At 29.9% G+C, this 57671-nt stretch carries 55 protein-coding genes and 1 pseudogene (1 of these 56 running past the window's edge); 14 read left to right on the top strand and 42 right to left on the bottom strand.

The window, feature by feature from the left end:
• From ACREVX_RS04555 to ACREVX_RS04545, 3 genes are all read left to right on the top strand, one after another.
• Positions 1-236: the 3' portion of an ABC transporter ATP-binding protein gene (locus tag ACREVX_RS04555; protein WP_431542983.1), read on the top strand. Its footprint begins 910 nt before the window's first position; the window shows 236 of its 1146 coding nt (coding positions 911-1146); its start codon lies off the left edge, out of view; its stop codon occupies positions 234-236.
• On the top strand, positions 229-1809 hold the full coding sequence (locus tag ACREVX_RS04550; RefSeq protein WP_431542982.1) for an ABC transporter permease/substrate-binding protein: 1581 nt from the start codon (positions 229-231) through the stop codon (positions 1807-1809). Before ACREVX_RS04555 ends, ACREVX_RS04550 begins: the two co-directional genes overlap by 8 nt.
• A 155-nt stretch (positions 1810-1964) precedes the next feature.
• Positions 1965-2384, top strand: coding sequence for a hypothetical protein (locus ACREVX_RS04545; RefSeq protein ID WP_431542981.1), 420 nt, complete (start codon positions 1965-1967; stop codon positions 2382-2384).
• 29 nt (positions 2385-2413) lie between these two features.
• Here the strand turns inward: ACREVX_RS04545 and ACREVX_RS04540 are convergent, their stop codons facing one another.
• Complete coding sequence (locus ACREVX_RS04540; protein ID WP_431542980.1) at positions 2414-2971, bottom strand: DUF6241 domain-containing protein; 558 nt, start codon at positions 2969-2971, stop codon at positions 2414-2416.
• Positions 2972-3447: 476 nt separating this feature from the next.
• Between ACREVX_RS04540 and ACREVX_RS04535 the strand changes: the two genes are divergently transcribed.
• On the top strand, positions 3448-4947 hold the full coding sequence (locus tag ACREVX_RS04535; protein WP_431542979.1) for a sensor histidine kinase: 1500 nt from the start codon (positions 3448-3450) through the stop codon (positions 4945-4947).
• Between the two features lie 90 nt (positions 4948-5037).
• On the opposite strand, the gene ACREVX_RS04530 is transcribed toward ACREVX_RS04535, so the two are convergent.
• Both ACREVX_RS04530 and ACREVX_RS04525 read right to left on the bottom strand, forming a co-directional pair.
• Positions 5038-5706, bottom strand: a complete 669-nt coding sequence (locus tag ACREVX_RS04530; protein WP_431542978.1) for a hypothetical protein — start codon at positions 5704-5706, stop codon at positions 5038-5040.
• Positions 5707-5767: 61 nt separating this feature from the next.
• Entirely contained in the window at positions 5768-6292 is a 525-nt protein-coding gene (locus ACREVX_RS04525) for a DUF2628 domain-containing protein (RefSeq protein WP_431542977.1), read from the bottom strand.
• A gap of 400 nt (positions 6293-6692) precedes the next feature.
• On the opposite strand from ACREVX_RS04525, the gene ACREVX_RS04520 reads away from it, so the two are divergent.
• Together ACREVX_RS04520 and ACREVX_RS04515 are read left to right on the top strand one after the other, a co-directional pair.
• Entirely contained in the window at positions 6693-8147 is a 1455-nt protein-coding gene (locus ACREVX_RS04520) for an ATP-binding protein (protein ID WP_431542976.1), read from the top strand.
• Between the two features lie 67 nt (positions 8148-8214).
• Positions 8215-9372, top strand: coding sequence for a leucine-rich repeat domain-containing protein (locus tag ACREVX_RS04515; RefSeq protein WP_431542975.1), 1158 nt, complete (start codon positions 8215-8217; stop codon positions 9370-9372).
• Positions 9373-9384: 12 nt separating this feature from the next.
• Here ACREVX_RS04515 and ACREVX_RS04510 read toward each other — a convergent pair whose 3' ends face one another.
• The 11 genes from ACREVX_RS04510 to ACREVX_RS04460 all read right to left on the bottom strand — a co-directional run bounded on the left by ACREVX_RS04510 (position 9385) and on the right by ACREVX_RS04460 (position 22296).
• A complete protein-coding gene (locus ACREVX_RS04510; RefSeq protein WP_431542974.1) occupies positions 9385-10779 on the bottom strand; it encodes a L,D-transpeptidase family protein in 1395 nt (464 codons plus the stop codon).
• Positions 10780-11142: 363 nt separating this feature from the next.
• On the bottom strand, positions 11143-11931 hold the full coding sequence (locus tag ACREVX_RS04505; RefSeq protein WP_431542973.1) for an HD domain-containing protein: 789 nt from the start codon (positions 11929-11931) through the stop codon (positions 11143-11145).
• Positions 11932-12343: 412 nt separating this feature from the next.
• On the bottom strand, positions 12344-13651 hold the full coding sequence (locus ACREVX_RS04500; RefSeq protein WP_431542972.1) for a hemolysin family protein: 1308 nt from the start codon (positions 13649-13651) through the stop codon (positions 12344-12346).
• Between the two features lie 153 nt (positions 13652-13804).
• Entirely contained in the window at positions 13805-14236 is a 432-nt protein-coding gene (locus ACREVX_RS04495; protein WP_431542971.1) for an ImmA/IrrE family metallo-endopeptidase, read from the bottom strand.
• 45 nt (positions 14237-14281) lie between these two features.
• Entirely contained in the window at positions 14282-14737 is a 456-nt protein-coding gene (locus ACREVX_RS04490; protein ID WP_431542970.1) for a helix-turn-helix domain-containing protein, read from the bottom strand.
• Positions 14738-14766: 29 nt separating this feature from the next.
• Positions 14767-15189 carry a hypothetical protein gene (locus tag ACREVX_RS04485; RefSeq protein WP_431542969.1) on the bottom strand — a complete coding sequence of 141 codons (423 nt, stop codon included), beginning with the start codon at positions 15187-15189 and terminating at the stop codon, positions 14767-14769.
• 153 nt (positions 15190-15342) lie between these two features.
• Positions 15343-16329 (bottom strand): LCP family protein, encoded by a 987-nt coding sequence (locus ACREVX_RS04480; protein WP_431542968.1) that lies wholly within the window; start codon positions 16327-16329, stop codon positions 15343-15345.
• A gap of 252 nt (positions 16330-16581) precedes the next feature.
• Positions 16582-17709 carry a GDSL-type esterase/lipase family protein gene (locus ACREVX_RS04475; protein ID WP_431542967.1) on the bottom strand — a complete coding sequence of 376 codons (1128 nt, stop codon included), beginning with the start codon at positions 17707-17709 and terminating at the stop codon, positions 16582-16584.
• Positions 17710-17904: 195 nt separating this feature from the next.
• A complete protein-coding gene (locus ACREVX_RS04470; protein WP_431542966.1) occupies positions 17905-19437 on the bottom strand; it encodes a S8 family serine peptidase in 1533 nt (510 codons plus the stop codon).
• 75 nt (positions 19438-19512) lie between these two features.
• Positions 19513-20538 (bottom strand): cohesin domain-containing protein, encoded by a 1026-nt coding sequence (locus ACREVX_RS04465; RefSeq protein WP_431542965.1) that lies wholly within the window; start codon positions 20536-20538, stop codon positions 19513-19515.
• Between the two features lie 48 nt (positions 20539-20586).
• Positions 20587-22296, bottom strand: a complete 1710-nt coding sequence (locus ACREVX_RS04460; protein WP_431542964.1) for a dockerin type I domain-containing protein — start codon at positions 22294-22296, stop codon at positions 20587-20589.
• A 159-nt stretch (positions 22297-22455) separates the two neighbouring features.
• On the opposite strand from ACREVX_RS04460, the gene ACREVX_RS04455 reads away from it, so the two are divergent.
• Both ACREVX_RS04455 and ACREVX_RS04450 read left to right on the top strand, forming a co-directional pair.
• Positions 22456-22755 (top strand): N-acetylmuramoyl-L-alanine amidase CwlD, encoded by a 300-nt coding sequence (locus ACREVX_RS04455; RefSeq protein ID WP_431542963.1) that lies wholly within the window; start codon positions 22456-22458, stop codon positions 22753-22755.
• A gap of 18 nt (positions 22756-22773) precedes the next feature.
• A pseudogene (locus tag ACREVX_RS04450) lies at positions 22774-22986 on the top strand (N-acetylmuramoyl-L-alanine amidase); the annotation flags it as partial.
• Positions 22987-23416: 430 nt separating this feature from the next.
• Here the strand turns inward: ACREVX_RS04450 and rfbD are convergent.
• From rfbD to ACREVX_RS04360, 18 genes are all read right to left on the bottom strand, one after another.
• The gene (rfbD, locus tag ACREVX_RS04445) at positions 23417-24250 is read right to left on the bottom strand and encodes a dTDP-4-dehydrorhamnose reductase (protein WP_431542962.1); all 834 of its coding nucleotides are present in this window, start codon (positions 24248-24250) and stop codon (positions 23417-23419) included.
• A 107-nt stretch (positions 24251-24357) separates the two neighbouring features.
• Positions 24358-25410 (bottom strand): dTDP-glucose 4,6-dehydratase, encoded by a 1053-nt coding sequence (gene rfbB / locus ACREVX_RS04440; protein WP_431542961.1) that lies wholly within the window; start codon positions 25408-25410, stop codon positions 24358-24360.
• A gap of 6 nt (positions 25411-25416) precedes the next feature.
• On the bottom strand, positions 25417-25989 hold the full coding sequence (rfbC, locus tag ACREVX_RS04435; RefSeq protein WP_431542960.1) for a dTDP-4-dehydrorhamnose 3,5-epimerase: 573 nt from the start codon (positions 25987-25989) through the stop codon (positions 25417-25419).
• Positions 25990-25998: 9 nt separating this feature from the next.
• The gene (rfbA, locus tag ACREVX_RS04430; protein ID WP_431542959.1) at positions 25999-26877 is read right to left on the bottom strand and encodes a glucose-1-phosphate thymidylyltransferase RfbA; all 879 of its coding nucleotides are present in this window, start codon (positions 26875-26877) and stop codon (positions 25999-26001) included.
• A gap of 53 nt (positions 26878-26930) precedes the next feature.
• Positions 26931-27161, bottom strand: a complete 231-nt coding sequence (locus ACREVX_RS04425; protein ID WP_431542958.1) for a hypothetical protein — start codon at positions 27159-27161, stop codon at positions 26931-26933.
• 84 nt (positions 27162-27245) lie between these two features.
• Positions 27246-27449 (bottom strand): sugar transferase, encoded by a 204-nt coding sequence (locus ACREVX_RS04420; protein WP_431542957.1) that lies wholly within the window; start codon positions 27447-27449, stop codon positions 27246-27248.
• Positions 27450-27480: 31 nt separating this feature from the next.
• Positions 27481-28593 (bottom strand): polysaccharide pyruvyl transferase family protein, encoded by a 1113-nt coding sequence (locus tag ACREVX_RS04415; RefSeq protein ID WP_431542956.1) that lies wholly within the window; start codon positions 28591-28593, stop codon positions 27481-27483.
• Positions 28594-28597: 4 nt separating this feature from the next.
• Positions 28598-29803 (bottom strand): hypothetical protein, encoded by a 1206-nt coding sequence (locus ACREVX_RS04410; RefSeq protein WP_431542955.1) that lies wholly within the window; start codon positions 29801-29803, stop codon positions 28598-28600.
• Positions 29804-30134: 331 nt separating this feature from the next.
• Positions 30135-31319: a glycosyltransferase family 4 protein gene (locus ACREVX_RS04405; protein WP_431542954.1), complete on the bottom strand. Its 1185-nt coding sequence runs from the start codon at positions 31317-31319 to the stop codon at positions 30135-30137.
• 133 nt (positions 31320-31452) lie between these two features.
• The gene (locus tag ACREVX_RS04400) at positions 31453-32583 is read right to left on the bottom strand and encodes a glycosyltransferase family 4 protein (RefSeq protein ID WP_431542953.1); all 1131 of its coding nucleotides are present in this window, start codon (positions 32581-32583) and stop codon (positions 31453-31455) included.
• A gap of 22 nt (positions 32584-32605) precedes the next feature.
• Entirely contained in the window at positions 32606-33265 is a 660-nt protein-coding gene (locus tag ACREVX_RS04395) for an acyltransferase (RefSeq protein WP_431542952.1), read from the bottom strand.
• Positions 33255-34436, bottom strand: coding sequence for a glycosyltransferase family 4 protein (locus tag ACREVX_RS04390; RefSeq protein ID WP_431542951.1), 1182 nt, complete (start codon positions 34434-34436; stop codon positions 33255-33257). The genes ACREVX_RS04395 and ACREVX_RS04390 overlap by 11 nt, the downstream gene beginning before the upstream one ends.
• Positions 34437-34514: 78 nt before the next feature.
• Complete coding sequence (locus ACREVX_RS04385; protein WP_431542950.1) at positions 34515-35450, bottom strand: NAD-dependent epimerase/dehydratase family protein; 936 nt, start codon at positions 35448-35450, stop codon at positions 34515-34517.
• A 134-nt stretch (positions 35451-35584) separates the two neighbouring features.
• Entirely contained in the window at positions 35585-36787 is a 1203-nt protein-coding gene (gene cps2T, locus ACREVX_RS04380) for a beta 1-4 rhamnosyltransferase Cps2T (RefSeq protein WP_431542949.1), read from the bottom strand.
• A 24-nt stretch (positions 36788-36811) separates the two neighbouring features.
• Entirely contained in the window at positions 36812-38161 is a 1350-nt protein-coding gene (locus tag ACREVX_RS04375) for a UDP-glucose dehydrogenase family protein (protein WP_431542948.1), read from the bottom strand.
• Between the two features lie 99 nt (positions 38162-38260).
• Positions 38261-38929, bottom strand: coding sequence for a sugar transferase (locus ACREVX_RS04370; protein ID WP_431542947.1), 669 nt, complete (start codon positions 38927-38929; stop codon positions 38261-38263).
• A 559-nt stretch (positions 38930-39488) separates the two neighbouring features.
• The gene (locus ACREVX_RS04365; protein WP_431542946.1) at positions 39489-40967 is read right to left on the bottom strand and encodes a hypothetical protein; all 1479 of its coding nucleotides are present in this window, start codon (positions 40965-40967) and stop codon (positions 39489-39491) included.
• 351 nt (positions 40968-41318) lie between these two features.
• Positions 41319-41543 (bottom strand): hypothetical protein, encoded by a 225-nt coding sequence (locus tag ACREVX_RS04360; protein WP_431542945.1) that lies wholly within the window; start codon positions 41541-41543, stop codon positions 41319-41321.
• 496 nt (positions 41544-42039) lie between these two features.
• On the opposite strand from ACREVX_RS04360, the gene ACREVX_RS04355 reads away from it, so the two are divergent.
• The 5 genes from ACREVX_RS04355 to ACREVX_RS04335 all read left to right on the top strand — a co-directional run bounded on the left by ACREVX_RS04355 (position 42040) and on the right by ACREVX_RS04335 (position 45119).
• Entirely contained in the window at positions 42040-42564 is a 525-nt protein-coding gene (locus ACREVX_RS04355) for a hypothetical protein (protein ID WP_431542944.1), read from the top strand.
• 348 nt (positions 42565-42912) lie between these two features.
• Positions 42913-43929 (top strand): DnaD domain-containing protein, encoded by a 1017-nt coding sequence (locus tag ACREVX_RS04350; protein WP_431542943.1) that lies wholly within the window; start codon positions 42913-42915, stop codon positions 43927-43929.
• 86 nt (positions 43930-44015) lie between these two features.
• Complete coding sequence (locus ACREVX_RS04345) at positions 44016-44522, top strand: sigma-70 family RNA polymerase sigma factor (protein WP_431542942.1); 507 nt, start codon at positions 44016-44018, stop codon at positions 44520-44522.
• Positions 44523-44604: 82 nt separating this feature from the next.
• Positions 44605-44829: a DUF1659 domain-containing protein gene (locus ACREVX_RS04340; RefSeq protein WP_431542941.1), complete on the top strand. Its 225-nt coding sequence runs from the start codon at positions 44605-44607 to the stop codon at positions 44827-44829.
• 53 nt (positions 44830-44882) lie between these two features.
• Positions 44883-45119, top strand: coding sequence for a DUF2922 domain-containing protein (locus tag ACREVX_RS04335; protein ID WP_431542940.1), 237 nt, complete (start codon positions 44883-44885; stop codon positions 45117-45119).
• A 108-nt stretch (positions 45120-45227) separates the two neighbouring features.
• Here the strand turns inward: ACREVX_RS04335 and ACREVX_RS04330 are convergent, their stop codons facing one another.
• The 8 genes from ACREVX_RS04330 to ACREVX_RS04295 form a co-directional block, all read right to left on the bottom strand.
• Positions 45228-45527, bottom strand: coding sequence for a hypothetical protein (locus ACREVX_RS04330; RefSeq protein WP_431542939.1), 300 nt, complete (start codon positions 45525-45527; stop codon positions 45228-45230).
• Positions 45528-45542: 15 nt separating this feature from the next.
• Positions 45543-47546: a serine/threonine-protein kinase gene (locus ACREVX_RS04325; RefSeq protein ID WP_431542938.1), complete on the bottom strand. Its 2004-nt coding sequence runs from the start codon at positions 47544-47546 to the stop codon at positions 45543-45545.
• A gap of 17 nt (positions 47547-47563) precedes the next feature.
• Positions 47564-48214, bottom strand: coding sequence for a hypothetical protein (locus ACREVX_RS04320; protein ID WP_431542937.1), 651 nt, complete (start codon positions 48212-48214; stop codon positions 47564-47566).
• 12 nt (positions 48215-48226) lie between these two features.
• Positions 48227-49003 (bottom strand): protein phosphatase 2C domain-containing protein, encoded by a 777-nt coding sequence (locus tag ACREVX_RS04315; protein WP_431542936.1) that lies wholly within the window; start codon positions 49001-49003, stop codon positions 48227-48229.
• 10 nt (positions 49004-49013) lie between these two features.
• Positions 49014-49664: an FHA domain-containing protein gene (locus tag ACREVX_RS04310; RefSeq protein WP_431542935.1), complete on the bottom strand. Its 651-nt coding sequence runs from the start codon at positions 49662-49664 to the stop codon at positions 49014-49016.
• Positions 49665-49700: 36 nt separating this feature from the next.
• Entirely contained in the window at positions 49701-52043 is a 2343-nt protein-coding gene (locus ACREVX_RS04305; protein ID WP_431542934.1) for an FHA domain-containing protein, read from the bottom strand.
• Positions 52044-52045: 2 nt separating this feature from the next.
• Positions 52046-53176 (bottom strand): leucine-rich repeat domain-containing protein, encoded by a 1131-nt coding sequence (locus ACREVX_RS04300; RefSeq protein ID WP_431542933.1) that lies wholly within the window; start codon positions 53174-53176, stop codon positions 52046-52048.
• A 74-nt stretch (positions 53177-53250) separates the two neighbouring features.
• Positions 53251-56040 (bottom strand): InlB B-repeat-containing protein, encoded by a 2790-nt coding sequence (locus tag ACREVX_RS04295; protein WP_431542932.1) that lies wholly within the window; start codon positions 56038-56040, stop codon positions 53251-53253.
• Positions 56041-56297: 257 nt separating this feature from the next.
• Between ACREVX_RS04295 and ACREVX_RS04290 the strand changes: the two genes are divergently transcribed.
• Positions 56298-56480, top strand: coding sequence for a TetR-like C-terminal domain-containing protein (locus ACREVX_RS04290; protein WP_431543084.1), 183 nt, complete (start codon positions 56298-56300; stop codon positions 56478-56480).
• Between the two features lie 7 nt (positions 56481-56487).
• On the opposite strand, the gene ACREVX_RS04285 is transcribed toward ACREVX_RS04290, so the two are convergent.
• Positions 56488-56754: an oleate hydratase gene (locus tag ACREVX_RS04285; RefSeq protein WP_431542931.1), complete on the bottom strand. Its 267-nt coding sequence runs from the start codon at positions 56752-56754 to the stop codon at positions 56488-56490.
• Positions 56755-56802: 48 nt separating this feature from the next.
• Positions 56803-57132 (bottom strand): DUF6241 domain-containing protein, encoded by a 330-nt coding sequence (locus ACREVX_RS04280; protein ID WP_431542930.1) that lies wholly within the window; start codon positions 57130-57132, stop codon positions 56803-56805.
• Between the last annotated feature and the right edge of the window lie 539 nt (positions 57133-57671).

Here is a 57671-nt window from a genome sequence, read left to right as displayed (position 1 = left end):
TTAGGCAAAATCCAGATAAAACTAAAAAAATTAAAGACCTAATGGAAACTAACCTTATAACTGTAAATCAAGAAGATACAATAATAAATATATTAGAGATTATAAAAACAGAAGATATAAATTTTGTTCCTGTAGTTGACGATAAAAATAAACTAGTAGGCCTTCTTACCAAGAGTAGCCTATTATCTATATTGAGTAATCAGTTTATAGATATGGAGGTAGAGGTTAATGAATAGTATTAAGTCGTTTATAAGTTTCGTAATAGATAGAAAAGCTGAAATAATTGATTTATTTTTTGAACATATACAGTTAACAGTATTCTCAATAGCAATTGCTATTGCAATCGCTATTCCACTAGGCATAATTATAGTTAGGTATAGAAAACTTTCAACGCCTGTTATCGGTCTTGCTAATGTAATACAATCGGTACCCAGTCTTGCATTACTTGGATTTTTAATACCTATTCTTGGAATTGGAAGCAAACCTGCAATTATTATGGTAGTTATGTATTCACTTCTACCAATTGTAAAAAATACATATACAGGACTAACTAACATAAGCCCTTCACTTATTGAAGCAGCTGATGGTATGGGACTTACCAATACTCAAGTACTTTTAAAGGTTCGTTTTCCACTAGCTATGCCAATCATTATGTCAGGTATTAGAATATCTGCAGTTACAGCTGTTGGACTTATGACCATAGCTGCATTTATAGGTGCTGGTGGTTTAGGATACTTAGTATTTTCAGGCGTCCAAACTGTTAACAATAACATGATACTGGCCGGAGCTATACCCGCTTGTTTTCTTGCTATCTTTCTAGACTATATTATAGGTAAAGTAGAAAACATAGTAATCCCTGAAGGAATAAAAGTTTCTACCCCGGGAAGCGCTAAGAAAAATAAAACAATTTTTGGCAATAAAAAATTTCAAATTTGGACTTCAATAATAGTTCTTATAGTTATTTTGTCCTCTGTGGCTACAAGCTTCTTTGGAAACAAAAACACAATAGTTGTGGGTTCTAAAAATTATAATGAGCAATTAATACTTGGTGATATGATGTCATCTTTAATAGAAGCTAAAACAGACATCAAAGTTGAAAGAAAATTAAATTTAGGAGGCACTAATGTAGTATTTACTGCCATGCAATCAAAAGATGTAGATTTGTATGTAGAATACACAGGAACAGGTCTTGTAAATATACTAAAACAACCTACTATAGCCGATGCAGATAAAGTTTTTGATATCGTAAAGAAAGATTTTGCTAAAAAATATGATATCGATGTATTAAACCCTTTAGGATTTAATAATACTTATGTACTCGCAGTAAGAAAAGATTTTGCAAGTAAGAATAATTTAAACACTATCTCTGATTTAGCAAAAATAAGTTCTACTTTAAAAGCTGGATTTACTATGGAATTTGCAAATAGACCAGATGGTTATCCTGGAGTTCAGAAAAAATATGGTCTTGATTTTAAAAGTGTAAAAGGTGTAGACGCTGGATTAAGATATACTGCACTTTCCAATAATGAAACACAGGTTTTAGATGCATTTTCCACAGATGGCTTACTTAAAAAATTTGATCTTAAGCTATTAAAAGATGATAAGAGTTTTTTCCCACCTTACTATGCAGTTCCTATAGTAAATGCTGATACATTGAAAAAATATCCTGAATTAAAGGATGTATTAAACCTTTTAGAAGGTAAAATTACCGATGATACTATGAGAGCTCTCAATTATAAAGTAGATAATGGAGAACAATCTAGAAAAGTTGCAGAGGAATTTTTAAGATCTATAAACTTAATGGACTAATAATAAAAAAGTATATATTACGCGTATTGCAATACGATTAATGCATTATACGTAATATATACTTTTTTTTGTGTATAAAAATATTTGTATAAAAACTCAGCTTTTTCATAATACTAACAATAAAATATATTGTTAGAAATTATGGAGATGTTGTTATGAATTATAATAAAATATCATTACGAATTATAATAGTATTATTTTCAGCCTTCTTGTTTAATAGTATTCTAAATGTAATTAATGTACCAAAGGTTATTGGAGCAGATATAAAAATAGATAATCAAATTTCTAATGAGAATCGTGGGGTTCCACGATTTGATTATATTATAGGTAAAGATAACTGGCCCCATTACCGTGTATTTTATTGGGTTAAATCTAGTGCCACGCACTTTACGCCATATGCTGATAAAGGCGTAAATACAGATGTTTCAGAGCACGGTCCTGTAGCAAATTGGTCTGTTGTTGTAACTTCTAAAGTGATAAATGATGAAAAATTAGTGTTTATATATGTACCTAAAACTTTCGTTTTCTTATTTGGAAAGGATTTCTACAATGTTATACATCTAAATTATTATTAATTTAAAATTAAAGGTCTTGGTGGAGCCCTTTACGGTCTTAGAGCTTCAGCTTTACCTATTGTTCCTTCAAGTCCATCCCATAAATAATTATGCTCATCAACTCCACTATTGAAATTACTAGCTTTCCAACGGGTTAGAAACTCAAGCAAAGTATCTTTATCTGAATAATTACTTTTAGTAACCTCTGTAATTAAAGTCTGGCAATTCTCCGGTGTTATTTCTACTTCTCCCCATATTTTCCCGTCTTCTGCCACTATTTTAGTATTTATCATTTTATGCATTGTATTGTAAACCTTTAACTCACTTCCACTAACTTTAGTATTATCATTTTGTTTTATTGCAACTGCTTTATTATCTACCACTTTACTAACTGTACCTTTACTGACCACATCTTTTTTTATCTGGGTTGCCTGCACCACTTTCGGACTTTCCACCGCAGTTAATTTCTGCTTTGTAATGAAGTAACTGCCTATCCCAATTATTGCAATTACTAGTGCTACGCTACCAGCTGCAAGCCACTTTCCACGCAAGTGAAATAATTTACCTACTGGGCCAAGAGATTCGTCATTTAATTTATACTCATTCATATATATTACCTCCTCATTTATCTATAGATCGTTTAACAACATTTCTGCTCCGCAGGAGATGATTTAACTTTAATCAGAAACTATTATATATATTATTGAATATTTTATTCATTTTACTATGGTAAAAGTATGCTATACATCACAAATTAACTTGTCCTATAATGTTTTAGTATATCAAGGTATTTTTATTATAACATATTTGTAATATTATTCCAATATATATTCTAAATAAGTAATATATTAATGTTATTACATATTATTGTATATAAAACCATTTTTTTAGTTATACTTTAATCATATTTAAGTAATATTAAAATTCCCACTAAAATAATAAAATACTATATTTAAAATATGTTAATATACTGGAAAATATGGTAAAATGTAAATAGTGTATTGTAATCTGTTACAGCTCCGCAGGAAATAATTTAATAATTAAAATTTATAAATGTGTTTTATGAAAAAATGGGGGTAATATAATGGATAATGCTTTTGATAAAAATATAGTTGAACCATATTTTTATTCGTGCGCTAATACTATAACCAGTGTAAATAAAGAATTTCTCGATCTTACAGGATATTTTATTGATGAATTGATAGGAAAACCACTTAATAAGATAGAACAGCTTTTAAAGATTAATTCACAAATTTATCTTAATGATATAATTACTAATTATTGTGGGTATATATTTACGAAGTCTCTTGATGTTATTGAAGTTAGTATATCTAAGTTATTTGACTGTGAAATTAACGAAACAAAATATACATTTATAGAAATAGAAAATTCGAACCTTACAAGTAAACTCCTTTTTGTAGAGCAAACGTTTGTAGATAACATATCAGGAGCTGCTATCTACAGTGTGCCTGATTTAATACTACTCAAATCAAATCAAAAGTATCTTGATTTCACATGCTTGCGTTATAGTAAACCGGAAAATAGTCTAGGAAGACCTATTAGTGAAATTATAACTGGGTTTACTGGAAGTCAATCTGAAATTATTTGTAATAAAGTTCTAGAAACACAAAAATCCAGTTATTTTAAAGATTTAGAATTTAAGCATTTAAATACAGATACAACCTATTTGGACTCCACTCAAACCCCTATATTTGAAAACGGAGAGATGAAATACATATATCATACCGCCATTGATGTTACTACTGAAATAAACTCTAATCTAGTAATGGAAAAAGCATTGAAACTACAGGGAGAATTTCTTGTTAACATATCTCATGAACTTAAAACGCCACTTAATGTTATATTTGCAACTGTACAATTATTTAATAGATTTTGTAATAATGGATCCCTTGACGATCAAAAGGACTCAATAATTAAATATGTAGAATGTATAAAGCAAAACTCATATAGACTATCTAAAATGATCAATAATATAGTTGATTTATCAAAAATCGAAGCAGGGTTCTTCAATTTGTATTTATCAAACAACAATATAGTTGAATTTGTAGAACACATAGTTATGTCCGTAACTAATTTTACTGATAGCAAAGGCTTAAATATCATTTTCGATACCGATGTAGAAGAAAAAATTATTGCTTGTGATCCAGAAAAATTAGAACGAGTAATATTAAATCTTTTATCAAATGCAATAAAATTTACAGATAATGGTGGCGAAATATTTGTAGATATTAAAGACAAGAATAAATTCATTGAAATATCTGTCACGGATAATGGAATCGGTATCGAGCCTAAAAACTTAGATATGATATTTGATAGATTTAAGCAAATCGATAAATCCCTAGAAAGAAACTCAGAAGGCACAGGTATTGGGCTAAATTTAGTTAAGTCTATAGTAGAATTACACGGTGGCAATATATCTGTTGAAAGTGAATTTGGAAAAGGAAGCAAATTTATAGTTAAAATACCGTCTAGAACGGTATCTACCGAAGATACTTTATACACTAAAAAAGTTAAGAATGCAGATCAAAGTATACGAGTAGAGCTTTCTGGTATTTGTTCCTAAAAAAACTTCCACTACATAATGTAGTGGAAGTTTTAAATATCTACTGCCAGTAGTTTCTCCCCTATATCTGTTTATAATAGCTTTACTATTTTACCAATATTGTCTACGATGTCTTCTGCGTCTTCCAATTAAATTTCTTATAATAAGAATTCTAGCTAGGTCCGAAATACCACGTCTTCTGCCGTAACGACGTCTTTGCCTCATATCATTATCTTTGCAATCATCATCATCATCGTCATCATGTTTATGGTGTTGTTCGTGTTTGTCACATATGTCTTTACACATACGTTCCATCTCATCCTTCTTAGGGCAATGCATTACTCCATGCATAGTTTCCATCATATCACAGTGATGTTCTACCATAGGATTTATAATAAAATAAATTTTAGGATATAATTTTATTAAATCATCGTTGTCTCCCATTAACATTGGCATGTTCATCATGGGCATATTACCCATTGGCATATCCATCATAGGCATTTCACCCATTGGCATGTTCATCATAGGCATATCACCCATTGGCATGTTCATCATAGGCATATTACCCATTGGCATGTTCATCATAGGCATATCATCCATTGGCATGTTCATCATAGACATATCATCCATTGGCATGTTCATCATAGGCATATCATCCATTGGCATGTTCATCATAGGCATATCATCCATTGGCATCATGGGCATATTAGCCATAGGCATATTCATCATGTTCTTGCATTGTCTATAATTTTCACATTCTTTACAAGGGTTGTAATACATAAGTACCTCCAAAATAATATTCACCATATATATTATTCTACACCCATCATTATGTTACCTTTTAAAAAAACAACTGTTTATTCTTAACATATGCATTATAATACATATAATTTCCTCTAAAACCACATATAATCCAATAAATTATTCCAGGAATTCCTAAAGTAAATATACTTAATAAAAATACTGCTAATGGTGAAATCCATACGCCTTTTGTAAGTGCCCATATTCCTCCAAACAAAAATGCAAACCAATTCCACTTACCTTTATAAGTTTCATTACTTTCATATATTTTTGTGAACTCAGCTTGATAATATGAATCTAAATTAGAAAAATCTAGATTTAGTATTCCATCACCATTAATAATTTTATTGAAATCATTACTAATCCCACCGCTTGCACTGCTTGTACTACTTGTACTACTTGAATTTTTTAACTTAACACCGCACTTTATACATATTTCTTGTTTCGCATTAGTTGCTACTCCACATTCCTGACAAAACTTATTATCACTTAATGGTTTGCAACCACACCCTACACAGAATTCCGCTTTTTCGTTTATCTCAATCCCACAGTTTCTACAAAACATAACTATCTACCCCTTAGAATTTATTTGCTATCTGCTTATATATGTATACTTATTTTCTTGATTTATGCAATATTTCTAAAAAATATAAAAAGCCCTTAAGCATTATACCTAAGGGCATTGAATTTCATATAATTTTAGTAAACAATAAAGACAATGATATCTCCTTAGCCTTGGTTATAATGCTATATATTATTATAATTGAAAATAATGTCATTTTATAGAAAAACAAAAATATACTTAAATACAACATATTATGATAAAATGTTATAAGAGGTTATTATTTACAGTAACAATATATAGAGCATAATTTTATTAATAAAGAAATATTATAATGTCTTTATTTAAATAAATAATCTCTAATGAAATTTTAGTCGACTTTTCGAAAAGAGATGATAATACTTTGAGTAAAAATAAAAGTAAAACGATTATGGTATTCGGGTATTTAATTATTGCTTGTTTATCATTAGCTATAATATTATTTAGCATATATAGTATGCATAAAGTAACCACTGAATCAGATTTTACAATAAAAACAATACTTCCCGCAAAAATATTTTCCACAGAAGTTTTAACATCACTAAATATTCAAAACTCAGCTGTATTATCCTATGTTATTTCAGGGGATAAAAGTTTTTTAGATCCTTATTATCTAGCAAACAAACAATTAAATGAATATTACACTGCTCTACATACCTTGAAAGAAACAAAATTAGGAGCTGAAACTAGTGGTAAGCTTAGAGTGAAAATGGAATCTATTCAAACTTTCTTTAGCATGCAAATAGATTTAGTTACTAACGGCAAACCAGCTGATGCAAAATTGAATTTACATAAAGGTAAAGATTTAATTGATAGTTTTAAACGGACAGATAATATACTAATAAGTGAAATTGATTTAGAGGTAAACGTTTCACGTAACAATGTTATAAAATCTCAAAGAAATCACAGGTATATATTATTTCTCTTAGGCTTTGTACTTGCTTTAGTTAACCTAACATTTATTAGATACGTACAGAATTTTATGTATAATGAAATAAAGAAAGAAACTGAAACTAACAAACAATTGCAAAGATTACTTATTTCACATGAAGAGTTTATTGCCAATATTTCTCATGAACTTAAAACGCCATTAAATGTGATTTTTTCAGCTGTACAATTATTTCAAATGTATTGCTATAATGGATCACTTAATGACAGGCGTCAAACAATAATTAAATATCTTGACTCTATGAAACTAAATTCCTATAGGTTATCTAAACTTATTAATAATATAGTTGATTCATCGAAAATTCAAGCAGGATTTTTTGAACTTCATTTATCAAATATGAATATAGTAGAAGTTGTAGAAGAAATAGTGATGTCTGTAACTAATTTTACTGACATCAAAGGCCTATACATTATTTTTGATACAGATATAGAAGATAAAATCATGGCCTGTGATCCAGAAATAATACAAAGAATAGTATTAAATCTTATATCAAATTCAATAAAATTCTCAAATGTCGGTGATGAGATATTTGTAGATGTTAAAGATAAAAATGAACTTGTTGAAATATCCGTCAAAGATAATGGCATTGGAATTGAGAAAAAGTACTTGGATACAATATTTGATAGATTTAAACAGATAGACAAATCACTATCAAGAAATGCAGAAGGTACAGGTATTGGTTTAAGTTTGGTTAAATCGCTTGTAAAATTACACGGTGGTAGTATATATGCGCAAAGTGAATTTGGAAAAGGAAGTAAGTTTACAGTTACACTTCCTTGTGGCAATGTGACTGAGGAAAATAAAATACAAAATAATAATTCAAGAAGTGAAGACGAGAGTATACATGTTGAACTCTCTGATATATATTAGCAATATTTATAACTCCTAATATATATTGATATAGGTTAAATAATAGTACACGTGGGGGATTATAAACATGAAAAACATAACTTACATAAAATCTAAGTTGCTGAATATTTTTATTATTTCTATATTTAGTTTTAATCTTATTGGTTGTAGTTCTACTAATAATTCATATATAAGTAAAAACTCAATATGTGTCCAAATTACGAAAAGTACAGTTATTATATTTCCAGATAAAAATTTAGAAAATGCCATAAGAGTGAAGATACAATTTCCTACTGGAGATATTCTAAAAGGAGATGTTGATAAGATAACAAACCTTCAAAACGCCTACGGCAAACATATTACAAATCTTTCAGGGATAGAAAATTTAACAGACCTAACTTTATTAAATTTGAGTGATAATCAAATAAGCAACCTAGAACCTTTAATAGGACTTACTAACTTGACTAACTTAGCTTTAGGTAATAATAAAATTAACAACATAGAACCTCTAAAACAATTAGATAAATTAACTAGTTTACAATTAAATAATAATAAAATTGAGGATTACTCTCCTATTAGCGCTTATTATAAAAATTTACATACAACGGATGTTGAAATTTCAGATATTCCCACTGTAGAAAAAGAAGCAATTACTAGAGATCTGGTTGTAATGGATGCACCTATTATTCCTAAAGAAGAAGAAAAAAAAGAAGCAACAGCTACCACAAGTCCAGTTGTAGAGAGTCCAACCATTGTTCCTAAAGAGGAGGCAATACCTTCTGATACTCAAGTTATAGTGGATGCACCTATTATTCATAAGAAAGAAGAAAAAGAAGAAGCAACAGCTACCACAAGTCCAGTTGTAGAGAGTCCAACCATTGTTCCTAAAGAGGATGCAATACCTTCTGATACTCAAGTTGTAGTGGATGCACCTATTATTGATAAAGAAGAAGAAAAAGAAGAAGCAACAGCTGCCACGAGTCCAGTGGTAGAGAGTCCAACCATTGTTCCTAAAAAAGAGATAATACCTTCTGATACTCAAGTTGTAGTGGATGCACCTATTATTGATAAAGAAGAAGAAAAAGAAGAAGCAACAGCTGCCACGATTCCAGTAGCAGAGAGTCCACTCATTATTCCTAAGGAAGAAACAATAAAGGACAATGATGCGACTCCAAAGAGTGCAATCATTATCCCTAACCAAGAAGACGTAATAAAAAATACTAAAGCCCGCTACAAAAGCCATTAACCTTATTTAAACTCACTGTATATAACAAATAACTGGAGTATTTTCCTCAATATTATTAAATATTTTTTTTGCTACACTTGGTGGCGTATTTATACATCCATGAGAACCATTGGTCAAGTATACATTCCCACCAAATGCTTTTTTCCAACTTGCGTCATGTATTCCAATGTTACCGTTAAACGGCATAAAAACATCTACAGATGTACTATATCCTTCTCCACTTAATTTGGCATCTCTTACTTTATATTTTAGACTATAAACACCTGTGGGTGTTCCACGTTTTAAGTTTGTATTACCAGTAACAACATCTGTACTCGCAATAAGAGTACCGTTTTTGTAAAACCACATATGCTGCTTTGTCAGATTAATTTCCACATAGGTATTCCCAATATCATTAACCTCATGCGTCATACCTTTATATATATAAGTTGGTTCCTTTGCTATAGTTTGTCCTGCTTTTATGATCTTTATTAGATCAGCCACTTCTCCCTTACGATCAACTAACCACCCATAGTCTCCACCACTGACGTTTATCGTTGTTCCAAGTGATGTAACAAACTCTCTTGTCCTTCCATAGGTATCATAATTATCGTTTATTTTCGCTAGATAACTTTTTATTTTATCCTCATCAAATGAAATAGCAAGGATTTGATCAACATTAATCCAGTCGTGTATTACGGCCTTATCTATAACTTCACTGCCTCCAGTAAATGTATAAGTAATCTTAGCCTCCATATATTTATTGAGCAAATTCTTAGTGTTTATAACTTCTTTAGAATTTGAAGTATATTTTGGATTTATATAAATATTTTTTATATCAAAATTTAATGTTACTTCTTCCTTTAGAATTGCATTTGCTATACTTGCTTGCAATTTCTCGCTGCTCACTTTATTTCCCATAACTTCTCCTGTGATCTCGTAGCCAGCTTGTGTATATTTAAAGCTAGGATTTTTAGGTTCAATTAATTTATTGCTATCAAAGCATGAGAACTTATCAAAACGTTCTTTTAACAGTTTTTCATCATAGGTCGCTACATCATTTATTTCTAAATCATTTTGACCAAGAATCCCATAAATCCACATAAAAGAATTCTGACTATCTTTTAATTCTTGAATTTTTCCTTTTACACTTGAATTATATTTAAGATTTATGTCAATAGCATTAATTTGTTCTTTAACGCCACTACGTTGCACTATATCCAGCTTATACTTTTTGCTTTTGGCTAGCATTTCTTTATCTATTTCCACTACAGTTTTACCTGAAGCATCAATACCATTAATTACAGAGCCAAAATAAAAATGGGTGCTAAAATAGATTGCCATCCCTAAATATAAAGCAAAGAAAACAGAAAAAGAAATTATACTAACTTTGATAGGTTTATTAGTTTTTATTGTTTTAATTTCCATGATACACCTCTTTGATATATTTTTAACTATACTTATATTACCTTATAAAGAATTTAAATACAAGTCAAATTACCTCAAACGTCGTTTTTGCGACATGAAACGTTAGTCAAAATAAATATATGTTTATATACTTAGAATTCTACTAATACTGAGCATAAAAAACAGCCCATTTAGTTATAATTTGTTATAACTAAATGGGCTGTTTAACTATTTTTCAGATATTTTTTTAATATCACCTTAATTATCCTATGGCTATCAATCGACCTACGGTCACGCTAACGCTTTTTCTAGAGATAATTTAATGGCCTACTATCCTAACTTCTTACATGCTGGGATTTTATAAAGTTGGTTAGCTATATCTGCCTATTGTAAATTATTCATTTTATCTTGCATGTATGCATTAATATGTTTGTGCAATCTCGCTATATTATCATCCTGAGGTAAAAATCTAATAATCCTGTCAATATATTTATTACTCTCAATTATTTTTAGAGATTCATTAAAATTAATATCATAAATCCATGATATCCTTAACAATTTTATATCAGCCTTAGTTTTGACATTATTATATATGACCTTTTCTTTATTAATTATACATTCAACAAAACTTATTTGATATTCATTAGTATCTATAAAATCCTCAAAAGCCTCATTTTGATACAGCTCAGGGTTTTCATAACTATCTATTAACATATCAAAAATATCTAACTTATCAGCATCTCGTATTAATTTACAAAATAATAAATTCTTCTCTGATAAATTATTAGGTAAAGAGTATTTGTTATGATATCCTATTGCTACTAATATAAATGCCTTATCCTCAGTTGATAGATCTTTTAACACCTCATAATTATTTAATATTGTGAGACCAAGCTTAGCATGATCTATTGATATTCCATCCTTAAACGTCTGATATTTAGCAAACTGCTCAAAACGTCCAATATCATGAAACAATGCAATAACCTCAGCAATCCTAATTTCACTACTTGACAAATTTAGTGACTTTGAAAGAAATTTAATATTTTTACATACTCTTAAAGTATGTAATTTCTTACTAGTAAGATTTGATTTGATTTTTTCATCATCATATTTAAAACTATCAAAATATTTATTAAACCAAATATAATATTCACTAACTTGATTACTATCCATAATTGAAACCTCCATTCATACATATTAATAATATCATCTATATATCAAGGTTTCAACTACTCTAAATGAAGTTAATGTTGGGTTTTCTTCACCATCCATAGTAGATGCTTCTTACCATAAATATGCTAGTATGAACTTTCTCTAGTAGTGGCACCAAATATGAAGAGCAGAAACATTGAAATTCCATTTAAAATTCTTCTTTTTCTAATATAAAATTCTCGTGAGCCTGACTGGAAGGAAGGCTAGCGAACCGGCGTACGCCGAATGTGAACGATAGAGAATTTTATATTTGCAAAAGATTAGAATTTCTTAATGGAATTTCACGTTTCAAACTCTTATTTGGTGCCGCGCAGGAGAAAGTTCATACTAATGGAATAAAAAAATGCCCCACCTATTAAAGTAGAGCCATCTCTTATATACATATTTTAATTTTTCCTATTCTTCTTTCTTTAACTTCCTCTATTTTAAATATTACATTACCATACTGAATAGTTTTGTTTTCATTAATCTTAGGAATACATCCCAGAAGACTAATTAAAAACCCTCCTATTGTATTATATTGTTCCGATACCAAATTTAAATCTAAATGATCATTTAATTCACCAATTGAAAGTAATCCATTAACTATATAAGTGTTATTATCAACTTTCCTTATATCAGGTTCGTCATCATCATATTCATCTTCAATATCACCCATAACTTCTTCAATGATATCTTTAACAGTAACGAGTCCTGAAAAACCACCATATTCGTCTATAAGCACAGCCATATGGTTTTTAGTTTTTTGCAATTCTTTAAATAATTCATCTATATTTTTACTTTCAGAAACAAGGTACGGTGGATGCAATATTTTCTTAATATCCACATTTTCGAAGCCACTTGTGCGGGCCTCTACTATAAAATCTTTCATATGAAGTATTCCTATGATATTATCAATATCATCCTCATAAACCGGCATTCTTGAGTACTTCTCTTCTAATAACTCATCTAAGAACTCAGAAGTAGGCTCATTTATATCAATAAAAAACACTTCTGTTCTTGGAGTCATAACTTCAATAGCTGATTTATCATCAAACTCAATAATGTTATTTATCATTATTCTCTCAGTTTCGTTAATAGCACCTCTTTGTTGCCCTATTTCTACAAATGATTTCATTTCTTCTTTTGAAAGTTCTTCCTCTAAATTCTCTTTGCCAAGTCCAGTTATCTTAACTAATATATTAGTGGACACATTTAGTAACGTTGCAAAAGGAGTAACTAATTTCGTTATTAGCATAATAGGTACTATGCAAGACATTGCAACTGCCTCAGGCTTTTGCCTAGCAATACGTTTTGGAAATAACTCACCAAATACAAGTGTTGTATAAGATAACAAGATTATTACACTAGCTAAAGCAATCTGTCTGCTGTAAATCACATTCAAATTTTCTAGGTATAGCGTAAAACTGCCAGATAAACTAGTAGCTGCAAGCGTTATAAAACCTACTCCAGCAAAAGTAATTAGTGTTCTAATAGCCACCAAATATTTCATAGGCTCACTGATAACCAACGTAAGTAACATCGCTTTTTTATTACCCTCTTGAGCAAGTTCTTTAATTTTGTTTTTGTTAATTGACATTATTGCCATCTCTGCTGCTGTAAAAAATGCAATTATCAGCGTTGATATAACAATTAATATAAATAGCACCATTATATTGTTAGGCGCGGGGTCTGGTTCCATTAAAATTCCTCCTTGTAAAATAAAAACTGTTTATACTCTATATAATATCACAAAACATGGTCACAATACTGATAATATGAAAATTAATCTCAAAATATGCAAATTATCATATAATTATATCCATATTTACCATTATACTAACTAATGTAATATCTATATCTTGTATTTAAGCTTAAGAAGTCCCAAAGGAATATTATGAAGTGCTGCAATCTGGTCTATGGTATATTCCGTATGTTCTACAAATAATCCACTTGGAACAATTAGCTCTGCTGCAAAAGTATTAGCCTCACGTTCAAATTTGTTATTAACATAAAATGTGTTTTTTTGAAGAAATATTATATTTAATTTACTATGAAGCACTGCATGTCCAAGTTCGTGTGCACACACTATTCTTCTATCTGCATTATCTAGTTCATTATTAATATGTATAATTTTAACCTTAGGGCATGCTTGATAAAATCCTCTAGTATGTTTCCCTAAGTACTCATACACAATTTTTATCTTTAGTAATTCTGCTAATTCAAAAGGGTCATTTGTTTTATATTTTTTTATCATTTGTTGTGCAATGTCGCGTACATAATCCAAATAAATCACCTCCAAATAGGAATACTAATGTTTAATGCTTAATTTTCACTCTTCTTTATTATTTCTATATTTCTTAGGCGTATATTTCTTTTTATTTGAAATCTTAGCATACTCTAGACCAGCCTTTATAGATTTCTCTAAAATCTCTAAATCTTGTTCATCTAGTATATCGCCATCCAGCATAATTGCATCTTGGGATTTAATCATTTCAAGAGTTTGATTCAGTAACTTACCAATATCTCTTTCATCCTTTAAAGTAAAAGCAGGTTCACCTTGCAAGTCTTTCCCAACACTTCGTACATCAGATCTTGCTAATAAATAGTCCATAGAAACCTCGAAAAAATCTGCAAAGTCTTGAAGTGCCGGATTTTCTGGTATTTGACTGTCTTTTTCATATCTAGATATTGAACTTTTATTAAGAGAAAAATTATGAGCAAGTTTATCCTGATTTAATCCCTTTTCTAGTCTTAACTGCTTAAAACGTTCTCCAAAGGTTGCCACAAAATCACCATCCTTTATAATTTATATCTTTAATCCATATCGTTTTCCACGTCTTTTGCATACAACTTTTTTATACCTTTTTTAATTACGTGTACCAAACCACAAATTACAAGGTAAGTAGCGAAAAATGCTGTAAATCCCCAAAGGCCTGCTACAATATCCGCAAATTCCATGTGACCACGTTTTGTAATCTTTTGCATAATTTCTATACCAAAAACAATAACTAAAAGCACAGTTACAGTATAAATAAAGGATAATACCGAAATACTATATTTCGCCATAGCTTTGAATACAGCATTAACTACTAGATAAATAGCCATACCAACTATACCTATTATAATAAAATGAAGTTCTTTATCTGTAAATTGCACACCAAAGCTATCAAAGAAAACCGTTAAAAAATCGTGTAATTCATTAATTAGTGCAACAATAAGTTTTAATATTGCAACCATATCTTTCCACCTCCAACTCTATATCACTACCCCTATTAATTCTCTAAATAATTTATAATTCCTTCTTTTTTATACTTTCATATCACAATTAGAAAAAAAGTGCCCAAAAGCACTTTTAGTTTAAATTATCTTAGCATGTAAGTTTAACATTGTTTAAGGTTTTATGTCTTCGTAAATAAATTTATGAATTTGATCTGTCATAGAATGCATATTAGCAATTAAATATGACGTTCCAGATATTGTTTGTGCTGTCCAGTTACCATCCGATGGGAACCTTTCCTGCTCCAATATGGTTGATTTAGATGCTACCACTTTTGCACCAAGGGTTATTATGTCCATACTATTAAAGCTTGTCTCTGTTAGAGGTAGAAGCTCTGATACAATAGATGGAAACTTAGTTGCACCAGCTGACTGAATCGTTGTAAGCATACCTGTAAGCACCGTTCTTTGCCTCTCAGTTCTCTTAAAATCGTCTCCTGCTGTATAACGTATCCGTGTATATGCAACAGCCTGCATTCCATTTAAGGTCTGTGATCCAGAATGTGTAATCCTAGTTACAGATTTCCCCTCAATTTTAGCTGTTTCCTTCATGTAGCTATTTATTAAATCAACTTCATCTCTAGCAACATCTATATTTACTCCACCAATACTATTTATTATCTTTTCAAGGTTAAAAAAATCAACTGTTACATAATCTCTAATATTTAAATCAAAATTTTCATTAAGAGTTCTTATTGCAAGCTGTGGCCCACCGTAAGCGTAGGCATGATTTATCTTTGTTTGACCATGCCCTTTTATTGCCACATAAGTGTCTCTCATAACAGATGACATTTTTATTTTCTTGTTTTTAGTATCTATAGAAAGTATCATTATAGAATCCGAACGACTAGGTTCATCTGTGTTCCGCGCGTCAATACCAAAGAATGCAATATTTGTTATTTTACTATCAACCTCCGAAGCCGGAGCCTTATCGGTAGCTATACCCAAATCCGCATCTGAAGTTGGTATTTTAACAGTGTTTACTTTACCTACTTGATAAAATGTGAAAGCAAATGCTCCTCCAAAAACCAGTAATGCAGCTACAAATAAACTTATAACAATCCTCTTCATTGGTTTTTTCTTATTTCTATTTTTAGACATATTTTCCCCTTCCCATTTTGAATAACTTAAAGATAAAATATATTTTGGGTGACGTCAATATCCATCACTTAATTTTCATACTATATTGTATCCTAGCGTTATCCTAATTGTATCCCAATCTATTTTATCATCTTTTTGTCTCTTATGCACTATTTACTTAAATAATATGATTTATTTTACTCATAATTTTACACTCTTCTATTTTATTATAGTATTCAATCTATGATAAAACAATATTATGTAAAATCAATGTCAATTAGTAGCTATTCCAACAATTTTCACTGTTTGCCCTCCAACTGAAGATGTTGCTCTAATTAATATCTTGTGAGGTCCTTTTAAATCATCAGCTACTAAAATAGAGTTACTACACTGGGATTTTGACTTAGTATCTACCTCATGTATAAACTTACCATCAACATACACGTTAAATTTTCCACCGTTTTTTTGATTTAAGAAGTTTAAAATAGCGACTTCACTAGTTGTATTAAATGTTATTTCATCTGACTTTTTTTTTGAAGTTAGTACCCCTTCCAAAATAAATCCATTATTTATATCTGGAGATTTATCTAAAACAAAGTTAGTTAATTTATTAGTATCATCATATAATACGTTAGACTTTATATTTGTTTTTTTATTAGCTGTTATATTAGAACCTATTACCTTTTCAATAGTCTGTGCATACAAACTATATCCTTTGTCATTAGGAAGTTCTGTCTTTTCTGCTAACTCGTTATATGTATTTCCGGAATTATTAAATGCTAGCACCATATCAGCTTGCTGAAAGTTATAGTTTTTAGATAGTGCTATTATAATATCCGAATAACTGTTGTACTCTCTAAATGAGCTTTCTATAATTGGTATTATCTCTATATTAGGATTTGTTTTCTTAAGATTAATTATAATACTCTCATAATAAGTACCAAATTGCTTTGGCGATAAACTCCACTGATCATTTTGTCCAAAACATAAAAATGCTACATCATATTCTTTAGTAAGTTTAGTTTTATTAAGTTCAACCCCTGCTCGTACAGCAGTTGTACTGTCACCAGTAATTAGATCAGTTGTCATAGTTGATTTATATTTTGACTTAACATCTTTTATTAATAAATTATACCACTTTTTATCATCACTAGATGAACCATTGCTCTGACTCATACTATCTCCTATTATCAAAGCTTTTACATCCCTATTTTCAGAAAGATTCTCATAAAAATTCAAATTTGCTGCTTTAGCATCAATAGTTACGCTTTCTTCTCTACGCTGCTTCGATGAAACAGCAAGTGATTTTTGATTTTTGTTTGCGCGTTTAACACCAACCCCAATTGCGAAAATCCCTACTGTTATTAACAATATTGTTATAACTGATAAAACCTTTTTCATCCCAATTCACCCCTTAAATATAAAATTCCTGTAACTAATTATACTATTTTATTTACTGTTTTGCTATATTTTTCCGAAAAATGCATAAATTATGTAGATTGCAGGTTATTATCGCCTCATTAAAAATATAGCAAAAAATCTAGTATAACAAAGTACATTTTACTAGACACTCTCTATCTAAATTATTTATTTTCTTTATTTAATAGATTTTGATACACAAACTAAATCATAAATATCTACTATGCCATCATTATTAATATCTAGTATCCTTTTATATTTTAAATAGCCTATACGTGAATTATAGGCTAATCCAACTAATGCTAAATCAACAATATCCGTAGCCCCATTATTATCTATATCTGTAGGTAATATTAGACTTACAGCAGCAAAAGCATCTAAAATAGCTCCTGTAGCAATTTTACTTTCTAATTGAGGTAATTTACTCATGCTTTTCAAAATACGGTTTTTTATTTCAATTGGGGTTAACTCCATATTTGCACTTAAAACAAGTGCTGCAACTCCTGTAACATAAGGGGTTGCCATCGAAGTTCCATTTTTATACCCATATCCGCCTGGCACTGTGCCATAAATATCACTCCCTGGTGCTGCAATGTCAACAGTAACTTCTCCATAATTTGAAAAAAGAGATAAATCACCATATTCATCTATTGAAGCTACTGACATTATGTTAGGTAAATCATAAGTTGCTGGATAGTTCTTAACTGTGCTGTCATTATCCATACCTATTCCATAAGCATCACCATTACCAGCAGCACACATAAATAAAGCATCTGAGTCTTCCATAAGATCATATTCCGTTTGTGAAAAATCACTACCACCAAAGGAACAATTAAACAATTTCACGCCCTTACTAATACCATATTGAATTGCACTTACTACATCACTAGTATATAACCCACCTTGGGTATTAGCTACTTTTAAAGGCATTATTTTAACAGTCGGCGCAACTCCAACTGTCCCAACTCCATTAGATGATGCTGCAATTATTCCGCTAACGTGTGTGCCATGGCTATTATCGTCATAAGCATCGTTATTTACTCCTGAAAAATCCCATCCATTATAATCATCCACATACCCATTATTATCATCATCTATTTCATTATCAGGTATTTCTCCGTTATTAATCCATATATTTTCTTTTAAATCTATATGATTATAATCTATCCCAGAATCAAGTACACCAACTACTAAATTCGGATTACCAGTACCTTTCCCCCACGCAGCTGAAACATTAATATCAACCCCTTCAGTTATCGTGTTCTTAAGTCCCCACATTTTATTAAAATCTGGTTCATTCTGAGGTAAACTAGATAATCTGCTAATATAATTTGGCTCCGCATATTCGACATTTAAATCATTGTTCAAATTTACTAGCATTTCATCCATTGAATATTTATTATTATCAAATTTCACTATATCTGTTTGCCGATTTATTTCTTTCTTAGATTTAACACCATACTTTTTCTGTGAAGATTCAATAGCTGAATTTGTAGCACCAGTCTTAATTTTCACTATAATTTCATCTTTTTTAAAGTTTTCCTTTGCCTTATTCTTTTTGTAATTACTCATTATTTTTGATTTAACACCTAAACTATCACTTTTAATAGTATCACTCAAAGAATTATTATAAGCAGCCTGCGCCCTAACACCATATAAGTTAAGCACAAATATAATCACCAGCAACTTTATTAAAGCCTTTTTTTTCATAAGTACCTCCAAATTAATAATTATAAATTAACTATTTTATTTAAATTAACATCTAATTTATCGATAATTATTAATTCACCGTATGATTTTTTTCCTATAAAAAATTATTCTACTCATAACTGCAAAAGCCAATAAAATTGTACAACTAATTAGTATACCCTGTTGCCATCCGGTATTTTTTTTAGTTTTGTTTGAACTCTCAATTTTTTCTGGCGAATCTGTTTTAATTTTGTTAATTACTCCATTCGCATTATTACTAGTCTTTGAATTACTTGCTAACACGCTTTTTTTTATTTCGTTCTCCTTAATAAGTAAAGAATCAGTAGTATTTTTTGTATCACCCTTTGTATCTAGATTTACCATAACTTTATCCTGCTCATTTTCACTTTCATTATTAACTGGAACTTCAATACTAGTTTGTGCCTTAGTATTTGTGTCTGAATTTACAACAATTTCTTCCTGTTTAATTTTACTCTTCGTATTAGCTGAAGATTCAGTACTAACACCTGCATTACTATCTATATCTGAATTTATCACACTAGCTCCATCTTTATTGTCCGCAATAGCCGGAGTACCGATAGTAGCTTTAAATTCGTATGCCTTAAATTGATAAGATACTTCTTCAATATTTTTATCACAAAGCTGAATTTTGAGATTATAATTATCATTCGGACTAGATAAAAATGGTTGGCTATTTATATTAAAGTTATCCTTTTTTAAAATCTCTGCATTTATTTTAAGGAAAGTGCCTGTGCCTGAAAACCCATCAACTTGACCCAAACATGTAAATCCTCCAAAGCTTGCTATTCCATTTGTATTGTCTATTTTATTTTCCACATCAAAGATGCTCGTCCCACTTTTAGCAATTAAATCACCCTTTTCAAAGCTAATTATTTTTAAAACTTTAGGGTTATATTTGATTGTTGCAGCTCCTGCATAAAGAGTATCTATATTATCTACATTTATTAGTATCTTGATAGTTTGTCCTATTTCTATATTCCCTTTTACATCTACGCTTAGCGATGGAACTTGTGCTGCTTTAGCATTTCCTCCATATAAAAATAATATAAAGCATATAAAAAATGACATTATTTTTTTCATAACAACTAGTACCTTTCCTCTCCACAGCTTTTAGAATACAATAATTTCTTAATTACTTATATTAATTTTATATAAAGAGAAATTATAATTTGTAGCTGTAAGTGCAATATCCTTTATATCTACAACTCCGTCCATATTTACATCGGAACTCTCAATGGATATCCTGTTAATGTCATTAATAATTGTTCCCTGTCCATTAATGTTTTTTGATTGTTTTACAAAATCGTATATATCTACCTGTCCGTCACAATTTATATCTCCAACTGGTTTTAACCAATTTCCTCTAACATAACCACTTTTACTTGCTCCTTCAACATAATAAGTTACATATCCATCTTTTATTACTGGAGATCCCTTAATCGTCACAACATCATTTTTCATAAAATATGTAGAAGTTCCAACCATGTTTGCATCCCTTATGGTTAAATTTGTAGTGGTTATATAATTGTAATTTTTCTCTTTAATTTTAAGATCACCAGAGTGTTTACCACTTATTTCTGCTATATCTGCTCTTGGTAAATTTTTTGATAACTGTATTGGTAATTCTACTACAGGAAATAAGTTACGATTATATTCGTATAAGTCTATCATAGACTTATTAAAAACATTATTAACATGCCCTATTACAATGGTTTGATAAGGTAAATAGGGGAATTTTATAGGGTCAACTGTATGCGCTATAGGGTTGTTTCTTGAACTATACCCATTGTATGCCCATATTGTATAGTACCAATTTGCTAAATAGTTTGGTGATGCATCCCCCACCCTTGGTATCTTATATGATGCACCATCGTATGTTTGCAATGCCCATTTGTCAAGAAGTATTTTAGCACCTTCCCTTATATTAAATTCTAAATCATATTTAAGTCTATTAATATATGCTACATCAGTTGGAGTAGGATTTGTTCTCACATAATCTGAAACCTGCATTAAACCTATTCCTACTTTGTCATATCCCATTAATACCTCTCCATTAACAAACTGTCTCCAATTTGCAATTTTACCATTATCATAATCTGTTCCTCTGCTCTCCTGCCAAGCAATAGCCTTAAATATTGCTACGGGTATTCCTTTTTCATTAGCAACATTTTCAAGTATCTTTTCTATTTCAGCATAAGATGGGTTTTTATGATAAACTGTGGCATTTAAAGAAGGATTCTCACTAAGGTTGTCATTGGGAGTATATCCAAGCTTTTCTGTTTTTACCAGAACAAGTTTATCATCTTGTAAGACAAAATGGTTTTTAACAGTATATGATGGAACTGCATTAGAATCATTTTCAACATATGATGGGATCTCCTCTATAATTTCGCCACTATCTGAGATGCTTATAATACCTTTATATATATCTTCCTTATGTACGACTTCTTTTATTTCCCCACCATCCAATTTATATATAGTATACGCTAATGAACCAGAAGTGTTCTTTGTCTTACTTTGGAATAATACCTTTGTATCATTGATTTTTTTATCCTTGATAAAAGCTATTGAGCTATAGACATCTTCACCTTCGTCTTTTTCAAAAATAACCTTCCCATCTGTTGATGAAACCTTAAGTATTCCTTTGTGAAATTTTACAATCTCAACCTTGCCATCATTATTTAGATCAATTTTTGTATCTATATCCTCTCCCGTATTAGCAAAAACAATCTTCTGTAAATTCGGTGTATTGAAGTATATTAAACCTAGACACATAATTATGGAAAACACTCTGAAAACGACTTTAACTTTATTATTAATTATTTTAAATTTATGCATTAAAACACCCCTCTATTTACTAACTATTATTAAACACTTTAGTTGAATACCGTAATCTATGGAAATTATATCATAATTAAAACCCATAGACATAAAAAAACCTTATACTATCTAATACTCGTTTAAAAAAATCACTTCTGAAGATATAAATCATTTTTTATGTACATTTATTTGAATATTTCATGCCTTAATCAGCATATTAAACATCTTATAATTTTTCTTGCAGTACCTGGTAATAATAAAGTATATGGTGTTACTAATAATACTATTAGTATTAAATATCAATCTCATATTCAAAACCTTGGTCACATTGTCGTTGATTGTACTCCAAGTAGTGCTACAAGCACTCTTAATTCATTAAGTCAACATGTTCAGGCAGCTAATTCTAATGAAGTGGGCGTTTTTGCATCAATTCATTTTAATATTTTTAATGGTTCCGCTCATGGAACAGAGGTATAATAGCGTACTGATACAAGTAAAGTATTTGCTAAACTCGTATTAAACAATATTGTATCTTTAGGTTATTACAATAGAGGAATTAAGTATAACTCATCATTTTATTTGTTGAAACATGTAAAACCACCTTCAATCTTAATTGAATGCAGCTTCCTTGACTCCAAAGTTGATATGGCTAAATATAACTCAGAAACTATCGCAAATTCAATTATTAGTGAACTTACTGCACAATAAGACTGTATACATAAATTTATTATTTCTAAAATAAAAAACATCGTTAAAAGCTCCTTAACGATGTTTTTTTAATCTTCTACAATAGGATATTATATACTTCATTAAAACCTACCACAATTTTACTACACAAAATTCTAATCAAAATTACTCAGCCTTTCTACTGTTTCAAAAATAACAATATTATACCTACTGGTAATATAATTTCTCTTAGTCCTACCATTTCTTTTCCAAATAACACATTCAAATTTAACGCTACAAAATTAAAATATTTAACATATGCTAATATACCTAATTACTAATTAAACGACTTACCCCATTGAATGGAGACAACTATTTCTAGTCATCTCCATTCAATGATTGTCAGTTAATTTAAAAATTGTCCTTGGCAAAGGTACCCTTTTTATCTATACTCTTGACATTTATTAATATATTATTTTAAATACTCACTAATCGCTTCCTGCCAAGTTCTAGTTATATCGCCAGTAGTAAGTTCTAACATACTATTTCTAAGCACCGAATATTCTGGTCTTTTTGCTGGTCTTGGAAATTCATGTGTTGTGCACGGAAAAACCTCTGCACTAATCCCTTTAATTCTAAATATTTCCTTAGTAAACTCATACCACGTGCATTCGCCTTTACATGTACAATGGAAAAGGCCATAATTCTTATCTTCTACAAGTTTTATTATAACTTTAGCTAAATCAACTGCACTTGTAGGTGTTCCCCTTTGGTCATTAACTACTTTCAATATCTTATTAGTTTCGCTTAATTTGAGCATAGTTTTAACAAAATTATTTCCGTCTCCATAAAGCCATGCAGTTCTAACTATGTAGTGCTTTGAATTAAGATTTTGAACTAGTATTTCACCCTCTAGCTTTGTTTTACCATAAATAGTTTGTGGGTCAACTTTATCGAATTCTGTTAATGATTTATTAACATTGCCATCAAAAACATAGTCTGTTGATACTTGAACAATTTCTGCTCCAATTTGATTTGCGGCAGCTGCTAAGTTTTTAGGTCCTATTGTATTTATCTTATATGCCAAATCTATTTCAGTCTCACACTTATCAACAGCTGTAAGGGCCGCGCAATTGATAATTACATCTGGTTTATTTTCATTTACAAAATTATTTACTTGATGTACATTTGTTATATCTAATTCTGACACATCCGTAAGTAGTAAATCAATGCCTTCTTTACCTTTATATTGTTTAGCTAGCTCTCTTCCTAGCTGGCCATTAGCTCCTGTAATTAATACCTTCATAATCAATCTCCTCTTTGTTGCATTTATAATTAAACCATCACCTTCGGTGCTGCATAATCAAAATAAAACTCTCAGAGTTTATGCCCTAAGAGTATCATTTATACTACTTATTTATTATACATATTGTTATAATAATTCTGATAATCACCAGACGTTATATTATCCATCCATTCTTTGTTATCCAAATTCCATTTAATTGTCTTTTTTATTCCCACTTCAAATGTTGTTTCTGGGTACCATCCTAATTCATCTTTTATCTTAGTTGGATCTATGCCATATCTCATGTCATGTCCTTTTCTGTCTTCAACGTAACTTATTAATTTTTCTGTTATTTCTTTATCTACATTTTCATTTAAATAACTTATAACAGTTTTAACTATTTGCATGTTAGTTCTTTCATTATGTCCACCTATATTGTAAACTTCCCCTACTCTGCCACCATTTATAACCATATCTATAGCTTTACAGTGATCTTCAACATATAGCCAATCTCTTATATTCATTCCATCACCGTATACTGGTAAAGCTTTATGACCTAAACAGTTGTTAATTAGTAATGGTATCAATTTTTCTGGGAACTGGTATGGTCCGTAATTATTTGAACATCTAGTTGTATTTACAGGCATTTTATATGTATCTGAGTATGCTTTAACCATTAAATCTGAGGCTGTTTTGCTTGAAGAATATGGGCTATGTGGGTCTAGTGGTGTAGTTTCAAGGAAAAATCCTGTTGCACCAAGCGAACCATATACTTCGTCTGTAGATACATGCATAAACTTCTTGCCTTCTTTAAATCCGCCTTCAATTTCCCATGAATTCTTAGCTACATTCAAAAGATTAACTGTACCTAAAACATTTGTTTTAACAAATATTTCTGGTTCTTTTATGCTTCTGTCAACATGTGATTCTGCTGCAAAATTAACAACATAATCAATATCATTACTCGCAAATAATTTTTCTACTAACTCTTTGTCACAGATATCTCCTTGAACAAATGAATAGTTTTTATTATCTTCAATATCTTTTAAATTTTCTAAATTTCCTGCATAAGTTAATTTATCTAAATTTATAATTTTTATATCCGAATATTTATTTAACATAAAATGAACAAAATTTGCGCCTATGAATCCCGCTCCACCAGTTACTAAATATGTTTTCATAATTGATTACACCCCTTTATATTCAAATGGTATTTCTAAATCTTTGAATTTATTTTGTATTTTATCCTTATCTGACAATAGAATCTCCTCTATACCGTCTAATGGCCATTCTACAGCTATGTCTTCATCATTCCATAATAGTCCACTGTCGTACTGTGGTGCATAGTAATTTGTGCACTTATAATTGAACGTAGCAACATCTGACATAACTAAAAAACCATGAGCAAATCCTTCTGGAACATAAAACTGCTTTTTATTTTCCGCTGTAAGAATTACTCCTTCCCATTTTCCAAAAGTAGCTGAACCTTTTCTTAAATCTACAGCTACATCAAATACTTCACCCTCTGTAACTCGAACTAGTTTCCCTTGAGTATTTTTAGTTTGAAAATGAAGCCCCCTAAGTACTCCTTTTTTAGACTTTGATTCATTATCTTGAACAAACTCCATAGTAAGTCCAGCTTCAAAGAAGTCATTCTTGTTGTATGTTTCCATGAAATAACCCCTGTTGTCTCCGAATACTTTGGGTTCTATTATGTACAATTCTTTTACACTAGTTTCTATAAAATTAAATTTACCCATGATTCCTCCCTAATTATCTTTATTATGTTCGTCAGCAATCTGAATTAAATATTTACCATATTCTGATTTCATTAGTGGCTGTGCTAATTTTAGTAATTGTTCTTTATTTATAAATCCATTTCTATAAGCTATCTCCTCTATGCAAGCTACATACAACCCCTGCCTCGTTTGTATTGCTTCAACAAAGTTAGCTGCGTCTAGTAGCCCTCTATGAGTTCCTGTGTCAAGCCATGCCATTCCTCTACCAAAAAGTTCAACTTTTAATTTGCCTTGCCTTAAATATTCGTTATTTACTGCGGTTATTTCTATTTCACCTCTAGCTGAAGGTTTAACATTCTTAGCAATGTCAATTACATTGTTATCATAAAAATATAATCCTGGAACAGCATAATTTGATTTAGGTTTTTCAGGTTTTTCCTCTATAGATACTACATTATTTTTATCATCAAACTCAACAACACCAAAATCAGTTGGATTGCTTACATGATATCCAAAAATAGTAGCTCCTTCTCTTGCGGAAGCCCTCATTAATCTTTCAGTGAAACCATAACCATGGAAAATATTATCCCCAAGTACTAGGGCTACCTTATCATTTCCTATAAACTCTTCACCAATAATGAATGCATCTGCAAGTCCTCTTGGTAATTCTTGAACAGCATACTGCAATTTAAGTCCAATGTCACTTCCATCACCAAGTAATTCTTCAAATGTAACTATATCCCTAGGTGTTGAAATAATCAATATTTCTTTTATACCTGCAAGCATTAATACGGATAATGGATAATATATCATTGGTTTGTCATATATTGGAAGTATCTGTTTTGATACTGCCTTGGTTACGGGGTAAAGTCTTGTACCGGAACCTCCTGCTAAAATAATACCTTTCATATTTTTCCTCCTCTAAATTTAAAGTCTTATTTGTTTGTCTTATTATTTGTTGTTTATGACCCCTGATTTAAACGAGCCTTGACATATACCCATTCTGAAACACAACCAGCTGTTGGAGCTTCCTTTATTATTCTATCTCCAGTTTCCCATACCCCAGTTACAGGCAGAGCCTTTAATATATTATATATCGTAATGTTAGATTGTTCAAATGCTTTTAGTAAATTAAGCCCATTTCCGTTAATTCCAACAGTTGTTTCAATTTTAATTCCGAATCCTATGCCCATTAAATTAACGCCTGATTGGGAATAAAATATTGCATGCCCGTTAGGATATAATTAATCTATAGCCTAAAGGTTGTCGAGAAGAGTCTATTCATTTGTGCACATAGACCTAAACTTATACATCTTAAATCCCCTGCCATCTTGTCCAACTATGTTCTGGGCGAAAAAAATAGGCCCCTTAGAATCTATTTTAATCCAGATAGCAATAGCTATCATAACCGGACTTAATAACACAATTCCAGATAAAGCCCCCACTATATCAATTTTTCTTTTAATTATTAAATACCCCATATTTTTTTTATGTTAATAGAGTCTCCCTACATTACTTCTCATTATTTTTCAATTTCAAAGCATTCTTTAAATACATAAAGGCTTTACTTATCTCAACTTCTAAAACAGAGTCTACTTTGCTAAAATCAATATCAAAAATTTGATTGTCACTAACAATATTTTTTCCTAGTCTAGATTCCATTTTAAATAATGATAATAAAGTATCCAATCTAGAATTCATTGATGTAAGAGTATCTTGTCTTTCAAAAACTATAAATGCTTTTTTCATAACTAAAGAAAAAACTGAACCATGAAATGAATCAGTGCAAACTAATTCAGAATTATTTATTAACCAAATAAACTCACTTGGATCTGCACTGTATATATATTTATCACTTAAATCCAAAAGATTAATTACATCTAAATTATGTTTTGTAGCAATATCATCAATTCTAACTTCTGTAGCTTTACTTTTATCACCTAAAAAATATGTTAATATAAATTTTTTGGATAGCTTTGACTTTGGCTTTTTAGCAATTGATAACCATTCATTTTTGCTTAGCATTAAAGTCGGATCAACTAGAACCAATGAATCTCTCCCAGTTAGTTTTTTAATAATATCAGCACCGGCTTGTTCTCTAACTGATAAATAATCAATTTGATTAATCCATTTCTTATAATTATCAATACATTCCTCTGGTAATTCACTCACACCAAAACTAGGAGCATAAGCAACTTTTTGTCCTTTATTAGCGAATGTTAAAAAATCAATTTCCGAATTAATTTGAAATTCAGGATTCCACACTTGATCACTACCACATACAAAATAATCATACATTTTGTTAATATTTCTAGGTATGCTGTCTTTAGTAATTATATAATTAGTTTGATTAATATACTTTTCTGTAAATCTATTAAATTTTATGTTTCTCATAATTTTATTCATTTTTTTGCATTTAACGAATGAAAGTTCATCATATAAATCTGATAATATATATTTAATTCTTTCTTTAGTTGCCCTTTTATTCACTATATTTTGCAATGTGAAATTTTTAATAGTTTCAACTTCACAACCTAAAGATTCTATAACCCTTTGGGTTGCATAATTTTGCAATCTATTTCCATAATTAATGCCATTAGACATGGTTAAAATAGCTATTTTCATTCATCTACTCCTCGTATAATTTTTTTATATTCTTTGGATTTTTTTCTTCACCATAACTTTGACTAGATATGAAAATTATGAATGCAAGTGCAAAAGAATAAAAAGGTCGTTTAAATATCACTGTATATATCGCCATAATGGTTATGTTAAAACATATTACAATAAAGCTATTAAATTGATGTTTTCTTATTCTTATTGTAAATATTCTATTCAAAAAGTGTGAATAAATTAATATAAGTATAGCTAAATATATAATACCCCCTTCATAAGTTCGAATAGAAATTTCACTCATACCAAAATGCCTTGGTAAGGATGGATCACCATAAGGCTGTACACTACCTATCCCACGTCCTAACTTATATCCATTTCCAATCTCCAATGATATTTTAAATAATGCTATTCTTTCTAGATCTTTTTGTGTTGAAGAATCTTTATTTTCAATTAGATTAAATTGTTCAAGTTTAGTAATAACCCTAGTATTAACAAACTTATTCACATTTTTATTATTATTGAATACATATACGCTTAAAATCACTATAAATACTACAGTAAGTGAAAATTTCATTAGCAAAATAATATTTTTTTTACTTAAGATATCTTTTATACTTAAGATGTCTTTTATACCTAATATATCTTTTATATTTAATATGTATTTTATTATAAAATACTGTCCTACTATAGCTGGAAAAACAACAAAAAATGCCGTATTATCATTTTGGGTTGATATTATAAACATAAATACTACATACATACTTGTTAAAATAGGTATTATTTTATTTTTAGTCTGCGAGTATTTATATATATTTATAATAATTAAAAGACTCCAATAAAAAGTTAATTCATGAGTTCCACCTGAACCAATTAATCCAGTTATGTGGTCTTCATACATTTGATTATCTTGCATATTCCTCATTAAAAAATATGTTTTGTCTAATTGTTTTATTAAGATGGGAACATTTATAATAAAATAAATATTTAATATTACATATAAATATTTCAAAATAAAATCTTTCAATTCTTGATTATGCTCGTAAGCCAATGTAAGTATATAAATTATTATAATTAAATTTGCTATTCCTTGAGTGTATAAGTTGTTTATAATTTTTGGTTTAATGCCATTAGCAATTATATTTATAATTATTGTAAGTGTATACAGTAGACTAAATACAATGTCTAACACTCTAATTTTAAAGTTACTTTTTATTCTCATTATAATTACAATTATTAGTATTATACTCACATACTTAAAATAATCTTTTCCATACCATCTTAAGAATAATATCTGAACGACAAAATATATTAATATTAACTTGTCTATAAAATATAATTTACTTTTTTCTTGCATTTTCTCACCTAATATCCTTTTTAATTTTCAAAGTAAAATTCCCCTTTACAAGTGGGTAATATTTTTTGAAATCCTTTATAAGTTGTTTTAAATGTGTTTTTTTATCTATCATAATTTATACCTAAATATTTCATTATCATTCTAATTACTATAAATACACCAGATTTTATTATATCCCTTCTCTGTTACATTATAGTTACAACTTCATTACATTTTCAAAGCAATTCTGCCATTGAATTATTATATTTTCTCCATAAAAACATTTAACTCTTTCTATTCCATTTATAGAGTACTCTAATCTTTTATCATAACTATCAACTAGCATTATTAGTGCATCTGCAAATGCTTCAATATTATTGTTCTCTACAATACATCCACATTTACCATCCTCAATAATTTCACTTGGACCAGTTGTATTAAAAGTTACAACTGGAACACCTAATTCTAACGCTTCCGTTACCACTAATCCAAATCCTTCCCATCTTGATGACATCGAATAGATTGAAGCCTCTCTAATCAAATCCTCAACCTTATTAGTAAACTTATGTATTTTAACTTTTTTAGTTAAGTTTAAATTAACAATTAAATTTTTCAGTTTTTTTTCATCTTCTCCTTCACCTACAATATCAAGTGTCCATTCATTATTATGTAAATTAACTATTTCAAACGCTTTTAGTAAATTATCAAATCCCTTCTGTTTAGTTAACCTCCCGACCGCGATAATTTTCTTACTAATTAATTTTGATTTTTCAAATGATTTAAAACTTAGAGGATTATAAATCTCCTTACTCGATACTTCTAATTGATTTATGTACTTATTTGCATCTAATTTTGTCAAGACTATATGCTCATCTAAATACGGTAGATATTCTTTGAATAGTATGTCCCTATTCCAATAATATCTATATTTACTATTTAGATATGCATCAAATGAATTATGTTCCCACCCAATTACTTTACACTTAATTTTTGATTTCATTATTCCTAAAAAAACTGAATATTCACCTTGACATCCGATTACTATATCGTATTCATTTGCTTTACAAAGTTTTATAAAATTTTCTCTCATATTTTTCGGATAATATAAATTACCGATTATGTCAATAGACTTTTTATTGTTAAATATGGAAGTGAATTTATTTAAACCTCTAAATATTTTTCTAATAAAAATTTTAACGTAATTATCTGTATTTAATTTATTATATACAACCCTTACTCTATTACTATCTAGTTTATATTTTTCATAATCTATAGGGATATTTGTATTAGTACAGATGACTTCAACCTCGTTTTCTTTACTTATCAAATTACTTAATGTGGTTATTACCCTCTGAACTCCGCCATCATCAAAGATACTATGGCATAATATGGCTATTTTCAACGTTTATCTCCCCTTTGCATTTAAGGACAAAATATTTAAATACTCTGCACTTACTTATCTTCACTTTAAATACATGTCTAAAATACACCTCATGGGATTATATAATTTTATAAAACTATCCTCAACCATTTTTTTATACTTTTATATTATCTAACATTTTTTTACTTATTGAACTCCACATAAAATTAGATTTTATAGTCTCACTTGCAAGCTTTCCCATGTCATAAGCTTTATTAGCATCTGATAAAAGACAATCAATTTGCTTTCCCCATACATCCGTATCAAATTCATTAATAATTATTCCATTTGCTCCAGTTTCAATTAAAGTAGCTGAACCACCATTCAAACTAGAAATAACTGGAATACCAAAATACATAGCCTCCAACAATACCATACCAAAAATTTCTTTTACAGAAGGTAAAAGAAATATCTTTGCCAAAGGATATATATATTTCAACTGAGCATTTTCTATAAAAGCGCACATAATTACCGATTCTCGTTCTTCATTATTCAAAATATTTAAGCATGATTTTATGTATGCTTGATCACCTTTTCCAATAACTACAAGTTGAATGTCATCTATCTGACTAGTTCGTTTTAGCTTTTTAAAAGTTTGAACTAAGAATTTAAAATTTTTCCTTTTACTTAAGCTACCAACATAAAGCAAATTACGTTGCCCGGTCATTTTTTCAATTAAGGTCTGTGTTTCGATTTTAATTTCTAATTCATCATTATACTTACTTATATCAAGCCCAACACCAACTACTTCAAGATTATTAATGCCTTTATGCGCTAAAAACCGTTTTGAAAGTTCAGATTTTACAAACACCTTTTTAATATGTTGATTCATATCCTTAACAAATAGCTTATCATAAATTGGTTGTATAAAAGGAAGTTTAAAAAGATTATAATAAGGACCATTATACACATAAACATTTTTTTTCAAATGACTAATAAACACTGACATAAGCTGACTATATTCAGATACAATTATTATATCATACTGAGAAAGAAAATCTTTTTTTAAAATACAAGGATAAATTCCACTTCTTAAAATCTTTATTCCTTTTCTCCATAAAATGCGTATTTGTCTTTCTCCTATTTGAATAATTTGATCTCTATTTTCTTTACTATAATATAAAATATCACAATCAAAACCTTGTTCACAAAAGGCAGTTGCTAAGCCAACTTCCTGCAAATTATAATTACTAAAGCTTAATTGATATGGTCCACTTCTTACATATAATAATTTTTGAGCTGCCACAATTTCTCTCCTTTTATGCATTCTAATAACGACTTACAATTTGTTTATTTCTTTTATCCATGACTTTACTACCTGGAGGTACATCTTTAGTTACTAATGTACCTGCTGTAACCACACTACCTTTTCCGATTGTGACTCCATCTAAAACTATAACTCCGCTGCCTAACCAACAATTATCCTCGATTTTAATACCTTTTCTATTAACCCCTTGCAATTTAATGTTAGTATCATGGTTTGAGAAATTATGATTTTCTGCAAACAAGCTAACTCTTGGCCCAATCATTACATTTTCACCGATTTCAATATAGCCAGCACAACCGATATAACTTAACGGACCAATAGATGAATTATTACCAATATGAAAGCCCTCACCTATGTTTCCAACCCCATAGTAACTAGATGGACGAATCATTGCCGTATGACCGATAGTTACATGATTTTCAAAAACTAATCCTCTTGTACTTAATCCCTGAATTTCGCAATTGTTTTCAAATTTTACATTTTTACCACAAGTTAAATATCTTTTATTCAGAATGGATACGTTTTTACCAACAAACAGTAATCCTTTAGTATTTTTGAAAAAGGGTTTCACAACAAACCCGCGTAGAATTTTACTTCCAATTGATAGAATTATCTGTAATTTATCTATACCTTTTATGCTAGCGTCGATTTTATTTAACATGATTATCCCCAATCTTACATTTCGCTAACTCATCATACAAACTTGAAAACTTATGCACAAAAGACTTAATAGAAAATAATTCCATTTGTCGGGTGCGAGAATTTTCACCCATCTGCTTCTTTATTATTTCATTTTCTAGAATATATTCTATCTTTTCTGAAAGATCACTTGGGTTCCTTACTTCAGCTAAAAGCCCGTTATAATTTTCCTTTACCATTTCACAAACACCACCGTGTCTATAACCTATTATTGGTTTTCCTGAAGCCATTGCTTCTAGAACAACCGTAGGTAATGGATCTGGATTTATACTTGGTAAAACAAACACATCAAACAATTTGTAAATACCCTGACTGTCAGACCTATATCCAATCTCTACTATTCTGTTTTTATATGGAGATTTGTCAATTTCTTTTCTTAATTGCTCAACTCTCCATTCTTCACCTTCAAACGAACTTCCTACTAATACTGAATAAACATCTTCATGTTTAGACATTATAATATTCGCAGCCTCAAGAAATTCATGTTGGCCTTTCCAAGAATTTACACGACCCATCATACCAATTACTCTAGAATCTCGAGGAATTTGAAATTCTTTATATAGATATGTGCAATCATTGCTGGGATTAAAATGATTACTATCTACACCGTTATGAATAACACTTACCTGATTATGAAAAAAACCAGATATCTCGAGATGTGTTTTAACTGCATTTGAATCAGTTATGACAGCTTTTGCTCCCTTAGAAATAATAAAGCTAGTAACCTTGTATATAAATTTAGGTTTTACGATGATTTCGTGAATGTTCCATATCTGTGGAACTTTCAACTTTCTGCTTAGATAAACGCCTTCCATTACCGCTGAGGTATTAGTGTGAATAATATCAATATTATTTTCTTTAGCTATTTCCAATAGAATTTTTGAATATTTTATAAAATTAAACATGTAATCCATCATCCCTTTAGGATTAAAATATTTTCTTCTCATAATAGGATAATCAATAATTTGCGTATTAATACCCTCTCTTTTTAGAGCATCTACTAATACTCCATTACATGGCAACACCACCATTGGATTATATTTCGATTGATCTAAATTTCTTATTAAATCTAAAAGCACTTTATCAGCACCATACATTTCAGCACCTGCATGTAAATACAATATATTTATCATTTATACCTCTTTCTAACATTAATTATTTATTAAGCCATTTCATATTCATTAATAATATAATTTTTCTACTTTTCCGATTTAACAATATTGTTGTTTCATAAACTGTGCAGTCTTTTCTATTCCTTCTTCTAAAGAACAAGGATTTAACGTACCGAACTCCTCTTCATATCGTGTTATATCCAAAACGTTAACCGGAACATCTGCTTTTCTACCTTCCAAATATAGAATGTTATTACTTACCCCTAGTGTTTTCTGTATAGTTTCAATAACTTCTTTCAAACTATATCCTCTTCCACACCCTAAATTAAATATTTTTTTCTTACTTGTTCCATTTGCAATATTTAAGATTCCATTTATTGCATCTTCTATGTAAATATAATCTCTTACAACCGAACCATCACCATAAACCTCAATAGTCTGTCCCATAATGAATTTATATGTAAATGTTGTAACCGCACCTAAAACTCCATTTGGTTTTTGGTAAGGTCCATATGGATTTGCTAAACGAATCACAATATAATCTAATTTATAGAGATAGTTATATAAGTAAAGCAACTTTTCTATTGTTATTTTCTGGATTCCATAAGAAGAAATCGGATAAGTCGGCGCATCCTCTTTTAAGGGCATATTTTTTTCTATTCCATAGACAGTACCCCCTGAAGAAATAAAAACAACTTTTTTTATACATTTCTTAACGCATGCATCTAACAGATTAATTGTTACAATTACATTCGCTTTAATTTCTTCTGCTATATGCTGATTGGCATTTGAAGGATATGTTGTGCTTACTAAATGATAAATAATATCTTGATCAGAAATTAATTTTTCAAAATCACAATTTTCATCAAAATTTTCTTTAACTATTCTACAGTTCGAAAAACAGAAACTTTCAATGTGCGAGAAATCAGCCTGCACTCTATCTACCAAGGTAATAGTATTGTGACTGTTTTTAGCTAGTTCAAATGTTAAGTTTGTTCCAATGAAGCCTGCAGCTCCTAATATCATAATGTTCATTTCACGAAACTCCCTTTAATAAATTATTTATCTAACTTTTATTCTTAAATTCTATAGCATATATAAATTTGACTCAACACAATTCTCTACTCTATAAAGTTTGATACTTATGGTCACTATTAATTACTTGTTTTTCAAACAAATTCATCTTCCAATTTTATTACATCTAAATCACTATTACTATATTTACAAAAAAGCTCTTCGTATTTTTCTATAATATATTCCCATGTATATTCCGTCTCTATTCTTTCCTTAGCTTTTAAACCTAGCGTTTCTAAGTATTCTTCATTGATATCATCTAACTTCTCTATAAGGTCAGCTAGATTTCTATCTTCCTTGTTAAAGTATAGAGCTCCATCCATTCCAACTTCTTTATTAAATCCAACATCTAATAAAATATTCAAGTTTGTTGTAGCTAGTGCTTCTAGTAGCGATGGATTTGTCCCCCCCACCTCATGGCCGTGAAAATACCCATATGCACTTTCTCTGATTTTTTTCAGTAATTCTTGATTGTAAACAGTTCCAACAAATTTTATTCTCTTATCCTTATGAAAGTTTGTTTTTTCTTTTAAATTTTCGTAAAATTTATTTTTTTCAACATTAGTTATTAAAATAAAATCCTTTTTAGTTTTTGATTTCATAAACTCAGTTATCATAGTTTCATAATTATTTTCCGGAACAAATCTACCAACTACTAGGTAGTAAGCTTTTTTTTCAACTTTCTTTTCCTTATACCATTTAAGTAAATCGCTATCTTTATCTGTTAACTTAGATTTTTTAATATCAGCACCATAAGCTATAAATATTGTTTTTGGATTATATTGTTTATAATCTTCTTGTATATATTTTTCGATATTTTTAGAATCACATATTAATAAATCTGCGTGTTTCACCATGTATTTTTCAGAAATTTTCCAATACTTTCTTATAGCTTTATTCCATTTCCCTCTTTTCCACTCATGCCCATCAGGGTTAACAATCAAAGTTCCGCCTAATCTTTTTAATTTCTTTTTGTAATACCCAACAAACGGTCCTATTCTACAAGCTAAAATATATACAATTGAATTTTTTATATTATTCATTTCTATGTATTTAATACTTTCTTTTAATGCCATAATATCGTAATAAATTGCCTTAGCAGGGCCAATATTAGGTACTTTTATATTAAAACATTCAGCATTATTATATTCAAAATTTTTGTAATCTTCAGCCAAACAGGAAACATGATATTTTATTTCTTTATTTTGTTGTCCCTGCGTTAGTTTATCTACAAAAGTTTCAAACCCACCATACTTTGCTGGAATACCTTTAGATCCTATTATAAAAACATGTTTCATTTTCTAATCCCCTTATGCATCTTCTTATCGTATAGTTACAGCTACTTGACTTTTAACATTGTCCTCTAAATTCAAAATATCCTTTCTTCCAACAGAATAATATTCTATGGATCTTTCCTGAACATCCGATATTTTGTGACAATTTCTTCCATCAAATATGATAGGAGTTTTCATTGATTTTTCATATTCTTCTAATTTTAAAGACTTTATCTCATTCCATTCAGTAAATATAAATGCTAAATCTGCATCTTTTAATGTTTCCTGCGGAGTGCTCACATATTTTATTTCAGTAGGATATATCTTTTTAAAGTTTTCCGTACCAACTGGATCATAAGCAATTATTTCTGCTCCTTCATCTAAAAGCCTTCTTACATTTGGTATTGATGGAGCCTCTCTTAGATCATCTGTTCCCGGCTTAAATGTTAATCCTAAGACCGCAACTTTTAATCCTTTTAAACTTCCAAATCTTTGTTTGGCCTTTCTAAAAAGCTTATATTTTTGATTTTCATTAACTTCTATAGTCGCCTTTATTGTTTTTAATTCATAACCACTATCATTTGCTAGCCAATGAAGTGCCTTTGTATCTTTAGGAAAACATGAACCACCATACCCTAGCCCTGCATTCAAAAATTTATCTCCTATTCTTGAGTCATAACTCATACCTTTTGTTACATCTTCAATGTCTGCTCCAACTATTTCACAAAAATTCGCTATTTCATTTATAAAGGAGATTTTTAAAGCTAAAAAATCATTTGAAGCATACTTAATCATTTCTGCACTTCTTCTATTAGCTACAACTATCGGTTTATCAAATCTTGCGTATATTTCTTTTAATATATCTCCTGCATTTGTTGATTCCACACCTATTACTATTCTACTTGCATACAATGTGTCGCGGACCGCTGTACCTTGCGCTAAAAACTCTGGATTTGAAGCAACTTCTATTTCAACATCATTATTTAAATGCTCTTTTAAAAATTCTTCCACCCTATCATTAGTTCCTATAGGAACTGTAGATTTAACTACAACTAAACAATCTTTTTCTACATTTTGAGCTATTTGCAATGCAACATTGTATACATAATCTAAATTGGCTGAGCCATCTTGTCTTTCTGGTGTGCCTACACCTATAAATACGACATCTGCATCTTTATATGCATTAACATAATCCGTAGTAAATGTTAACTTTTTTGATTCATAATTTCTTTTCAAAAGTTCATCTAATCCTGGTTCATATATAGGTGAAATTCCTTTTTTCATAATCTCAACTTTTTTCGCATCAATATCCACACATGTTACGTTATGACCAACTTCAGATAAACAGGCTCCCGTAACCAGCCCTACATAACCTGTTCCCGCTACAACTATCTTCATAAAACTTATTCCCCCATCTTTTGATTAACTGCTACGTAAATTATTTAAAAATAATTACGAGCTTTCATCAACTAGTTATTAATTTCAGGTTAAATCCCTTTATCTAGCACCCTTATCCCCAAACAGTACCCTCACTGTTTTAAATATAAGTCCTATATCTACAAATGTACTTCTATGCGCCAAATACTCTATATCCATTTCCATCCACTCTTCAAAGCTAACATCGCTCCGCCCTCTAACCTGCCAATAGCAAGTTAGACCCGGTTTTGCAATTAACCTTTGTTTCTGTAAAGACGTAAACTGCGCTACTTCTTTTGGTAGACTTGGCCTCGGCCCTACAATTGACATTTCTCCATTTAATATATTAAAAAGTTGAGGCAGTTCATCTATGCTCATATTCCGTATAAATCTACCAACTTTAGTTATTCTTGGATCTTCTTTCATTTTAAACATAGGTCCTGACATTTCATTTTTACCGCGAAGTTCTTCCAAAAGACATTCTGCATCTGTACACATAGACCTAAATTTATACATCTTAAATGCCTTACCACCTTGTCCTACTCTATTTTGACCAAAAAAAACGGGTCCCTTAGAATCCAACTTAATCCAAATAGCAACGACTATCATCACCGGACTTAGTAATAAAATTCCGCATAAGGCACCTACAACATCAATTATTTTTTTAATTATAAAGTATCCCATATTTTTCTTACATTCATTAACAATATCCACCTGAATAACTCTTAAATTTCTTTCTACTTCTTGCATTCGTATCCCCCCCCCCATTTTTAAATAATATTATATTTTCCCCTTATACATACCTTTAAAGTGTTTCACATTAAAAATCCACTGTTCTACATATATCGATCTATTCCAACATCTTTTTATGTTTTATAGATTTATAAGCATCAAAAAATTAGCATTCTTTACAACTTGTTTTATCTCGTTAAATAAAGCATTTAATATACATTGTAATACATTATTTTGTATTTTAATACGTTATTATTTACAATTCAGTATATCATAACATTTACAAAAAGTTTTCTTTTTTTTAATATTTAGTCATAGTAATATTTGCATCATTTTTTCTACTATCCATATCTTCTAATTACTCACCCTAGTATATCCTCTTTCCCTACCTTTTGCACTACTTTCTTATCACTACGCTTAATCTTATATAATTGTTCTTAAATAAATTATATCTAAGCTAAACAAATAAATGCTTGTCTATTATAGTTGTAGATTTATTATATGTAATTTAAAAGGATAAAAAGGAGCTCTGAAAAAACTCAGAGCTCTTTTTTTATATTTTCAATTTATCCCTTAACTAGTTATGCATAAAGTAAGCAAAAGCATCTGTTGCCTCAGTAGCACCCATGTTTCTCACATGCACATCATTCCCTTGGTTATCTGCAACATATGCCAAAGTATAGCTTCCACTATTAACCCATCCCATAAATGCAAATGTATGAGTTGGATACCCTGCCCAGTCATTAGTTGTAAAAGCAATACTTCCTGGTCTAAGCTTTTTAATATCATAAGACTTACTCCATCCATGTGATCCTAGATATCTTAAATACTGCTTTGTATTACATGTCCATGTTGGCACAGGTATACCTATCCTTCTCATTGCTTCGCTTGAAAAGTACACACAATTGTTAGAGTAATCTCCACCATGTAGTTGCACCGCCCTACTTAATACACTTCTAACATTAGCTGCTGGTCTTAAATAGCTTGCAAACCTGGCTTCAATAACTGTTTGATTTGCACCATATGCTGCAACAATTTTAGCTGCCTCTATTTTAGCGATTTTATCTGATTCTATTTTAGCTAGTCTTGCTGCGTTTGCATTAGCAAGCTTTGTAGCTTCTACTTTAGCTAGTCTATCTTTTTCTATTTGAGCTAATCTATTTAATTCAACTCTTTTAACTCTATATGCATCTCTTTTTACTATTTCCTCTGGGGTTAAAGTAGCAGGATCTGCCTTCTCAAGCCTTTCTTCCTCTACTTTATCTGTTTCTATTCTAGCAATTCTATCCGCCTCTACTTTAGCTAATCTATCTTCCTCTACTTTAACAAGCCTATCTGCCTCTACTTTTGCAAGCCTGTCCACTTCTATTTTAGCTAGTCTATCTGCCTCTACTTTAGCCAGCCTGCTCGCCTCTGCTTTAGCTAATTTATCTACCTTTATTTGTTCTGCTCTATCTGATGCTGCTTTAGCTATCCTGTACTTTTCTGCTATCTGTGCTTGCTTAGCAGTATCTGCTCTCTCTGCAGCTATTCTATCAATTTCTTCTTGTTTAGCTTTCTGCGCAGCCGCCTTTGCAATTTTAGCATCTTGGGCTTGTTTTGCTAGCTCTGCTTCTTTTTTTACTTTTTCTGCTTCTTCTTTTACTTTATCTGCTTCAACCTTTGCAAGTCTGGCAACTTCTGCTTTTGCCGCTTTTTCTGCAGCTATTTTTGCAAGTCTCGCCTCTTCAGCTTTCCTTTCAATTTCTTCTTTTTTAGCTTTTGCTATAGCTATTGTATACGTTTTTCCTTTTTTAACTAGTGTATTTCCTGTAACTGCTGGTTCTGAGATAGTCTTTTTTTTAATTTTAGAACCTAAGATAGTCTCTTTAGTAACAGGTGGTACAGACGTTACTGTACTTATATTTTTTTGAACTGAAAGATATGTATTATTTATTCCTAGTTCTTCCGCTTTACTCGTAATTGTATTACTTGCAATTACCCATGCACTTGTACTTAATAATGCGACCGCCGTTACTGCTGTTATTACCACCCTCGTTTTTATTCTTTTTTTCAATTGTCATGTCCCCCTAAGTTTCTTATTCCTTTTTAAATTATAGTAAGGTAAACTAATTATGTAATCTAAATATATATTCGCCATATTCTATAATAATCGTCCAAAAAGATGATTCCTTAATACAGAAATCATCTTTTATTGTTGTTTGCAATATATTTTTTTAATTAACCCATATTAATGATCCTCTAGAGACTTTGTCATAAACCTATTTTTCCATACTTACTTGCACCCGGATGTCCAATTACTATATGATCTTATGCTCCCAACAGTTCGGTAGGACCTCATTTTATACTAATAATTAAAATTTTTCCTTTGAAAGTAAGTTCGTACATAACCGGTATGCGAACATAATTAATTATGCATAAAGTAAGCGAATGCATCTGTGTAATACGTTGCACGCATGCTTCGTACATGAACTGTATTTCCTTGGTTATCTGCAACATATGCATAAGTGTAATCCCCACTATTAACCCATCCCATAAATACAAATGTATGAGTCGGATATCCTGCCCAGTCATTAGATGTAAAACAAACACTTCCTGGTGTAAGTTTTGTAATATCATACGTGGACACCATGCCCCCCTAAACTTGCTTGTCCTACTAAACTTGTATTTAAGTTAATTCATTCTTGTAATACTGTCATAATCCTTTATTTATTATGCTACAAGTATCGACAAATATTTCAACCGTTTATTTTTTTAGATGTCTAGCATATTAAAAAATTATTATAATCAAAAGCACCCCTTTATAAGTGCTTGAACTCAAATTATTATTATATTCAACTCTTCTTCTATAATTCTCGTTGAAAAATATGATTCCTGAATATATAATTCATTATTTCTTTTGTTTCCATCATATATTTTATAATTTCTCGATTTTTTAATTAACCTAATTAACCCATATTAATGGATATTACTTGACATAAACTTATGTAAACCATATACTTAACCTTGTAAAACATGTGCTTTATTGGAAATTAAACACTATTATAAACATATGATATAATTTATGCGATTTTATAAAAGGAATAATTTGTAAATTTGCATAATATAAGCATTGGGGGCGAGTTAATGTGAGTGAACAAATTGTTCAGCAAGAGGTAAAATCTTATTTTTTAAAAAAACATTTTTTTAATTTTAAAGTTGTTAAGGCACTCAAGGATTGTAATAACATTGAAGCATACTTACATAGTAAAGATTATTTAAACAAATTTGATTATAACCTAAATCTAATAATTTCTGATGGATTTAGCAATGAGGTTGAAAATAGTTATTTTATATATAAAGGCTATACCCCCAATGGAAGTTTAGGTCTGTTAAAAAAATATACTATTCTAAATGGAGAAGTAAAAAAAGTTATAGGTGTAATTGAGTCTGATATCATTATTATAGATTTATATGAAAAAAGTATATACCTACATAGTTTCACTAAAGATAACCTTTATATTACTGGGTATCTAATAAAAGCTGAAACAAAATCCGAATTAAACAAAAATTTAATTTTCAGCAATGAAAAAGTTAAAATAAATATTAAGAACATCAATAAATTTGATATTACTGACGTAGTTGATGATTTCATAAATAAGTTTATCATGTAAGACTCCCCACATTGGGGAGTTTTTTATTTTAGTAATTTTTATATGTTGCGTTTAAATAAATAAATTTAGTTTTACTATTGACAAGTTGCTTTTAAAATATTAAACTAAATTAAAGAAGTTGTGTATAAATAAACCATTTAAGTAATTTTTATATTTTATCCAGATAATAAAAATACTAATAACGTAGATTATTTTGCACAATCTCTTCATGTTACAAACCATTTACGAACTAAGCTATTTATGAAATAAACTTTCACTGTAAAATACAGTGAATATTTTTTAACATTTCAGTTGCTTTCAAGACAATGGAACTAATGTTCCAAACAATATCAAGGGGGAATAAATATAATGGCTAAGTACAGACAAATTTATACCGATTTTTGGAGTGACACATTTATACTCGAACTTACACCTGAAGAAAAACTTTTTTATCTATATCTTATATCAAATTCAAAAACAAGACAAAGTGGTGTTTTTGAGGTATCTAGTAGAATCATACAAATAGAGACAGGTCTTAACAACGAAGTTATAGAGAAGTTACTTAATAAATTCTGTGAGTTAGGTAAAATCTTATACTCCACAGATACAAAAGAGATTATGGTGCTCAATTGGATGAAATACAATATACCAAATAATGTAAACGCAATCAAATGTGTTAATCGTGAACTATCCTGTGTAAAACATAAAAAATTTCTTAAAATTTTATATGATAAATGTAAAGTTGCTAAACTAGATGTGGATAAAATTTTCCAGGATATCATTATAGAAGAAAATAATGAAGTCCAAGATAATAATAATCGCGAAAAAAGTGAACCATTAGAGCTATGTAGAGATTACCTGCTCTATGCGCCTTTCACTGGAGATTTACAAGCCCCTTACCATGCCCTACCAAGTAATAGAATAAGAAGTAATAAAGAAAAAGTAATGAGTAAAGAGCAAGAACTAATAAATAAAGAAGAAGAAGAAGTAGCATCTAAAAGTGGAGAAGGTCCTTGTGCAACTAATTGCGATGGGTTAAAAGGTGTGATTAAATTATTTGAAGAAAATGTACAAGCTATCACACCTTTGGTATATGAAAAAATATTAGAATTCACAAAACATGTAAGTGCCAACGTTATTATTATGGCAATAAATGAAGCCGTTGATAATAATGCCAAAACCATAAACTATATTTCAAAAATTCTAAATAGCTGGATAAGTAACGGTATAAGTACAGTGCAGCAGGTAATAGCATATCAAAAACAGTGGGCAAGTAACAAGAAAAGCTCGTCTACGAAAACCGTTAAACCTGGTAGTTTCTGTGATTATGAGCAGAGAACATATGACTTTGATCTCTTAGAAAAAGGACTCTTAGGCCAATTATAGATGGAAATTATTTTTCAATATATTATTTTTTTAAAATTGAATAAGGCGGTGTTTTTATTATGGAAAAACTAGTTAAAAAGGCGAAAATGAGCGAAGATGGAGCTTGTCAGGAGATAATAGGAAAATTCAATTACCTGGTATATAAAGAAGCTGCGAGGTATCATATTCCAGGATACGACCTAGAAGATCTTGTTCAGCATGGATATTTAAGCATTTTAAAAGCTATAGCAATGTATAAGCTTGGTAGCAACAGTTTCAACGGCTATTGCATTAATGCTATAAAAATGAACTACAAAGCCCTCTTAAAAGGAGAGATAAAACATTTTAGAGAAGTTCCTAATAATGATATGCTAGATTTTGATACTGCTGAGAGTTATGAATTCACCTTAGAAGACGAGGTAATCGCATATGAGGAAGTGAAAAAATTGTATCTTTCTCTAGAAACTCTTGAGCCTTTTGAACGTTCAATATTAGAAAGGTTTTATATCAAAGGGCAATCACTAGGAGAGATCGCCTCTGATAGTGAGAAAAGCTACCATTACTTTTCAAGAATCAAGAAAAAAGCCCTTGGAAAACTTAAAGCACTCATGTAAAAAAATATATTTAAGAACCTCCGCACAAAATACTTATAAGTCATATATAGTAAGTGAAAACAAATTAAAAGGAGGAATTAAAATGGCAGTTATTTCTACAAAGGTAGCAAGCGCATTAAAACTTATAATGCAAACAGGTATTGATGAAAATGGGAAGGACAAATTTATTACAAAAACAATGAGCAACATAAAAGTTGACGCATTGGATGAAGACGTCTTTGCAGTAGGAAAGCTCATTTCAGACATGAAAACTTTTCCACTATTCGGACTTGATAGACAAGATCAGTATAGCTTAACTTCTAACTAATTTACTGATCAAAACTTAAATAACATTAAAGAATTTAAAGGGGGACAAGTAATATGCATAATTTAGTGATGAGGTTTTTAACAAGTATTGAAGGAAAATATTTTTCTTTAACTGTGGATGACATTAGAGCTGACGAGTTTGGAGTACCAACAGTAACCGAGGCTGAGGTAAATGCCCTAATGGATTTAGTCATAACAAACAACATTTTTGCATCAGCAAATGGTAGCTTAACTGGCAAGAAAGATGCTAAAATAGTTACTACTGAAACTAGTGCAGTTGCAGTAGCTTAGTAAGAAGGCAGTGCCGATGGTGGCACTGCCTTTTTTTATAATGTTTAAGTATCATATGAGCATACTGTTTATATAAATAGCAGCCTATAATTGGGCCTCTAAATGATTTTATTTTATATCATTGCCCATAACCGTTTCATCTACTTCAGAACTCATTAGTTCTGTCTTTTTTACTAAATCCATAAATTCCGTTTGTAGTACAACCTTTTCATTTTGATCAGAAGCACTTTTTTTACCAATAACGCTTTTACTAGCCCTTACAGTACTACCAACTACAGTCATATCAGACATAGCATTATATTTTTCAATAATTTGTTCTTGATTTTTTTTACTTGTACTTAAAAAGTATATAAAAGATATAAAACTTCCTATTACGCCTACTATAACCATAATTAAACCTGTACTCAAATCTAATTTCCCCCTCTACTTTATTAACTTATTAGCCTTAAGTTGATTTATGAGATTTATTAAAGGTGCTAATTGTGGATCCTTTTCTTTATTCTTTGAATGTTTTAATGCTAGATTATAATTTTCCATAACTTTAGAATAATCTCTTTTTTCTAGTGGATTGTCATCCTCCATAGCTGCATATAGCAATGTAATTTCAACATATGCTCTCAGATAATCACGATTATTCTTTATTACTTCTTTAAGTACCTTTTCACTTTTCGCGTACTCGCCAGTATTACTGTATATATCAGCAATGTTGACGTAAATATATGGCATAGTAAATCCCATATCAATAAGATTTTGAAAGCAATTCATTGATTTATTCATATTTGCTTTAAATTGTGCCTTATTTTCTGGTTGCGACATAGCTTTGTTAAAATAGGCCTTTCCTTGCATCTCAATTAGTTCAGCATCGTTTAGTTCCTTGAGGTCTCCAGTGGCCCTCTCCAAAGTTGCAATTTCTCTATCCAGAGAGTTTGGGAAACTCTCTGGATTGTTAATATAGAGTTTTGCTATAGACTTATATCCCTTAAGCTTTATTTCATTATCTTTGGAATTTATAGCTTTTTCAAAGTTCAGAACTGCCTGTGGATAATCTTTTTTGATGGTATTTATCTCCCCTAACACATATTGAATTGTGCTTTCTTCACCATTATTACTTTTTATATCATTAATTATATTCTCTGCCTCTGCTATTTTATTTTCTTTTCCTAGACTAACCACTAAATCCCTCTTGTATGCTATTATTGTATTACTTATTTCTGATGCTTTTTTAAAATAAGATGACGATTTATTATATTGATTTTGATTAAAGTATGCGCTACCAACAATATATAAAATTTGATCATCATTTTGGAAATTATCCCCCAAAGCAAATAAATCATCTTCCACATAGCTTATACACTTGTCATATTCTTGCTGTACAAAATAAGTTCTTGCAATTTCTCTGTAACTGTCTACCCTTTTAGGTAGTTTTACTTGTGCCTGCTTCAAACTAGAAAGCCCTTGGCTAACTTTATGTTGTTTCACTAAAGATATACCGTTCCCTAATAAAGAACTATATAATGATTCCTTCTCCTTAGCCATTGTTTTAAATCCTGAAGTAGTTAACATAACAAAAGAAATAAATACTAAAGCACTAACAATTTTCTTAAAATAATATTTTTTAACAGCCCTTTTATAAGTAGAATTAAGCTTGTGTATATTATTAAAATCATATAAAAGTTCTTCTGCATTTTGGTATCTATCATCCGGGTTAGGTTGCACACATTTGCGAATTATAAACTCTAGCCCCTCTGATAATGAAGAATCTACTTCTCTAAGCTTTGTGAAATCATATGGAGGTTCATAAGGTGATTTACCGGTTACAAGATGATAAAGAGTCACTCCTAAGGAGTATATATCTGTTCTGCCATCCGATTGAGTGTCCTTATTTTGTTGTTCTGGCGCAGCATATCCCTTTGTATAACCTAAAACTGTATCCTGCTGACTTCCCTCTTTAAATTCTCTCGCTATACCAAAATCTATAACTTTTAATTTCCCATCTTTAGTAAGCATTACGTTGTCTGGCTTCATATCCCTAAATATAATAGGGGCAGGCTTATGATTATGAAGATAAATAAAAACCTCACAAAGTTGCTTTCCAAAATCCACTACTTTCTTTTCTGATAATTTTTTTTTCTCCTTAAGTTCTTGTTTTAAACTAACACCATCTACATAGTCCATGATTATATAAATAGTATCATTTTCTTCAACGATATCTACAATTCTAGGCAAGGACGGATGATCTAACTGTTTTAATATATTAGGTTCAGCTAATAAATCAATAGGACTATTAATATCAAAAAGCATTTCTTTAATGGCCCAATTATTTTTAAGGGATGTATGCTCTGCAAGGTATACTCTACCCATACCACCTTGACCAATCACTTTTATAATTTTATATTTATCATTAAATACTTGATTAATCTCCAGCACAAAAACTCACCTCATCTTTAATTTTCCCTTACTATTTTCATTAACTCCATAAAGTCTTCTATACTGTTAAGTTCGACTTCAATATCAACAGATGCTTTGTGATCGTAAAGTCTCGTAGCTTTCACTACTATTAAATCCTTAATCTCCTCATCCTCTAATATAATTTCACCTGCTAGTGGCCTAACATCGAAACCTGTAATTTTATTGTCTTTTATTTTATCTAAGACCTTTTCTTTATCTAAATCCAGTTTCCCAATCTTTGAAGTTTCTAAAATAAGTTTTACCTTATCATCCTTTATTTCTGATTTAAATGACAGACTTAATTCAACAGGGAAGTACTTCCATACTTTTTGCTTTACATATATATCTATCTTATTATTTGCTATAGATATTTCTACACCATCCACATTCCCTTTCTTCTTCATCTCTGACAATATTAACCCTTTTAATTCATCTTCTGTTAAACTAATTGTTGTTTCCATTTTTCTCTGTTTTAATGAAAAGTTTTTTGGCACAGCTTTTAATAACATTGCCTTAACATCAAAAGATTTGTCTACAACCATATTTGCCCTATATTTATGTACTGGAAACAAAACCATTAAGTATACAATACCAATAATGGCCAAAACAGTAATAAATATAAATAAGTTTTTAATTGTATTTTTCAAATTAAATCACCTCTATAAAATGAATTTTTGAAATGCAACTATTGTTAAATTATCATTTCCATGTCTTTTTAATACTTCTAGCCCAATTTCTTTACATATGCTTTCTAACCCCTCATTATCATGAATCTTATCCTTAAAATACATTAAAAGTTCCTGCTCTTGTATAAAATTATATACTCCATCCGTGCATATTATAAATATATCATTATTATAAATTTGCAACGTATTAATATACGGAAACACTTCTTTATTACCGCCTAAAGCTCTTGTTATAACATTTTTTTTAGGATGATTTATATACTCCTTAAATGTAATGTGACCGCTTTCATATTGTTCAAATGCTAAAGAATGTTGCACATATATTTTCGTAATTTTGCCCTCTGAAATTTTATATATTGCTGTATCCCCTAGATTTGATATCAGTAATTTATTATCTATAATATTTACCATAGAAAAAGTGGTCATGATTTTTTTACCAAGATCCATAGACTTCTTATAAATGTACTCATTTACTTGCTCATACTTTTTCTTAATTAGCTTATTTAGATAATTTACGTCGCTGGTGTCTACTTTTGAAACTTCGACCTTAAAAGCATCTACCGCAAGTTTACTTGCCTCTTTTCCAAAAGAGTACCCACCAGCTCCATCTGCTACTATAAATGTAGGGTTTGTAATATCCTTAATGATAAGAAAAGAGTCTTGATTCTCTTTCCTTATTCCCATATCACTATAAGAGCCACAAACTAAACTATTTTCATTTAAATTCTGTGTATCATATAAATTAGGCATATAGCCCTCCTTACTCTATAGTTATTTCTGTATTAGCTATTTTAAATTTTCCTGAAACAACTTCACATATTCCTTGCACTTTTTCATCATCTACATAAGTCCCATTTTTTGATTGAAGATCTTCAACATAAAGCTTTCCACCCTCAATAAAAAATCTAACATGTTTTTTACCCAAGTATTTGTCGGTTGTAATAACCAAATCACATTGACTAGGGTCTCTTCCAATAAATACTTCTTTTTTCATCATTTCATATTTCTTTTTTATCTCATTTTCTAAATAACTTAGAGCTTTTAGTCGCTTATCAGTTGCTCTAAAATCTATTATTTCTGTTTCTCCAGGTTCTTTTATGCCTATTGATTCAATAATGGTTTCATCAATTATTTCCTTTCGCTCGCCCAGTGATAGCTCTGGAATTTTACTAAAAGTAATTTTCTTGTTATAGCCACTATCAGTTACAACTTTATCTTTTGCCCTTCCAACTATTTCTGTCTTCCCTTCTGAATCATCGGGTTCATCAGAATCATATTCATTTCTTTCACTATCTACTTTCCTCTTTACAGCTTTTGGTGTTTTTTTATTTGTTTTTGCTAGATAAATTAGTGCTATAGAATTTATTAATACTACAATTACTAATAAAATAATCAATGAGTTCTTATCCATTTTACACTCTCCTTTTAATATCTCATGTACAAGGCGTTAATTTGTATCCTGTCTTTTTAGTAAGATAATTGATATCCCGACACAAATGAAAGCTATTGCTATTAGAATGTACCAATTATTTAATAAATTGCTTAAATTATGATCATAATAACTAGGCATATCTTTAGGTAGCTCTGGCAACTTTGGATTTTCAAGTTGAATTTTTGTAGGTATATCGTTAAGCCCATAAGTTACTGCCATAGCTCTACCAGCCCACTTACTTACAGCAAGAGAACCAATTACTGAACTAAGCCCATCTAGCTTAAATACAAGCCCTGTAAATACCAATTGAGGTATTAAAATAATTGGAGCTATGCCCATAGCCCTGTCTGTATTTGTAACCATGGTAGATATCGTAAGTCCCATAGCCATAGATGAAAATGTAGTTAAGAATACAGTTATAAATGTTTCAATTAACCTGTTTCCTATAAGTCCATCACCCGATACTTTTACAAATACACTAAAAAATAATACCAAAAGAGTCGATTGCAAAAATGATAACACACCAAGTATTATTATTTTAGACATAACGTATGGGAATAATTTTAAATTTACTGCTCTTTCTCTTAGATATACAGTTCGCTCCTTACATATCTCTTGAATAGAATTTAAAACACCAACCCAAACGCCAGCGCATGCAAGCGTAAATATAACAGACTTTGCATCCTCATAATAACTAAATGCATTAGACTTAAGTACCATTGAAAGTAAGAGCGCAATGATCACAGGCTGAGCAAGTAAAAAAGCCAATCTCCCCGTATCCTTAGTTATAAGTTCCAGATACCTCCTACTAAAAATTACACACTGCTTAAATCCATTAATAGAGTTTTTCTTATTTAACTTTCCTGTGTTTTTACTCTCACTAAACTTTTTGTTGTCTAGTGCCTTATAATAAGCATTGTATTGAGACTTAAGGAATAAACCTCTCCACTTATCTGCTTCAAAGTTTATTAAATCATAAATGTCAGCATATTCTTCTACTTCAAAAAAGCTTAGTGACCCCTCAGGAAGTCCGAAATAACAAAGTTTACCTCCATTACCTAGTATAACTGCCTTGTCGCATAAATTAATGTTAGCTGTAGCATGAGTAATGAGTATTATAGTTTTTCCATTATCAGCAAGCTTTCTTAGAAGTTTCATCATGTTTCTTTCCATACCTGGGTCTAGTCCCGATGTAGGTTCATCTAGAAAAAATAACTTCGGATCCGCTATTAATTCTACCGCTATACTTACCCTTTTTTTCTGACCACCACTTAATTGTTTTATTAAAACATTTTCTCTACTTGTAAGTTCTACTTCCTCTAAGACCTGATGTACTCTTTCCAATAATTCCTCTTTCGTTGTATCTTGAGGCATTCGGAGCTCTGCTGCATACATCAACATTTTTTTAATTGTAAGTGCGTCATAAACTATATCTTGTTGTGGTACATATCCTAATACACTTTTATATAAATTATAATTTTCATAAAAATCATCATTATTAATATAAACCTTACCTTCTGTTGGCAGCCTAAATCCATTTAGAGCATCCATAAAAGTGGACTTACCAGCTCCACTACCACCTATCAGTGCTACTAATTCACCAGGCTTTATTGATATAGTTATATCATCAAGAATTTTCTTAGACTTAGATCGTAGGAGACCCTTAGTGTCCTTAACTACTTTTGAAATATGAATAGCATCAAGTCTTAATCCTTTAGAAATCACATTGTAATTTAAGGCATTATCTTTAAAGATTATTTTTGTGTTTCCAACAACAATAACGTCATTTTCTTTTAGAGCTGTTTTACATCCTAAGTATTCTCCATTTAAATAGGTTCCATTAGTACTATTTAAATCTTCTATAAAATAAATATTATCTCGCTTAAATATAGATGCATGTTCTCTAGACAAAGAAGGGTGCTTTAAAGATATATCTATTCCCTTTGCCCTGCCTATTGTAATTTTATCCTTACCTTCAAGAGAAAATTTAATCCATCTTTCTTCTCGATTATCCAGTATTCTAGAATAAACTATAACCACGCTATTTTCATTAGACTCTTCCATGTTATCTATTTTAATATTATCTCCATCACACAGTTCTTTTGCCTTTATGGATATATTGTTTACATGCACGCCATTTGTACTATTTAAATCTTTTACATAACATTTACTGTTTTCAACATATATAACTCCATGTCTCCCAGAAACTACTGGCGATGTGATAATTATGTCATTACCTTTATTCCTTCCGAAGCTGTATTCACTTTTAGATGAATTATAATGAATTTCTACTTCCGAAATTTTTTCCCCTCCAACATAAAAGGTCAGTATATTTTTATATAATTGTTCCTTTTTCATATCTAATCCCTACCCTCATTTCTTTTTTTAATTATTGTAACTCCTAAAATTATTAACTGAATTACAACTAAACCTGCTAATCCATAGAGCATTAAATTAGTATTATCTTTTTTATTATCTGCCTTCTCTTTTTCCTTAACTTCTTTATTTGTATCCACTTTGCAAGCTTCCTCTTTATCATCATTTGAAGCTTTTTCATCAAGCTCAAAATCTTTTAATTGTAGTTTTGAATAATAAATCTCTGTAGGTGAATAATCCTTTATATCATTATCCACAAGAGTAAGATTTTTAAGATTTACAAGACTTGCTAAAGGAGATATATCTTTAATCTGATTATGCTCAAGCGACAATGTATTAAGTTTCGTTAATTTCTCTAAAGGTTTAATATCTTTAATTTGATTACCAGCTAATATTAACATTTCAAGTTTAGTAAGCTTACTTAATGAACTTATGTTAGATAAAGGATTAGCTTGGGCTCTTAAAACCTGTAAGTTTACAAGATCGCTTAAAATTTTAATATCACTAATGACATTATTGTTAATCCTTAGTATTTGTAGCTTTGTTAAATCCTTTAAGCTATCTATATCACTTATTTTATTATCATCAATCCATAGAGTTTTAATTTTAGTCAAATCTTTTAATGGGCTTATACTCCGTATAATATTTTCGGACATTGTTAGGTTTTGTAAATTTTCAAGTTCTTTTAGACAATCTATTAATTCAATCCTATTTTTATCAAGATTCAATTCTTCTAAATTTGTAAGCTTTTCTAAGAATTTAACATCTTCAATATCATTGCTTTTGAGGTTTAGAATCTTTATGCTTTTTAAGTTTTTAAGTGCTTCTAAGTCTGAAATCTTATTAGATTCCAAATTTAGTTCAGTTAATTCAGTTAAGTTTTCTATCCCACCAAGATCTTTAATGTTTTTTTCAGATGCATCTAAAGTCTTTATTTTTTCTACATCACTTTTTGTTAATGTTCCTGAAGGTTTATCTAACATAATTCTAATAAGATTTTCTAGCTGAGCATCTTTGAATTTAACATTACCCGCAGCGTATACATTAAAATTAAATGATAAAATAAAACTTATAATGATTATTATCCCAAGTATAATTTTCACAGGTTTATTCATAAAATCCCCCACTTATTTATTCCCCCTAAAAATCTTATTTTAGAGGGAATAATTTTGTTTATTTTTATTTAATTTTAGTATTCAGGTTTAGTACTTTGAGTTGTATTTATAGGTACTACTTTACCTTTTACTATATTAAATACATGCCAATAATTTCTGTTATCTGTTACTTCTCCAGATGTTGGAACGTTAAATGTATTTGCTAAAACATTATTTTTATATACTTTAACTATGGCATTAGATTTATTAATAGTTGCGGTAGAACTAAAGTCTTTAACATAATAACTATATTTACCAGTCTCCATACTTAGTATAGTTGTCGTTTCCGGTCCATATCCATTTGTTTTGTCAATATCAAGTTTTACCGTTTCATTACCATCCAAATCTTTTATAACCTTATTACCATAATATACTTCACTAGATAATAACCCCTCTTTTGTTGGTATCATTAGGTATGAATCTAAGTCGCTAGGCTCTACCCCCCAAGTTAATACAATTCTATACTTAGCAAATTCATCTATTTGATTTAATATAATATTCTGAGTAAGTTCTGTTGCTTCTACAGTCACATTAGTATACTCAGTTGTAAATCCATCTTTTATAACCTCAAAAGTATAGCCTCCTTTTGAAAGTTTCACATCATATTGACCTAGCTCGTTTGTACTAACCTTTTTAAATATTGCACCAGTTTTATTATCACTACCAGTTCTTATATTAATTGTTGTAGTAGTAATCGCACTTTGATCTTTTGAATTCATAACTTTACCACTTACTTTTATCATGTCATAAAATACTGCCTTAACCGTTGTATTTTTATCCATTGTAATTTCTACAGGATTTATAACTCCAGTAAGGTCACCTTCCCAGTGAGAGAATATTACATTTTCCTCTGGAATCGCAGTAAGTTTTATTTTATTAATCCCTACATTCTCTTGTTTCACGCTTCCCTTTCCAACAAGTTCAACTGAAAGCTTATAAATTTCCTGCTCAGGTATTTGATTTAATACAACATCCTTAGTCAACTCGCTATTTTCTAATGTAATATTAATGTATTCAGTTATAAACCCACTTTTCACAACTTCAAAAGTATAGTCTCCTTTTAAAAGTGTGGTATCATATTTACCCATTTCATTACTATTTATGCTCTTATATATTTCACCAGTTTTATTGTCTTTACCAGTTCTTATATTAATTACACTAGCAGTAATCGTACTTTTATCTTTTGAATTGGTGATTTTGCCACTAACTCTTTTGACATCATTGAATACTGCTTTAACAGTTTTATCTTTATCCATTGTAACTTCTACAGGATTTGTAACTCCATTAAGATCACCTTCCCAATTAGAAAACACAGAATTTTCTCCTGGAATTGCAGTAAGTTTTATTTTATTTACACCTACATCTTCTTGTTTTATGCTTCCGTTACCAACAACTCCAGAATTAAGCTTATAGGTAATAGGTATAAATACAGCTTTTACCTTTTTATAACCATTCATCTTAACATCAACAACTGGATTTGTCCCTGAAATATCCCCTTCCCAGTGATCAAACCTATACTCATTTTTTGGCGCAGCCGTAATCCTAACTACCTCTCCATACGCATACGTATCTCGATATATACTCCTGCCTATTTTTCCAACACCGGATACTTCCGTCTTCAAAATATTCTGGTCTATTTCAAAAATTGCATGTATCTCTTTATTTCCATCAATATTAACAACTACCGGGTTAACACTACCAGTAACGCTTCCAGTCCATTTAACAAAATGCCATCCAACATTAGCTACAGCAGTTAATTTCACCTTTTTATCCTCTAAGTAAGTATCATCACTAGGATTTTTCTCGATACTCCCCTTACCTGAAATAATAGTTATAATACTGTACTTTTTGTTTTGTAATGTTACATCTATTTTTTCTTTTATATCACCTACAGTTGCTGTAAGTTCAAATGTTCCATCTTTAACATAACTAACATCAGCATCTTGACCCTCTGTTTTTACTAATTCAGCTATGTCATTATTCACACTCCAAACTGGAACAATTTCCATTACTTTTCCCATTTGGTCATAGCCAATGACATTAAATTTCATAGTATCACCAACGCTGCCAGCAGATCCTCCACCAGTTATTTCTAACTTTTCAAGTACTACACCCTTTACTTCTATAGATTTTTTAAATTCAGCTTTACCTATACTAGCTGTTACTTCATCCTGTCCAACAGCCTTTCCCTTATAATTTGCTTTAGTAGTATCGATTTTGTTTATGCTACCAACCTTTGAATCCTTTACTCCCCATTCTGCATTAAGTTCTTTTATTACATTTCCATCTTTGTCCTTTTGAACAAGCCTGCTAGTAGTATCGTTTCCTACCTGTAGTATGTCTTTTTCTACTATAATGCTAATAGTTAACTTTATTTGATTAAGCTTACTCTTTATTTCAGAATCTTTTGTATCATCATATCCATTAACCAATGTTTTTATTGCGTCCTCGGTATTTCCTTTAATTATAAATACATCTGATAACATCAAATAAAATTTTGGTTCTTTGGGAAGTATCCTTATACCTTCCTTTAAGACCACTATAACCTTATCATATTTTTTCAAACCTATATAACCCTTTGCAAGTCCTATCCTAGCATTTACACTTTTTGGATTAATCTTTAATGCATATTCAAATTGTAATATCGCTTGATCATATTTGCTTTCAAGTAGATATTTATTGCCTATCCCTACAAATTTAGTAACCTTACCATTTTGAACTGCTTGCACACTAAAAACACCTATACATAACATAATTATAAGTGCCAAAATTGATAATATAATTTTTTTTGTTCTTTTATTGCCTTTAATGTCTTTCGATTCCATTTAATCCCCCTAGGTTCTGTTTTTTATTCTAATACTCCTATGATTTATCTAATATATAATTTTTTCATAAGAGTATTACAAATACTTATCTATATTAATCTACTTTTATACTTATGAGTTAATATCTAGAATTAGACTTATTATATTAGAATTTATAATATGATTTAATTAGTCTTTTACAACCCTATTTTCTTAACTTAGTCAATCTTTTCAATAACTTTTATATTTTTTATACAGTAGAGTTGTGTTAAAATTAAATTGTTCTAATCTCTAGTATTCAGAACAATTTTTTAGCTGATTTTTATAGCCACGCTTTTGTAGGAACAATAACTCAATGGATTAAACTAGGCATGAAAGAATCACCCGAAATATTAGTTGATGGAATCAGAAATATACTTGAAGGGACTATGCCTCATGCTTTGAATAGGTATGCAAAATAGGGACAGTTCATAAGGTTTTAAAAAATGATTCTGGGAAACAATCTGTAATAGTTTTTGTACCTAAAGTATCTTCAGGTTTAATCACCATATCTGCTAAAGTCATTCTATCAGCTCGATTAAATCCTAAACATGCTGACTCCAGTATATTAGCTTTATTGTCTATTAATCTAGCTTTTGAATATGTATGAAATGTTTTATTAAAAGCATTAAATTCATCAAGTATTGAAATTTTAGAATTAGTTAGTGAAGAAATACTTTCCATTACTCCACTCACATTCTCCTAAAGATGTATAACTTTTGGGCGATAATTTAATGATATAACTTACCTTAAACTAATTGCCTTACCATCTCCACCACCTAATTTTGTCCATATGTAATTATGTTGTGCAACAGCATTTGAGAAGTCTTTCTTTTTCCAGCTATTTAAATAGGATGTTAATTTATCCCCATCACTAAAATTATTATCTTTTATAATTTGCAAAAGTTCATTACAAACCGTAGGAGTTATATTTTGTTCACCATAAGTAAGTCCATCTATTGCTACTATTTTACTGTTAATTAATTCATGCATTTTAATGTAGACTCGTTTTTCCTCCATTATCTTTGAATCTGCTAATGCTTGTGCATCTGCTACCGCTTGTTCTTTTGCCATTTTTTCATCAGCAATAACTTTAGCTTTTTCATCAGCAATAGCTTTTGCTTTAGCATCTGCTATTTTTTTATCATTTGCTTTCTTTTCAGCTGCCTTTTGTTTATTTAGCTGTTCAATTTTCAGTGCATTCTCTTTATTAATTTTTTACGCATCCCCATACCTCCTAAATAATCTGTTAATAACAGTATATACTAGTTTAAGCTCTTTACATAGTTTGTCAGCGTTTGCTAGCAGTTTATGTTTGCTAAAAATGTTGTTTTAAGGGTAATTTTAGAATATGATTTTTAGAGGATTACATCGTTTGTTATAGAAGTATATAATAAAGGTAAAGTGGAAACGTTTATTAACGATATATATATTAAGTAGATTTTGATTTTGTATGATTATATTTATATTATATAAGGGGGTGTAATTTATAATGGTACCTATAGGAAGGACACTTGAAAAAAAAGTGTTTGGATTATAGGTGCTTTTTTTGTATAATTTATATATAGATTGGATGGTGGCAAATGAGTAAAATATTATTTACCGAAAAAGAT

Source organism: Clostridium sp. (assembly GCF_050717545.1).
Taxonomy (GTDB): domain Bacteria; phylum Bacillota; class Clostridia; order Clostridiales; family Clostridiaceae; genus Clostridium_AD.
The sequence above is the reverse complement of the archived record's forward strand: the minus strand, read 5'-3'. Positions and strand labels throughout refer to the sequence as shown.

What these genes read in the sequence shown, in the direction of transcription:
- ACREVX_RS04550 (WP_431542982.1), top strand. Translation starts at nt 229, where the DNA reads ATGAATAGTATTAAGTCGTTTATAAGTTTCGTAATAGATAGAAAAGCT.
- ACREVX_RS04545 (WP_431542981.1), top strand. Translation starts at nt 1,965, where the DNA reads ATGAATTATAATAAAATATCATTACGAATTATAATAGTATTATTTTCA.
- ACREVX_RS04540 (WP_431542980.1), bottom strand. Translation starts at nt 2,971, where the DNA reads ATGAATGAGTATAAATTAAATGACGAATCTCTTGGCCCAGTAGGTAAA.
- ACREVX_RS04535 (WP_431542979.1), top strand. Translation starts at nt 3,448, where the DNA reads ATGGATAATGCTTTTGATAAAAATATAGTTGAACCATATTTTTATTCG.
- ACREVX_RS04530 (WP_431542978.1), bottom strand. Translation starts at nt 5,706, where the DNA reads ATGTATTACAACCCTTGTAAAGAATGTGAAAATTATAGACAATGCAAG.
- ACREVX_RS04525 (WP_431542977.1), bottom strand. Translation starts at nt 6,292, where the DNA reads ATGTTTTGTAGAAACTGTGGGATTGAGATAAACGAAAAAGCGGAATTC.
- ACREVX_RS04515 (WP_431542975.1), top strand. Translation starts at nt 8,215, where the DNA reads ATGAAAAACATAACTTACATAAAATCTAAGTTGCTGAATATTTTTATT.
- ACREVX_RS04510 (WP_431542974.1), bottom strand. Translation starts at nt 10,779, where the DNA reads ATGGAAATTAAAACAATAAAAACTAATAAACCTATCAAAGTTAGTATA.
- ACREVX_RS04505 (WP_431542973.1), bottom strand. Translation starts at nt 11,931, where the DNA reads ATGGATAGTAATCAAGTTAGTGAATATTATATTTGGTTTAATAAATAT.
- ACREVX_RS04500 (WP_431542972.1), bottom strand. Translation starts at nt 13,651, where the DNA reads ATGGAACCAGACCCCGCGCCTAACAATATAATGGTGCTATTTATATTA.
- ACREVX_RS04485 (WP_431542969.1), bottom strand. Translation starts at nt 15,189, where the DNA reads ATGGTTGCAATATTAAAACTTATTGTTGCACTAATTAATGAATTACAC.
- ACREVX_RS04480 (WP_431542968.1), bottom strand. Translation starts at nt 16,329, where the DNA reads ATGTCTAAAAATAGAAATAAGAAAAAACCAATGAAGAGGATTGTTATA.
- ACREVX_RS04475 (WP_431542967.1), bottom strand. Translation starts at nt 17,709, where the DNA reads ATGAAAAAGGTTTTATCAGTTATAACAATATTGTTAATAACAGTAGGG.
- ACREVX_RS04470 (WP_431542966.1), bottom strand. Translation starts at nt 19,437, where the DNA reads ATGAAAAAAAAGGCTTTAATAAAGTTGCTGGTGATTATATTTGTGCTT.
- ACREVX_RS04465 (WP_431542965.1), bottom strand. Translation starts at nt 20,538, where the DNA reads ATGAAAAAAATAATGTCATTTTTTATATGCTTTATATTATTTTTATAT.
- ACREVX_RS04460 (WP_431542964.1), bottom strand. Translation starts at nt 22,296, where the DNA reads ATGCATAAATTTAAAATAATTAATAATAAAGTTAAAGTCGTTTTCAGA.
- ACREVX_RS04455 (WP_431542963.1), top strand. Translation starts at nt 22,456, where the DNA reads ATGTACATTTATTTGAATATTTCATGCCTTAATCAGCATATTAAACAT.
- rfbD (WP_431542962.1), bottom strand. Translation starts at nt 24,250, where the DNA reads ATGAAGGTATTAATTACAGGAGCTAATGGCCAGCTAGGAAGAGAGCTA.
- rfbB (WP_431542961.1), bottom strand. Translation starts at nt 25,410, where the DNA reads ATGAAAACATATTTAGTAACTGGTGGAGCGGGATTCATAGGCGCAAAT.
- rfbC (WP_431542960.1), bottom strand. Translation starts at nt 25,989, where the DNA reads ATGGGTAAATTTAATTTTATAGAAACTAGTGTAAAAGAATTGTACATA.
- rfbA (WP_431542959.1), bottom strand. Translation starts at nt 26,877, where the DNA reads ATGAAAGGTATTATTTTAGCAGGAGGTTCCGGTACAAGACTTTACCCC.
- ACREVX_RS04425 (WP_431542958.1), bottom strand. Translation starts at nt 27,161, where the DNA reads ATGGGCATAGGATTCGGAATTAAAATTGAAACAACTGTTGGAATTAAC.
- ACREVX_RS04420 (WP_431542957.1), bottom strand. Translation starts at nt 27,449, where the DNA reads ATGGGGTATTTAATAATTAAAAGAAAAATTGATATAGTGGGGGCTTTA.
- ACREVX_RS04415 (WP_431542956.1), bottom strand. Translation starts at nt 28,593, where the DNA reads ATGAAAATAGCTATTTTAACCATGTCTAATGGCATTAATTATGGAAAT.
- ACREVX_RS04410 (WP_431542955.1), bottom strand. Translation starts at nt 29,803, where the DNA reads ATGAGAATAAAAAGTAACTTTAAAATTAGAGTGTTAGACATTGTATTT.
- ACREVX_RS04395 (WP_431542952.1), bottom strand. Translation starts at nt 33,265, where the DNA reads ATGTTAAATAAAATCGACGCTAGCATAAAAGGTATAGATAAATTACAG.
- ACREVX_RS04390 (WP_431542951.1), bottom strand. Translation starts at nt 34,436, where the DNA reads ATGATAAATATATTGTATTTACATGCAGGTGCTGAAATGTATGGTGCT.
- ACREVX_RS04385 (WP_431542950.1), bottom strand. Translation starts at nt 35,450, where the DNA reads ATGAACATTATGATATTAGGAGCTGCAGGCTTCATTGGAACAAACTTA.
- cps2T (WP_431542949.1), bottom strand. Translation starts at nt 36,787, where the DNA reads ATGAAACATGTTTTTATAATAGGATCTAAAGGTATTCCAGCAAAGTAT.
- ACREVX_RS04375 (WP_431542948.1), bottom strand. Translation starts at nt 38,161, where the DNA reads ATGAAGATAGTTGTAGCGGGAACAGGTTATGTAGGGCTGGTTACGGGA.
- ACREVX_RS04370 (WP_431542947.1), bottom strand. Translation starts at nt 38,929, where the DNA reads ATGCAAGAAGTAGAAAGAAATTTAAGAGTTATTCAGGTGGATATTGTT.
- ACREVX_RS04360 (WP_431542945.1), bottom strand. Translation starts at nt 41,543, where the DNA reads ATGGTGTCCACGTATGATATTACAAAACTTACACCAGGAAGTGTTTGT.
- ACREVX_RS04350 (WP_431542943.1), top strand. Translation starts at nt 42,913, where the DNA reads ATGGCTAAGTACAGACAAATTTATACCGATTTTTGGAGTGACACATTT.
- ACREVX_RS04345 (WP_431542942.1), top strand. Translation starts at nt 44,016, where the DNA reads ATGAGCGAAGATGGAGCTTGTCAGGAGATAATAGGAAAATTCAATTAC.
- ACREVX_RS04340 (WP_431542941.1), top strand. Translation starts at nt 44,605, where the DNA reads ATGGCAGTTATTTCTACAAAGGTAGCAAGCGCATTAAAACTTATAATG.
- ACREVX_RS04335 (WP_431542940.1), top strand. Translation starts at nt 44,883, where the DNA reads ATGCATAATTTAGTGATGAGGTTTTTAACAAGTATTGAAGGAAAATAT.
- ACREVX_RS04315 (WP_431542936.1), bottom strand. Translation starts at nt 49,003, where the DNA reads ATGCCTAATTTATATGATACACAGAATTTAAATGAAAATAGTTTAGTT.
- ACREVX_RS04310 (WP_431542935.1), bottom strand. Translation starts at nt 49,664, where the DNA reads ATGGATAAGAACTCATTGATTATTTTATTAGTAATTGTAGTATTAATA.
- ACREVX_RS04305 (WP_431542934.1), bottom strand. Translation starts at nt 52,043, where the DNA reads ATGAAAAAGGAACAATTATATAAAAATATACTGACCTTTTATGTTGGA.
- ACREVX_RS04300 (WP_431542933.1), bottom strand. Translation starts at nt 53,176, where the DNA reads ATGAATAAACCTGTGAAAATTATACTTGGGATAATAATCATTATAAGT.
- ACREVX_RS04295 (WP_431542932.1), bottom strand. Translation starts at nt 56,040, where the DNA reads ATGGAATCGAAAGACATTAAAGGCAATAAAAGAACAAAAAAAATTATA.
- ACREVX_RS04280 (WP_431542930.1), bottom strand. Translation starts at nt 57,132, where the DNA reads ATGGCAAAAGAACAAGCGGTAGCAGATGCACAAGCATTAGCAGATTCA.